Annotated in this window: 58 protein-coding genes and 1 pseudogene (1 of these 59 cut by a window edge); 34 read left to right on the forward strand and 25 right to left on the reverse strand. The window is 73.5% G+C overall.

Going from position 1 to position 54,610, the window contains the following annotated elements:
* Positions 1-54 precede the first annotated feature (54 nt).
* The 3 genes from ACPCK6_RS16755 to ACPCK6_RS16765 form a co-directional block, all read right to left on the reverse strand.
* Positions 55-2,133 carry an amylo-alpha-1,6-glucosidase gene (locus ACPCK6_RS16755; protein ID WP_423481572.1) on the reverse strand — a complete coding sequence of 693 codons (2,079 nt, stop codon included), beginning with the start codon at positions 2,131-2,133 and terminating at the stop codon, positions 55-57.
* Positions 2,130-2,507 (reverse strand): SCP2 sterol-binding domain-containing protein, encoded by a 378-nt coding sequence (locus ACPCK6_RS16760; RefSeq protein ID WP_396880656.1) that lies wholly within the window; start codon positions 2,505-2,507, stop codon positions 2,130-2,132. Before ACPCK6_RS16760 ends, ACPCK6_RS16755 begins: the two co-directional genes overlap by 4 nt.
* A 194-nt stretch (positions 2,508-2,701) precedes the next feature.
* Positions 2,702-3,208: a mycothiol transferase gene (locus ACPCK6_RS16765; RefSeq protein ID WP_423481573.1), complete on the reverse strand. Its 507-nt coding sequence runs from the start codon at positions 3,206-3,208 to the stop codon at positions 2,702-2,704.
* A 99-nt stretch (positions 3,209-3,307) separates the two neighbouring features.
* Here ACPCK6_RS16765 and ACPCK6_RS16770 point away from each other — a divergent pair, with 99 nt between their 5' ends.
* The gene (locus ACPCK6_RS16770) at positions 3,308-3,823 is read left to right on the forward strand and encodes a 2'-5' RNA ligase family protein (protein ID WP_396880658.1); all 516 of its coding nucleotides are present in this window, start codon (positions 3,308-3,310) and stop codon (positions 3,821-3,823) included.
* A gap of 456 nt (positions 3,824-4,279) precedes the next feature.
* Here ACPCK6_RS16770 and ACPCK6_RS16775 read toward each other — a convergent pair whose 3' ends face one another.
* The gene (locus tag ACPCK6_RS16775) at positions 4,280-4,804 is read right to left on the reverse strand and encodes a GNAT family N-acetyltransferase (protein ID WP_396880659.1); all 525 of its coding nucleotides are present in this window, start codon (positions 4,802-4,804) and stop codon (positions 4,280-4,282) included.
* A 124-nt stretch (positions 4,805-4,928) separates the two neighbouring features.
* Here ACPCK6_RS16775 and ACPCK6_RS16780 point away from each other — a divergent pair, with 124 nt between their 5' ends.
* From ACPCK6_RS16780 to ACPCK6_RS16825, 10 genes are all read left to right on the forward strand, one after another.
* The gene (locus ACPCK6_RS16780) at positions 4,929-6,038 is read left to right on the forward strand and encodes a hypothetical protein (protein WP_423481574.1); all 1,110 of its coding nucleotides are present in this window, start codon (positions 4,929-4,931) and stop codon (positions 6,036-6,038) included.
* 23 nt (positions 6,039-6,061) lie between these two features.
* On the forward strand, positions 6,062-6,889 hold the full coding sequence (locus ACPCK6_RS16785) for an MEDS and STAS domain-containing protein (protein ID WP_396880661.1): 828 nt from the start codon (positions 6,062-6,064) through the stop codon (positions 6,887-6,889).
* Complete coding sequence (locus ACPCK6_RS16790) at positions 6,886-7,848, forward strand: anti-sigma factor RsbA family regulatory protein (RefSeq protein WP_423481575.1); 963 nt, start codon at positions 6,886-6,888, stop codon at positions 7,846-7,848. Before ACPCK6_RS16785 ends, ACPCK6_RS16790 begins: the two co-directional genes overlap by 4 nt.
* Positions 7,849-7,984: 136 nt before the next feature.
* Positions 7,985-9,454 carry a hypothetical protein gene (locus ACPCK6_RS16795; protein WP_396880663.1) on the forward strand — a complete coding sequence of 490 codons (1,470 nt, stop codon included), beginning with the start codon at positions 7,985-7,987 and terminating at the stop codon, positions 9,452-9,454.
* Between the two features lie 124 nt (positions 9,455-9,578).
* The gene (locus ACPCK6_RS16800; protein WP_194800855.1) at positions 9,579-9,953 is read left to right on the forward strand and encodes a hypothetical protein; all 375 of its coding nucleotides are present in this window, start codon (positions 9,579-9,581) and stop codon (positions 9,951-9,953) included.
* Positions 9,954-9,995: 42 nt separating this feature from the next.
* A complete protein-coding gene (gene pip / locus ACPCK6_RS16805; RefSeq protein WP_396880664.1) occupies positions 9,996-10,946 on the forward strand; it encodes a prolyl aminopeptidase in 951 nt (316 codons plus the stop codon).
* Positions 10,947-11,003: 57 nt separating this feature from the next.
* The gene (locus ACPCK6_RS16810) at positions 11,004-11,825 is read left to right on the forward strand and encodes a metallophosphoesterase family protein (protein WP_396880665.1); all 822 of its coding nucleotides are present in this window, start codon (positions 11,004-11,006) and stop codon (positions 11,823-11,825) included.
* Entirely contained in the window at positions 11,825-12,487 is a 663-nt protein-coding gene (locus tag ACPCK6_RS16815; RefSeq protein ID WP_396880666.1) for a 4'-phosphopantetheinyl transferase family protein, read from the forward strand. Before ACPCK6_RS16810 ends, ACPCK6_RS16815 begins: the two co-directional genes overlap by 1 nt.
* A 92-nt stretch (positions 12,488-12,579) precedes the next feature.
* Positions 12,580-14,841, forward strand: a complete 2,262-nt coding sequence (locus tag ACPCK6_RS16820; RefSeq protein ID WP_423481576.1) for a catalase — start codon at positions 12,580-12,582, stop codon at positions 14,839-14,841.
* A 166-nt stretch (positions 14,842-15,007) separates the two neighbouring features.
* Positions 15,008-16,381, forward strand: coding sequence for a glycosyl hydrolase family 18 protein (locus ACPCK6_RS16825; RefSeq protein WP_423481577.1), 1,374 nt, complete (start codon positions 15,008-15,010; stop codon positions 16,379-16,381).
* 43 nt (positions 16,382-16,424) lie between these two features.
* On the opposite strand, the gene ACPCK6_RS16830 is transcribed toward ACPCK6_RS16825, so the two are convergent.
* Both ACPCK6_RS16830 and ACPCK6_RS16835 read right to left on the reverse strand, forming a co-directional pair.
* Complete coding sequence (locus ACPCK6_RS16830) at positions 16,425-17,402, reverse strand: DUF2804 domain-containing protein (protein WP_396880669.1); 978 nt, start codon at positions 17,400-17,402, stop codon at positions 16,425-16,427.
* A gap of 70 nt (positions 17,403-17,472) precedes the next feature.
* Positions 17,473-18,231: a peptidylprolyl isomerase gene (locus ACPCK6_RS16835; RefSeq protein WP_423481578.1), complete on the reverse strand. Its 759-nt coding sequence runs from the start codon at positions 18,229-18,231 to the stop codon at positions 17,473-17,475.
* 222 nt (positions 18,232-18,453) lie between these two features.
* Here ACPCK6_RS16835 and ACPCK6_RS16840 point away from each other — a divergent pair, with 222 nt between their 5' ends.
* The 3 genes from ACPCK6_RS16840 to ACPCK6_RS16850 all read left to right on the forward strand — a co-directional run bounded on the left by ACPCK6_RS16840 (position 18,454) and on the right by ACPCK6_RS16850 (position 21,300).
* Positions 18,454-19,608 carry an RNA ligase RtcB family protein gene (locus tag ACPCK6_RS16840; RefSeq protein WP_423481579.1) on the forward strand — a complete coding sequence of 385 codons (1,155 nt, stop codon included), beginning with the start codon at positions 18,454-18,456 and terminating at the stop codon, positions 19,606-19,608.
* On the forward strand, positions 19,605-20,210 hold the full coding sequence (gene prfH, locus ACPCK6_RS16845; protein WP_423481580.1) for a peptide chain release factor H: 606 nt from the start codon (positions 19,605-19,607) through the stop codon (positions 20,208-20,210). Before ACPCK6_RS16840 ends, prfH begins: the two co-directional genes overlap by 4 nt.
* A 238-nt stretch (positions 20,211-20,448) precedes the next feature.
* Entirely contained in the window at positions 20,449-21,300 is an 852-nt protein-coding gene (locus ACPCK6_RS16850; protein ID WP_514132356.1) for a DUF72 domain-containing protein, read from the forward strand.
* Between the two features lie 62 nt (positions 21,301-21,362).
* Here the strand turns inward: ACPCK6_RS16850 and ACPCK6_RS16855 are convergent, their stop codons facing one another.
* On the reverse strand, positions 21,363-22,157 hold the full coding sequence (locus ACPCK6_RS16855) for a DUF3152 domain-containing protein (RefSeq protein WP_423481581.1): 795 nt from the start codon (positions 22,155-22,157) through the stop codon (positions 21,363-21,365).
* A gap of 121 nt (positions 22,158-22,278) precedes the next feature.
* On the opposite strand from ACPCK6_RS16855, the gene ACPCK6_RS16860 reads away from it, so the two are divergent.
* From ACPCK6_RS16860 to ACPCK6_RS16870, 3 genes are all read left to right on the forward strand, one after another.
* Positions 22,279-22,797: a SigE family RNA polymerase sigma factor gene (locus ACPCK6_RS16860; protein ID WP_423481582.1), complete on the forward strand. Its 519-nt coding sequence runs from the start codon at positions 22,279-22,281 to the stop codon at positions 22,795-22,797.
* Between the two features lie 5 nt (positions 22,798-22,802).
* On the forward strand, positions 22,803-23,522 hold the full coding sequence (locus ACPCK6_RS16865; RefSeq protein ID WP_423481607.1) for a hypothetical protein: 720 nt from the start codon (positions 22,803-22,805) through the stop codon (positions 23,520-23,522).
* Between the two features lie 447 nt (positions 23,523-23,969).
* The gene (locus tag ACPCK6_RS16870) at positions 23,970-25,016 is read left to right on the forward strand and encodes a zinc-dependent alcohol dehydrogenase family protein (protein WP_423481583.1); all 1,047 of its coding nucleotides are present in this window, start codon (positions 23,970-23,972) and stop codon (positions 25,014-25,016) included.
* A 62-nt stretch (positions 25,017-25,078) separates the two neighbouring features.
* Here the strand turns inward: ACPCK6_RS16870 and ACPCK6_RS16875 are convergent, their stop codons facing one another.
* Positions 25,079-28,309 (reverse strand): Ig-like domain-containing protein, encoded by a 3,231-nt coding sequence (locus tag ACPCK6_RS16875; RefSeq protein WP_423481584.1) that lies wholly within the window; start codon positions 28,307-28,309, stop codon positions 25,079-25,081.
* Positions 28,310-28,563: 254 nt separating this feature from the next.
* On the reverse strand, positions 28,564-29,133 hold the full coding sequence (locus tag ACPCK6_RS16880; RefSeq protein WP_396880678.1) for a winged helix-turn-helix domain-containing protein: 570 nt from the start codon (positions 29,131-29,133) through the stop codon (positions 28,564-28,566).
* 259 nt (positions 29,134-29,392) lie between these two features.
* On the opposite strand from ACPCK6_RS16880, the gene ACPCK6_RS16885 reads away from it, so the two are divergent.
* Positions 29,393-33,790, forward strand: a complete 4,398-nt coding sequence (locus ACPCK6_RS16885) for a S8 family serine peptidase (RefSeq protein WP_423481585.1) — start codon at positions 29,393-29,395, stop codon at positions 33,788-33,790.
* Between the two features lie 334 nt (positions 33,791-34,124).
* On the opposite strand, the gene ACPCK6_RS16890 is transcribed toward ACPCK6_RS16885, so the two are convergent.
* Positions 34,125-34,616: a winged helix-turn-helix domain-containing protein gene (locus ACPCK6_RS16890; protein ID WP_423481586.1), complete on the reverse strand. Its 492-nt coding sequence runs from the start codon at positions 34,614-34,616 to the stop codon at positions 34,125-34,127.
* 279 nt (positions 34,617-34,895) lie between these two features.
* Here ACPCK6_RS16890 and ACPCK6_RS16895 point away from each other — a divergent pair.
* A pseudogene (locus ACPCK6_RS16895) lies at positions 34,896-35,117 on the forward strand (hypothetical protein); the annotation flags it as partial.
* A 15-nt stretch (positions 35,118-35,132) separates the two neighbouring features.
* On the opposite strand, the gene ACPCK6_RS16900 reads toward ACPCK6_RS16895, so the two are convergent.
* Positions 35,133-36,167, reverse strand: coding sequence for a sigma-70 family RNA polymerase sigma factor (locus ACPCK6_RS16900; protein ID WP_396880681.1), 1,035 nt, complete (start codon positions 36,165-36,167; stop codon positions 35,133-35,135).
* 96 nt (positions 36,168-36,263) lie between these two features.
* Here ACPCK6_RS16900 and ACPCK6_RS16905 point away from each other — a divergent pair, with 96 nt between their 5' ends.
* Together ACPCK6_RS16905 and ACPCK6_RS16910 are read left to right on the forward strand one after the other, a co-directional pair.
* Entirely contained in the window at positions 36,264-37,091 is an 828-nt protein-coding gene (locus ACPCK6_RS16905; protein WP_396880682.1) for an alpha/beta fold hydrolase, read from the forward strand.
* Positions 37,092-37,159: 68 nt separating this feature from the next.
* Entirely contained in the window at positions 37,160-37,387 is a 228-nt protein-coding gene (locus tag ACPCK6_RS16910) for a hypothetical protein (protein WP_013474689.1), read from the forward strand.
* Between the two features lie 48 nt (positions 37,388-37,435).
* Here ACPCK6_RS16910 and surE read toward each other — a convergent pair whose 3' ends face one another.
* From surE to ACPCK6_RS16925, 3 genes are read right to left on the reverse strand one after another with little or no spacing between them, the layout of a single operon-like run.
* Complete coding sequence (gene surE / locus ACPCK6_RS16915) at positions 37,436-38,266, reverse strand: 5'/3'-nucleotidase SurE (RefSeq protein WP_423481587.1); 831 nt, start codon at positions 38,264-38,266, stop codon at positions 37,436-37,438.
* Complete coding sequence (locus ACPCK6_RS16920; RefSeq protein ID WP_396880782.1) at positions 38,256-39,179, reverse strand: 1-phosphofructokinase family hexose kinase; 924 nt, start codon at positions 39,177-39,179, stop codon at positions 38,256-38,258. The genes surE and ACPCK6_RS16920 overlap by 11 nt, the downstream gene beginning before the upstream one ends.
* A 57-nt stretch (positions 39,180-39,236) precedes the next feature.
* The gene (locus tag ACPCK6_RS16925) at positions 39,237-39,449 is read right to left on the reverse strand and encodes a hypothetical protein (protein WP_194800835.1); all 213 of its coding nucleotides are present in this window, start codon (positions 39,447-39,449) and stop codon (positions 39,237-39,239) included.
* A 165-nt stretch (positions 39,450-39,614) separates the two neighbouring features.
* Between ACPCK6_RS16925 and ACPCK6_RS16930 the strand changes: the two genes are divergently transcribed.
* Positions 39,615-40,319 carry a hypothetical protein gene (locus ACPCK6_RS16930; protein ID WP_396880685.1) on the forward strand — a complete coding sequence of 235 codons (705 nt, stop codon included), beginning with the start codon at positions 39,615-39,617 and terminating at the stop codon, positions 40,317-40,319.
* 9 nt (positions 40,320-40,328) lie between these two features.
* Here ACPCK6_RS16930 and ACPCK6_RS16935 read toward each other — a convergent pair whose 3' ends face one another.
* From ACPCK6_RS16935 to ACPCK6_RS16950, 4 genes are all read right to left on the reverse strand, one after another.
* On the reverse strand, positions 40,329-40,811 hold the full coding sequence (locus tag ACPCK6_RS16935; RefSeq protein WP_423481588.1) for a hypothetical protein: 483 nt from the start codon (positions 40,809-40,811) through the stop codon (positions 40,329-40,331).
* 57 nt (positions 40,812-40,868) lie between these two features.
* Complete coding sequence (locus tag ACPCK6_RS16940) at positions 40,869-41,822, reverse strand: FAD-dependent oxidoreductase (RefSeq protein WP_423481589.1); 954 nt, start codon at positions 41,820-41,822, stop codon at positions 40,869-40,871.
* Between the two features lie 70 nt (positions 41,823-41,892).
* Positions 41,893-42,804: a CU044_5270 family protein gene (locus tag ACPCK6_RS16945; protein WP_423481590.1), complete on the reverse strand. Its 912-nt coding sequence runs from the start codon at positions 42,802-42,804 to the stop codon at positions 41,893-41,895.
* Positions 42,797-43,411: an RNA polymerase sigma factor gene (locus tag ACPCK6_RS16950; protein WP_423481591.1), complete on the reverse strand. Its 615-nt coding sequence runs from the start codon at positions 43,409-43,411 to the stop codon at positions 42,797-42,799. The genes ACPCK6_RS16945 and ACPCK6_RS16950 overlap by 8 nt, the downstream gene beginning before the upstream one ends.
* A gap of 178 nt (positions 43,412-43,589) precedes the next feature.
* Here ACPCK6_RS16950 and ACPCK6_RS16955 point away from each other — a divergent pair, with 178 nt between their 5' ends.
* The 6 genes from ACPCK6_RS16955 to ACPCK6_RS16980 are packed head-to-tail and all read left to right on the forward strand — an operon-like array spanning position 43,590 to position 46,422.
* Positions 43,590-44,003, forward strand: coding sequence for a YbaB/EbfC family nucleoid-associated protein (locus ACPCK6_RS16955; RefSeq protein WP_423481592.1), 414 nt, complete (start codon positions 43,590-43,592; stop codon positions 44,001-44,003).
* Complete coding sequence (locus tag ACPCK6_RS16960; RefSeq protein WP_318333252.1) at positions 44,000-44,329, forward strand: hypothetical protein; 330 nt, start codon at positions 44,000-44,002, stop codon at positions 44,327-44,329. Before ACPCK6_RS16955 ends, ACPCK6_RS16960 begins: the two co-directional genes overlap by 4 nt.
* A 3-nt stretch (positions 44,330-44,332) precedes the next feature.
* Positions 44,333-44,827: a WXG100-like domain-containing protein gene (locus ACPCK6_RS16965; RefSeq protein WP_262012143.1), complete on the forward strand. Its 495-nt coding sequence runs from the start codon at positions 44,333-44,335 to the stop codon at positions 44,825-44,827.
* A complete protein-coding gene (locus ACPCK6_RS16970) occupies positions 44,820-45,347 on the forward strand; it encodes an endonuclease (protein WP_396880689.1) in 528 nt (175 codons plus the stop codon). Before ACPCK6_RS16965 ends, ACPCK6_RS16970 begins: the two co-directional genes overlap by 8 nt.
* The gene (locus tag ACPCK6_RS16975; RefSeq protein WP_423481593.1) at positions 45,344-45,889 is read left to right on the forward strand and encodes an SUKH-4 family immunity protein; all 546 of its coding nucleotides are present in this window, start codon (positions 45,344-45,346) and stop codon (positions 45,887-45,889) included. Before ACPCK6_RS16970 ends, ACPCK6_RS16975 begins: the two co-directional genes overlap by 4 nt.
* Positions 45,886-46,422, forward strand: coding sequence for an SUKH-4 family immunity protein (locus ACPCK6_RS16980; RefSeq protein WP_269700841.1), 537 nt, complete (start codon positions 45,886-45,888; stop codon positions 46,420-46,422). The genes ACPCK6_RS16975 and ACPCK6_RS16980 overlap by 4 nt, the downstream gene beginning before the upstream one ends.
* Positions 46,423-46,424: 2 nt before the next feature.
* Here ACPCK6_RS16980 and ACPCK6_RS16985 read toward each other — a convergent pair whose 3' ends face one another.
* The 4 genes from ACPCK6_RS16985 to ACPCK6_RS17000 all read right to left on the reverse strand — a co-directional run bounded on the left by ACPCK6_RS16985 (position 46,425) and on the right by ACPCK6_RS17000 (position 49,329).
* Positions 46,425-47,225, reverse strand: a complete 801-nt coding sequence (locus ACPCK6_RS16985; protein ID WP_396880691.1) for a hypothetical protein — start codon at positions 47,223-47,225, stop codon at positions 46,425-46,427.
* 47 nt (positions 47,226-47,272) lie between these two features.
* On the reverse strand, positions 47,273-47,887 hold the full coding sequence (locus ACPCK6_RS16990) for a dihydrofolate reductase family protein (RefSeq protein ID WP_423481594.1): 615 nt from the start codon (positions 47,885-47,887) through the stop codon (positions 47,273-47,275).
* A gap of 83 nt (positions 47,888-47,970) precedes the next feature.
* Positions 47,971-48,507, reverse strand: coding sequence for a mycothiol transferase (locus ACPCK6_RS16995; protein WP_423481595.1), 537 nt, complete (start codon positions 48,505-48,507; stop codon positions 47,971-47,973).
* Between the two features lie 84 nt (positions 48,508-48,591).
* Entirely contained in the window at positions 48,592-49,329 is a 738-nt protein-coding gene (locus ACPCK6_RS17000; protein ID WP_423481596.1) for a VOC family protein, read from the reverse strand.
* 144 nt (positions 49,330-49,473) lie between these two features.
* Here ACPCK6_RS17000 and ACPCK6_RS17005 point away from each other — a divergent pair, with 144 nt between their 5' ends.
* The gene (locus tag ACPCK6_RS17005; protein WP_318333244.1) at positions 49,474-49,899 is read left to right on the forward strand and encodes an iron chaperone; all 426 of its coding nucleotides are present in this window, start codon (positions 49,474-49,476) and stop codon (positions 49,897-49,899) included.
* A gap of 33 nt (positions 49,900-49,932) precedes the next feature.
* Here the strand turns inward: ACPCK6_RS17005 and ACPCK6_RS17010 are convergent, their stop codons facing one another.
* Positions 49,933-50,649, reverse strand: coding sequence for a hypothetical protein (locus tag ACPCK6_RS17010; RefSeq protein WP_423481597.1), 717 nt, complete (start codon positions 50,647-50,649; stop codon positions 49,933-49,935).
* Between the two features lie 220 nt (positions 50,650-50,869).
* Between ACPCK6_RS17010 and ACPCK6_RS17015 the strand changes: the two genes are divergently transcribed.
* From ACPCK6_RS17015 to ACPCK6_RS17025, 3 genes are read left to right on the forward strand one after another with little or no spacing between them, the layout of a single operon-like run.
* Positions 50,870-51,202, forward strand: a complete 333-nt coding sequence (locus ACPCK6_RS17015) for an ArsR/SmtB family transcription factor (RefSeq protein WP_396880696.1) — start codon at positions 50,870-50,872, stop codon at positions 51,200-51,202.
* Complete coding sequence (locus ACPCK6_RS17020; protein WP_423481598.1) at positions 51,199-51,675, forward strand: SRPBCC family protein; 477 nt, start codon at positions 51,199-51,201, stop codon at positions 51,673-51,675. The genes ACPCK6_RS17015 and ACPCK6_RS17020 overlap by 4 nt, the downstream gene beginning before the upstream one ends.
* Entirely contained in the window at positions 51,653-52,015 is a 363-nt protein-coding gene (locus ACPCK6_RS17025) for a nuclear transport factor 2 family protein (RefSeq protein ID WP_423481599.1), read from the forward strand. The genes ACPCK6_RS17020 and ACPCK6_RS17025 overlap by 23 nt, the downstream gene beginning before the upstream one ends.
* Here the strand turns inward: ACPCK6_RS17025 and ftrA are convergent.
* Positions 51,988-52,980 (reverse strand): transcriptional regulator FtrA, encoded by a 993-nt coding sequence (gene ftrA, locus ACPCK6_RS17030; protein ID WP_423481600.1) that lies wholly within the window; start codon positions 52,978-52,980, stop codon positions 51,988-51,990. The genes ACPCK6_RS17025 and ftrA overlap by 28 nt on opposite strands.
* Before the next feature lie 62 nt (positions 52,981-53,042).
* On the opposite strand from ftrA, the gene ACPCK6_RS17035 reads away from it, so the two are divergent.
* Positions 53,043-53,507 (forward strand): rhodanese-like domain-containing protein, encoded by a 465-nt coding sequence (locus ACPCK6_RS17035; RefSeq protein WP_423481601.1) that lies wholly within the window; start codon positions 53,043-53,045, stop codon positions 53,505-53,507.
* A 54-nt stretch (positions 53,508-53,561) separates the two neighbouring features.
* A complete protein-coding gene (locus ACPCK6_RS17040; RefSeq protein ID WP_423481602.1) occupies positions 53,562-54,140 on the forward strand; it encodes a dihydrofolate reductase family protein in 579 nt (192 codons plus the stop codon).
* On the opposite strand, the gene ACPCK6_RS17045 is transcribed toward ACPCK6_RS17040, so the two are convergent.
* Positions 54,122-54,610, reverse strand: the 3' portion of a protein-coding gene (locus ACPCK6_RS17045) for a helix-turn-helix domain-containing protein (RefSeq protein WP_423481603.1). Its footprint extends 222 nt past the window's final position; only the last 489 of its 711 coding nucleotides appear in the window; its start codon lies off the right edge, out of view; the stop codon is at positions 54,122-54,124. The two genes, ACPCK6_RS17040 and ACPCK6_RS17045, sit on opposite strands and share 19 nt — an antisense overlap.

Genomic DNA, 54,610 nt, shown 5'->3' on the forward strand with positions numbered 1-54,610 from the left:
CGCGCTGCAACCCCCGGGGTACGACCACCGGCTCGGCGTAAGCGGCACGACGGCTCAGGCGGCGCGCCGGGCCGGCTCGCCCGCGCGTAGCCGGCGGCCCGCGCCGCGTTCCCGGCCGTACGAGTCGGCCCGTCCCCACCGGCCCGGCACGTCGAGCAGCTCGATCCGCCCGAAGCCGACCGGAACGGCCGGGTTCACCAGCAGGTTCTCCCCGCACGGACGCAGCCCCAGCATGGTCGACAACAGCATCAGCAACCCGCCCGACGCCCACGACTGCGGTCGTCCGGCCTCCGGCAACTGGACCGGGTACTTGGTCTGCGCGCGGGGGTAGCCGGCGATCGTCTCCGGGACCGATCCGCCGAGCGTCTCCGCCATCGCGAACACGCCGGCGGCGATGTCGGCCGCCGCCTCGTCGTAGCCGTACCGCCGCAGCCCCGCCGCGACGATCGCGTTGTCCCACGGCCACACCGCGCCGAGGTGCGCGCCGACCGGGTTGTACGGCCGCTGCCCCTGCGCGTAGGTGCGCACGCCCCAGCCGGAGAACAGGTCCGGGCCGCACAGGTGCCCGGCCAGCGCGTCGGCCCGTTCCGGCGCCACGATGCCGCTCCAGAGCAGGTGCCCCAGGTGCGAGGTGAGCGCGTCGACCGGCTCGCCGTCCGGGGTGAGTGCCAGCGCGTAGTAGCCGCGCTGCGGCAGCCAGAAGTCGCTATCGAACCGCTCCCGCAGCCGCGCCGCGTCGGCCTCCAGGCGTTCGGCGTAGGCCGGGTCGCCCCAGAACTCCCGGGCCAGGCGGGCGCCCCGGATCCGCGCGTCGTACGCGTACCCCTGAAGCTCGCACGTGGCGCGCGGGTACGGCGGCTCCACGCCGTGCCGGTCGACGATCGCCGCCGGCGAGTTGCGCCAGGTCTGGTTGGCGACCCCGCTGTCGGTGTTGCGCGGCTGGTAGCGCAGGTAGCCGTCGCCGCACTGGTCGCCGTAGCGGGTCAGCCAGTCCAGCGCCATCCGGGCCGGGTGCCGCAGTTCGTGGACCAGGTCGGTGTCGCCGGTCCAGCGCTCGTACTCGTCGAGCAGGATCACGAACAACGGGGTGGTGTCGGCGGCGCCGTAGTAGAGCGCGGTGGGCTGCTCGTCGAACGCGGCCGCCTCGCCGTACCGCAGCTCGGCGACGATCTTGCCGGGTTCCTCCTCGCGCCGGTCGTCGAGCCGGCCGCCCTGCGCCATCGCCAGCATGTGCAGCGTGCCCGGGGTCAGCTCGGGCGTGAACGGCAGCGTCTGGAGGCAGGTGATCAGTGCGTCCCGCCCGTACAGCGCCATCGCCCAGGGCATCCCGCCGACCGGCACCCGCTCGCTGTAGGCCAGCGGCATGTAGCGCAGCGCGGCCAGGTCGGTCAGGGCCTGCCGGTACAGGGCGGCCAGCCCGGGCCGGTCGGCGACCAGTTGCGGCGCCCGGTCGTGCCACCGTTCGAGGTCGTCGCGCATGTCCTGACGGACGTGCTGCCGGTGCGACTCGATGCCGGCCCGCAGATCCCGCCCGCCGGCGCCCTGGATGACCATGGCGACGTGCAGGTCGACCCGCCACTCGCCCTGCGGCTCGACGCGGATCCGGAAGGTCATCCCGCGCGTGTCCACCTCCCCCGGGACGGTGCTGGAGACGCACGTCTCGCGGGTGAACCGTTCACGTTCGTACCGGATCCGCAGCCGCCGCTGCTCCGGTTCGGGGATGACGGTCGGGCGGCGCGGGCCGGGGCGCAGGATCTCGGAGGTGTCGGCGAAGTCGCCGGCCATCTCCATCCGCACCGTGTACTCGGCGGGCTCGGCCGAGTGGTTCAGCACCGTGAGGCTCTCGTGGTACGCCTCGTCGATCGAGCGGTGCCGGATCACCGAGACGTCGGCGTCCACGTAGTGGCTGGCCGCGCCCGGCACCAGCACGAAACGGGTCTCGAAGTAGGTCAGGTCGTCGCGGGACAGCGCGTGCAGCCGCTCGCCGTCGATCGTGAGCACCCAGTGGGACAGGAACCGGGTGTCGAACGAGAACAGGCCGATCGGCGCGGACGGGTCGCGTTCCATGTCCCCCTGCGCGTCGCTCACGGCGAACGCGTTGCCGGCGAGGACATGGACCAGCTCCTGCCTCATCGGGCCGCCATCCGGGCACCGGCCACGTCCCGGGGATCCCGGGCGTCCGGCGGGCCGGGAAAGAGCCGGCGCAGCGTCATCAGCAGCTTGAGTTCGCCCTGCACGGCGAGGTCGTTGCGCAGCAGCGCGGCGGCCGGGTGCAGGCGTCCCGCCGCGATCCGCTCGAACACCTCCCGGTTCGCGCCGACCACCAGGTCGGCCTCCTCGGCCGAGCGGTCCACCCGGACGTCCTGCCGGTCGATGGTCAGGTACCAGTGCTCGGTGCAGCCGCCGTCGCGCAGGTCCAGGCGGATGGTGCCGGAGGTGGTCTCGGGCAGCTCCGGGTGCCGGCCGGCGGTTCCCCGGGTCAGGTGTTCCACGACCGAGACGCTCATCGGGCCCTCCTCGTCGGTGGTCGCGGCCGGCGCCGCTCGTCCCGCAGCGTCCCCGCATCGGGGGTGAGGCGAACTCACCCGGACCGGGTGAGGCGCGGCGGCGCGGCGGGTAGCCACCGCCGCTGTTCCACCTGCTCGACGGCCCGACATGTCGACGGACACGATCTCCGCGCTGCGCGGGGCCGCTGCGGCGCTCAGCGCAGGATGAGCCCGCGCACGTACGCGGCCTGCCCGACGTGCTGGAGGTCGTCGTCGAGCACGCTCACCAGCCGCACCCCGAGCGTCACCGGCGGATCCCAGTTCTCGTCGACGACGCGGTCCAGGTCGGCCGGGCTCAGCCTGCGCAGGTACGCGAGGCTCCGGTCCACCACCGCCCGGTGGTAGTCCAGCAGCACGCCGCCGTTCTCGGGGCGTACCGCGGCGATCTGCTCCGGGCCGTGCCCGAAGCCGGTGTCGGCGGGGTCCGGCGGGAGGCCGCAGCGCGGCGCCCAGTCGCCGGTGGCCCAGAGCTGCGGCTCCCCCATCACGTCGGCCACGTGGTCGTCCTGGATCCGGGTCAGGTGCCAGACCAGCCAGCCGACCGGGTTCGCCCCGTCGGCCGGCGCCCGCCGCAGCTGGGCCGCGTCGAGCCCGTCGAGCGCCCCGGCGACCAGATCGGGCAACCGGCCGTACGCCTCGGTCAGCACGTCCGTCACGTCCACGTGTCCCTCACTCCCCTGCCGTCGCTGCCGTCCCCCCGGGCAGTACCGCCCAGCGTGCCCGGCAAACCTCGGCGCGGGCCCCGCCTCTAGGGTGATCGCGTGGTCGCGGCGCTGGAGCTGTATCTGGACACCGACGCCACCCGGCGGATCCGGGTGCTGTGGGACCTGCTGGAGTCCGACGGGGTGCCGAGCATGCGGTCCCTGCTGGCGCAGCGGCACCGCCCGCACCTCTCGCTGGCGGTCGCGCCCCGCCTGGACCCGCACCGCGTCGCCGAGGCGCTCGCCGGAACCGTGGTGGCCGCGCCGCTGCGGCTGGAGTTCCAGCACGCCGGGCAGTTCGTCGGGCGGGTGCTCTGGCTCGGGCCGGCGCCGACGCCCGAGCTGCTGGCGCACCACGCCACGGTGCACGAGCGGCTGGCGCGGGCCGGCGTCGAGGTGGTGGAGCACTACCGCCCGGGCCGCTGGGTGCCGCACTGCACGCTGTCTATGCGGGTGCCGAACCCGCTGATGGGCGCGGCGGTGCGCCGCTGCCTGGAGGTGCTGCCGCTGACCGCGACGGTGGTCGGCGCGGCGGTGGCCGACCACGCCCGCGACATCTCCCACCCCCTGCCCTGATCCCTCCCCGCCAAGATCCACGCCCCCTCGGGGAGGTGGCTGCATCAGACCTCACCGACAGCCCCACGGCCCATCCGCAGCCGTGATCCCAGCCAGCTCCCCGACGTGGTGCCATCCCGCTCCATGATCGACACCAGCTCGGGGAAATGGCGGCATCGGACCACCATTGATGCAGCCACCTCCCCGAACCGGTGTCGATCTTGAAGGTCGATGGCGCGTAGCGAGCATCGTGGCGACGCGGACAACAGCCAGACCACACCGACCGACCCGGGGCGCAGCCCTCCCCCCCCACCCCCGACCCGGATCCACCGAACACGATCCACACCAGCTCGCCGAAGTGGTGCCATCCCGCTCCATGATCGACACCAGCTCGGGGAAATGGCGGCATCGGACCACCATTGATGCAGCCACCTCCCCGAGCTGGTGTCGATCATGAGCGGCGGCCAGCCGGTCACGTCAGGGGAAGGCGGGGTCGGTTCCGGTCAGGTCGAGGAGAAACGTCGGGTAGTCCGGCTGCGGGCACCTGTCGCCCCGGTGGCCGAGCCGCTCGTAGAACGGCGCGGCCCGCTCGTGGTGGGCCTGCCACTCCAGGTGCCGCGCCCGCCTGGCGGCCCACCGGCGGACCGCGTCGAACAACGACCTGCCCACCCCGTCGCGGCGGCGGTCCGCCCGGACGTACAGGTCGTGCAGGCGTACGGTCCGGTGCGCGTCACCGGAGCGCAGGTGCGGGCCGTGGTCCTGGGCGGCGGCGTACCCGACCAGCCCGCAAGCGTCGACGGCGCCGAGCAGCGCCCAGCGGGGGTCGGCCAGCAGCGCGGCGAACCGCAGCCGGTGGACCTCCGGCGGCTCGTCGCCCACGCCCATGTCCCGCAGCATCGGCCACAGCTGCGGCCAGTCCGGCACGCGCAGATCCCGCACGATGATCGGCATCGGACCAGCATGCGGGCGGGACAGCGCGGCGGCGACCGGGTTTCGCGCCATCTGCAGCCACCCTGACGATCGGGGCCAAGCCGACGCAAGCTAGTAAAAGCGCAGGTCAGAGCCATTCTGGCCACCCGAAGACGTGCGGCCGGAGCGGCAGCGAAGCACGTCGAAGGAGAGCCTCATGGCCGCACCCGTCGTCCGTTCCGTCACCGCCGACCAGACCGTCCTGCTACCCGGGCAGTCGACCACCGTCCGGGTCGACGCCTACCACCCCGACTCCCGGCTGCTGACGCTCGCCGGCCGGGTCAGCGACCCCACCGGCGTCACCTGGGACAGCCCGGTCCGGGTGGACCTGAGCGTCCCGCTGACCATCCAGCTCGCCGGTGCCTCGCCGGGGGTGACAGTCACACCGAGCGGCACCGAACCGGGCCGGTTCACAGTCACCGTGCTGGCCGGCCGGGGCACGGTGACGCTGACCGCGACGGCGCGTGACGGCGCCGGCCGCACCGGCACGGGCACCACCACGCTGACCGTGCCGTTGCTGGTCGGGATGAGCGCCGAGAAGGGCGCCCGGACGCAGCGGGCGGTGGCCGACTATCCGGGCATCCGCTACATGCGCGACTTCGGCACGGACGGCCCGGACGCGGACGCGCTGCCGGAACTGCCCGCGCTGAACGCCGGGAAGTTCGCCGACGCGCCCTCGGCCGTCATGCACGTCAGCTGGAAGGACGACGTCGAGCAGCTCGCGGGCTGGCTCGACGGCGTGAACCGCCCCATCTACCTGACCTGGTACCACGAGCCGATGGGCGACGTGACCCCCGCCACGTACCGGGCGACGGCGAGCCGGGTGACGCAGATCCTGGCGGCGCACCGCAACCGGCGGTGGGTGCTCGGGCACGGCCCGATCGTGACCCGCTACTGGCTCGACGAAGGGCGCGGCAACCCGGCCGACTGGGGCTACCCGGGCATGACCCACTACGGCGTGGACTGCTACTCCCGGGACACCGCCGCGTACTGGACCGCCTCCCGGATGTTCGGCGTGGCCTTCGGCAAGGTGCGCGCCGCGTACCCGGGCATCCGGCTGCTGGTGCCCGAGTACGGGCTGAGCCGCATCGCCACGGACACCACAGGCGCGGGCCGGGCGCGGACGATCCGCGAGCACGTCACCTGGCTGCGGCAGCAGAACGACGTGGACGCGATCGCGTACTGGAACAACTGGGCCGAGTTCGAGCTGGGTGACCCGCCGCTCGAGGCCACGGCCTGGCGCGATCTCCAGGTGGGCCCGGCATAGACTGGGCCCATGAGGCGTAGTCGGTGACCAGCGGGAGCGTGACGTACCCGGGCTACACCCACGGCTGCCTTGCCTACGACGACCCGGCCGTGCTGCGCACACTGGCGGTCGAGCAGGTCACCGCCGGTCTCGCCGCCGGTGAGCAGGTCTGGGTGATCTGTCCGGAGGATCGCGCCACTGTCACCGGCTGGCTGGCCTCGGTTCCCGGGGTCGACGCCGCGCGCCGGCGGGACGCGCTACGGCTGGTTCCCGTCGGCGAGGCGTACCGGCACGACGAGATCGTCGACCCCGACCGGCAGGTCCGGGCGTACGTGCGGGCCACCACCGAGGCGCTGACCGCGGGGCACACCGGCCTGCGGGTGCTGGCGGAGGCGACGAGCCTGGTCCGCAGCCCGGCCCAGCGGGACGCGTTCGCCCGCTACGAGCACCGGATCGACCACTGGATGCGGCACCGGCCGATGTCGGCGGTCTGCGCCTACGACCGCCGGCAGCTGGACGACGCGGCGATCGCCGAGCTGGCCTGCCTGCACTCGGTGACGAACGCGGACGTGCTGTTCCGGCTGCACGCCGGCGACGGCGACTCGGTGGTGGCGCTGGCCGGCGAGCTGGACCCGTCCAACCACCGGGACTTCGCCGCCGCGCTGGAGCGGGCCGACCCGCGGCCGGTGGCGGGCCGGGTCGTGTTCGACGCCGCCGAGCTGCGTTTCGTCGACCACCGCAGCCTGCTGCACCTGCGCGACCACGCCCGCCGGCACGACGCCGTCGCGGTGCTGCGCACGCCGAGCCGCGCCCCGGCCCGGCTGGTCGACCTGCTCGGTCTGTCCGAGGTACGGGTGGAGGTCGTCCGATGAGGAGCGGCGCGGCCTCCGGCCACGTGGGCTACTTCCACGAGGCGTTCGTCTACGACTCCGACGAGGAGCTGCTGGCGGTGACGCTGCCGTTCCTGCTGGACGGGATCGCGGCCGGCGAGCCGACGGCGGTGAACCTGGACGAGCGCAACGCCGAGCTGGTGCGCCGGGCGCTGCCCACCGGCGCCGAGGTCACGTTCCTGCCGGTCGGCGACGTCTACGCCCGGCCCAGCGTCGCGCTGCGTTCCTACCGGGAGCTGCTCGCGTCGTACGTGGCGGCGGGGGCGGCGCAGATCCGGATGGTCGGCGAGCTGCCGCCGGTGCTGCTCGGCGCGACCTGGGACTGGTGGGCGCGCTACGAGTCGGCGATCAATCACGCCTACGACGACTTCCCGCTCTGGGGCATCTGCGCCTACGACCGCCGGGGCACGCCCGCACACGTGCTCGCCGACGTGGCGCGTACCCATCCGCTGGTGGCGCGGCCGGACGGCGGGCACGAGGCGGCCGGTCTCTACACCGACCCGACGAGTTACCTGACCGAGTTCCGTCCGGCCCCGGCGGACCCGGTGCAGCGGACCGCGCCGCTGGTCGAGCTGGTCGACCCGACGCCGGCCCGCGCGCGGGCCGAGGTACGCGCCGCCGACGGTGGCCTGCTGCCGCCCGACGGCCTGGACGGCCTGGTCATCGCGGTCAGCGAGGTGGTGAGCAACGCGCTGCGCCACGGCGAGCCGCCGGTGTGCCTGCGGTTGTGGCGCGCGCCGGACCGGATCGTGGTGACCGTCCACGATCGGGGTACCGGCCCGAAGGACCCGTTCGCCGGGCTGCTGCCGGTGGGCGACGGTTCCGACGGCGGTCTGGGCCTGTGGATCAGCCACCAGAGTTGCGACCACGTGACGTACCACAGGGACGCGGCCGGCTTCACCATCCGCCTGACGGCGGGGAACCCGCACTTCCCGGTCTGACCGTGCCGCCGGTCGGCGGGCAGGAGGGCGGGGCGGGGCGAGCCTCGCGCGCGGACGCGGTACCGTAGCGCCTCATCGTGCCCTGCGGGGCGGTCATCCGCCGGCCTGGCGCTGGCGAACCGACGGAGGATGGCGAATGTCCAACGGTGCCGAGCCGTTCGCACCCCACGACGACCTGTCCGGGCGGCCCCGGTTCGATCCCGCGTTGCGCGGCTACGACAAACGTCAGGTGGACCGGTACGTCGAGCAGGTCGACGCCGAGGTGAGCGCGCTGACCGCCGCGCGGGACCGGGCGTACGCGCAGGTGCGCGACCTGACCGCGCAGGTGCAGCGGGCGCAGGCCGAGGCGGTGGAGCTGCGGGACCGTCCGTCGGCGGTGGACCGGGCGTCCTTCCGCGACCTCGGCCCGATGGTGGACCAGATCCTGGACCTGGCCGAGAAGCAGGCCGGCCAGATCACCGACGTGGCCACCCGGCGCGCGGAGGACGTCCAGGGGCAGGCGGAGAAGCTGCTCGCCGCCGCGCAGGAGCAGGCCGCGCGGGAGCGGCGTGAGCTGGACGAGGAGCTGTCCGCCCGCCGGGCCGAGCAGGAGCGGGTGGACGAGGAGCGGCGGGTCGCCGCGCAGGCGGAGCTGACCGCGGTGCGGGAGCTGGCGGAGAAGCTGCGCGTCGAGGGCCAGGCCGTGCACGACCGGGCCCAGCAGGAGGCGAAGCGGATCAGCGAGCAGAGCGCGCAGCAGGTCGAGCAGGCGCGCTCGGCGTCCGAGGCGCTGGTGAAGGCCGCGCGGACGCAGATCCAGCAGGAGGTCCAGGCCAACCGCAGCAAGGCCCAGCAGGAGCTGGCCCAGTGGCAGGCCACGATGGCCAAGGAGCTGGACGAGCGGCGGGCCGCCGCCGAGCAGGAGCTGGCCGACCGGGCCGCCGCGGCGGAGAAGGACATCGCCGCGCTGGTCGCCGAGGCGCAGCAGTACGCCACCGAGGTCCGGGATCGGGCCGACGAGGAGACGGCGGCGCACCAGGAGCAGCTCGCCGGCGTGCAGCGGGAGATCCAGCAGCGGCAGGAGACGCTGACCGGGCTCAAGGCGGAGCTGGAGAACGTCTCCCGGCAGCTGGAGGACACCCGCCGGGAGATCGCCACCATCGAGCGGACCGGCGCGGAGGTGGAGGAGCGGCTGGTCGGCGTACGCCGGGAGCTGGCCGCGGAGACCAAGCGGCTGGACGAGGCGCGGCGCGCGGCGGACCTGGCCGAGCAGCACGCCAAGGAGACCCGGGCCCGGGTGCAGCGGGAGGCCAAGCGGGTCGCCGACCTGGCTGCGGCGGCGGTCATGGCGGCTGCCGCGGGTGGCGGGGAGACCGCCGAGTACCCGCAGGTGTCGGCGCGCCCGCCGATCACCGTGCCGGCCGAGGTGACGCCCCGTGCCGTGGACGGGCGGACCGAGCCGGACGCGATCGAGCCGGACCGGTCGGAGCCGCCGGTCGTGGAGCCGTTCGTCGAGCGGCTGGACGGGCCGAGCTTCGACGCGTTCGCGGTCCGCACGCCGGCTCCGCGCGGTGTGCCCGAGGCGGAGACGACGGGTACGGACAACGGCGTACCGGCCACCGCCTGAGACGTCGGTGCCGCCGGTCCGGGCCGGTCCGGCGGCGCCGCATCTTGCTCATCGACCTTGCTATATGCAAATATTTGGATCGATCTGCTGGTGCATCTCGATCTTTATTCGGGGGTTGACGGGTATGCGGAAGATCTCCTCCATCGGTGCCGCCGTCGTCCTGACCGTCGCCTCGGCTGGCGCCGTGGTGGCCGGTACGGCCGCACCGGCGAGCGCCGGGTGCAGCCACTCGCACTCCAACGTGGACAGCAAGTTCGGCCAGCTGTTCAACGCCACGAACGTGAACATCCGCACCGGCCCGCACACCACGTGCGCCTCCCTCGGCTACGGGCAGCTCAGCCACACCGTCGACTTCCACTGCTTCGCCAGCGGGGACCGGGTCAGCGCGAACGGCCACACCACCTACACGTGGACCTACCTGCGGGACGTCACCACTGGTGTATCCGGCTGGGTCGCCGACGCGCTGCTGGACAACCTCGGCGGCAACGTCGCCTGCTGACCGGGCCACCCGGCGGGCCCGCGGCGGGCACAATGACCGGGCATGACCGGTCTGCACCCGCCCGTCGAGCCGTACGCCACCCACCTGCTCCCGGTCGGTGACGGCCACGTCCTGTACGTGGAGGAGGTCGGCCGGCCGGACGGCGTACCAGTGGTGTTCCTGCACGGCGGGCCCGGCGGCGGCCTGGTGCCGGCGGCCCGCCGGTTCTTCGACCCCGCGCGCCACCGGGCCGTGCTGTTCGACCAGCGCGGCGCCGGCCGCAGCACCCCGCACGGCGAGGTGCGCGCCAACACCACCTGGCATCTGGTGGCCGACCTGGAGACGATCCGGCAGCGGCTGGGCATCGGCTCGTGGCTGGTGTTCGGCGGCTCGTGGGGCACCACGCTCGGCCTGGCGTACGCGCAGGCGCACCCGCAGCGGGTGACCGGCCTGGTCCTGCGCGGCGTGCTGCTGCTACGGCGCAGCGAGCGGGACTGGTTCTACCAGGGCGGGCTGCGTCACCTCCAGCCCGAGGAGTGGGAGCGGTTCGTCGCGCCGATCCCGCCGGACGAGCGTGACGACGTGCTGGCCGCGTACCACAGGCGGTTGCACGGCCCGGACCAGGCGCGGGCCCGGGAGTACGCGCGGGCCTGGGGGCGGTGGGAGGCGGTCAACTCGTCGCTGCGGCCCGACCCGGAGATGCTCGCCCACTTCACCGCCGACGACCACGCGCTGCCGGTGGCCCGGATCCTGTCGCACTACGCGGTGCACGGCGGTTTCCTGGCCGAGGGCCAGTTGCTCGACGGCGTGGACCGGATCCGGCACCTGCCCGCCGTGATCGTCAACGGCCGGTACGACATGTGCTGCCCGCCGGTGTCCGCGTACGACCTGGCCCGCCGGTGGCCGGAGGCGACGCTGCGGATCGTGCCGGAGGCGGGGCACTCCGCCGCCGAGCCGGCCGTCACCCGGGAGGTGCTGCGCGCGCTCGACGAGGTGACCGCGAGGGCCGGCTGACCGGACCCGCCGGTTCGCGCCTGGCCATCCGCGACCGCCGCTGGCAGGATCGGCCGGGTGACGGGTGCGCTGTACGCGGTCAGTGACCTCCACGTGTCGTACGCGGAGAACCGCGCGGTGGTGGACGGCCTGCGGCCGGAGACGGCGGACGACTGGCTGATCGTGGCCGGCGACGTCGGCGAGGTCTTCGCCGACATCGAGCGGACGCTGCGGCTGCTGCGCGACAGGTTCGCGCGGGTGGTGTGGGCGCCGGGCAACCACGAGCTGTGGACCAGCCCGAACGACCCGGTGACGCTGCGCGGGGTGGCCCGCTACGACGCCCTCGTGGCGATGTGCCGCGAGCTGGACGTGCTGACCCCGGAGGACGACTACCCGGTGTGGCGCGGCGCGGGCGGGCCGGTCACCGTGGCGCCGCTGTTCCTGCTCTACGACTACTCGTTCCGCGCGCCCGGCACCACCACCAAGGAGGAGTCGCTGCGCGCGGCGTACGACGCCGGCGTGGTGTGCACCGACGAGATGATGCTGCACCCCGATCCGTACCCGGACCGGGAGTCCTGGTGCGCGGCGCGGCTGGAGGTGACCCGGCGGCGGCTGGAGGCCACCGACCCGGCGCTGCCCACAGTGCTGGTCACCCACTGGCCGCTGGTGCGCCAGCCCACCGAGGTGCTCTGGTTCCCGGAGTTCGCCCAGTGGTGCGGCACCGACCGGACGGCCGACTGGCACGTGCGCCACCGCGCCGTCGTCGCGGTCTACGGCCACCTGCACATCCCGCGCACCACGCACTACGACGGGGTGCGGTTCGAGGAGGTGTCGCTGGGCTACCCGCGCGAGTGGCGGCGCCGCGGCGGCGAGCCGGCGCCGATGAAGCGGATCCTCTGATGATCGGGGCGCTGCTGCCGGCCGGGGCGCTGGCCGTCGAGGCGTTCGCCGACGTGCCGGACGAGGCGCCGTACCCGGGCGAGGAGGACCTGGTGGCCCGCGCGGTGGTCGCGCGCCGCCAGGAGTTCGTCACGGCCCGCCGCTGCGCGCGGGAGGCGCTGGCCCGCCTCGGGTACGCCCCGGCGCCGATCCGTCCCGGTCCCCGCCGGGAGCCGGTCTGGCCGGACGGCGTGGTGGGCAGCATCACCCACTGCGCCGGCTACCGGGCGGCGGCGGTGGCCCCGGCCGGGACACTGGCCGGCCTGGGCATCGACGCCGAGCCGCACGAGCCGCTGCCCGACGGGGTGGCCGGGGTGGTCACCGTGGCGGGTGAGCCGGAGCGGCTGGCCGCGCTGCGCGCCGCCGACCCGGGGACGCACTGGGACCGGCTGCTGTTCAGCGCCAAGGAGTCGGTCTACAAGGCGTGGTACCCGCTGACCGGGCGCTGGCTCGGGTTCGAGGAGGCGGAGCTGACAGTCGATCCGGACGGCCGGTTCACCGCCCGGATCCTGGTCGACGGCACCCGCGCCGACGGCGGCCCGCCGCTGGACGTCCTGGACGGCCGCTGGCTGGTCGCCGGCGGGCTGCTGCTCACCGCCGTGGCCGTGCCGCGCCGGTCCTGACCTGCGATACCGCGATTGTTCCGGTTTGCCCGCCCTGAGCCCGGGTAGGGCCCAAAGGGCCTGGACATTTAGCTGTAGGAGGACAGGTCCTGATGGAATCCAGCAAGCCCGCCCAGATCGTCAAGGGTGTCGTCGAAGCCGCCGTCGAGAAGGTCGGCGAGGCGCTGACTCCGGACGTGCCGGGCGCTCCCGGCAGCGCGCCGCCACCGCTGGAGGAGCCGACCACGCCGCACGGCCCGCTGCCGCCGAAGGCCGAGCAGGGCGCGCCGGACACCCGGACCCCGACCGGCGCCGAGACCGGTGTGCCGAAGATCGCCAAGGGGCAGCAGGGCGCGTACCTCACCACCGCGAACGGCGCCCGGCTGCGCGACACCGACCACTCGCTCAAGGCCGGTCCACGCGGCCCGGTCCTGCTCCAGGACCACCACCTGCGGGAGAAGATCACCCACTTCGACCACGAGCGGATCCCGGAGCGGGTGGTGCACGCCCGGGGCGCGGGTGCGCACGGCACGTTCGTCGCCAACGGCGCCGCCGAGAAGGTCACCCGCGCCGGTTTCCTGAAGAAGGGCCGCGAGACGCCGGTCTTCGTCCGCTTCTCCACTGTGCTGGGCTCGCGCGGCTCGGCCGACACGGTCCGCGACACCCGCGGCTTCGCCACCAAGTTCTACACCGACGAGGGCACGTTCGACCTGGTCGGCAACAACATGCCGGTCTTCTTCATCCAGGACGCGATCAAGTTCCCGGACGTCATCCACGCCGGCAAGCCGCACCCGGACCGGGAGATCCCGCAGGCGCAGAGCGCGCACGACACGTTCTGGGACTTCGTCTCGCTGCACACCGAGGCGCAGCACCACACCATCTGGAACATGTCCGACCGGGGCATCCCGCGGTCCTACCGGACCATGGAGGGCTTCGGCGTGCACACGTTCCGCCTGGTCGACGAGGCCGGCGCGACGGTGCTGGCCAAGTTCCACTGGAAGCCGAAGCTCGGCGTGCACTCGCTCACCTGGGAAGAGGCCCAGATGATCGGCGGCATGGACCCGGACTTCCACCGCCGTGACCTGTACGACGCCATCGAGGCCGGCGCGTTCCCCGAGTGGGAGCTGGGCATCCAGGTCTTTCCGGACACCCCGGAGGAGACGTTCGCCGGGATCGACCTGCTCGACCCGACGAAGATCGTGCCGGAGGAGCTGGCGCCGGTGCAGCCGATCGGCACCCTGACCCTCCACAAGACGCCGCGCAACTTCTTCGCCGAGACCGAGCAGGTGGCGTTCCACGTCGGGCACCTGCCGCCCGGCATCGACGTCACGAACGACCCGCTGATGCAGGGCCGCCTCTTCTCGTACGTGGACACGCAGCTCACCCGCCTGGGCGGCCCGAACTTCACCCAGATCCCGATCAACCGGCCGCACGCCGACGTCAACGACATGCTGCGGGACGGCTTCCACCAGCACGCGGTGCACGCCGGGGTGGCGCCGTACCGGCCGAACTCCCTCGACGGCGGCAACCCGTTCCCGGCCGGCGACCGCGAGCACGCGTTCGTGGACACGCCGGTGACGGTGGCCGAGGCGCCGAAGGTGCGGGCCGCACCGGCCTCCTTCGACGACCACTACAGCCAGGTACGCCTGTTCTGGCAGAGCATGTCGCCGGTGGAGAAGGAGCACATCATCCGGGCGTACACGTTCGAGCTGGGCAAGTGCTACCACCAGGCGATCAAGGAACGGCAGCTCCAGTGCCTGGCGAACGTCGACCCGGTGCTGTGCGAGCAGGTGGCGGCCGGCCTGGGCCTGCCCGTGCCGCAGCCCACCGTGCCGCTCGCGGAGGCGCAGCCCAGCCCGGCGCTGTCCCAGGTGGGCCGCCAGTGGCCGGCCGACGGCCGGTTGGTCGGCATCGTGGTCGACGCCCAGGCCGACCTGGGCGACGTGCACGAGGTACGCCGGGAGGTGTCCGCCGCCGGCATGGTGCCGCTGCTGATCGCCGCGCACGGCGGCACCGTCGACGGGCTGCCGGTGCAGCGCACGTTCGCCACCGGCCGCTCGGTCGAGTTCGACGCGGTGCTGCTGGCCGGTGCACCGGCCCCGGCGCCGGACGCGCTGCCGGCCCGCGACGCCAAGGCCGGCGCGCCGGGCTCGGCCACCGTCGACCCGCGGGTGCTGCTGCTGGTCGAGGAGGCGTGGCGGCACGCCAAGGTGATCGGCGCCTGGGGCGCGGGCGCCGAGGTGCTGAACCAGGCCGGTGTCACCGGCACGCCGGGCGTGGTCACCGGTGGTTCCGGCACCGAGGTGCTCGGCGAGGTGCAGCGGCTGATGGCGGCGCACCGGGTCTGGGAGAGGTTCCCGGCCTCGGTCGCCTGATCCCGACATCGCGCGTGGGGCGGTCCCGGACGGGGCCGCCCCACGCTGTGCGTACGCCACCGCTCACTCATCGACGATTGTCGTTGACGCCTTAGTTAATACTCTTTAATATTTGGGCCACCTCGAGGAAGACCCCCATCCGCCCCCGTCCCCGGGAAGGCCCTCGATGCCCAGACCTCACCTCCGGCGGCGCCTCGCCGCCGGTGCGCTCGCGCTGGCCACCACCGCCGCGACGCTCACCCTCGCCCCGACCGCCGCCGAGGCGGTGGTGCTGCCGGGCAACTTCAAGAGCGTCGGCTACATGCCGTCCTGGAGCGGCAACGTCAACACCGTCCAGTACGGCAAGCTCACCCACATCAACTACGCGTTCGTGCTCCCCAACGGCGACGGCAGCCTGCGCCCGGTGGAGAACCCGGGCAAGCTGTCCTCACTCGTCTCGCTCGGGCACGCCGGCAACGTCAAGGTCTCCATCGCCGTCGGCGGCTGGAACGACGGCGACGACTCCGCGTTCGAGGCGCTCGCCGCCAACTCCGGCACGCGCACCGCGTTCGTCAACAACCTGATCGCCTTCGTCAACCAGTACAACCTCGACGGCGTCGACATGGACTGGGAGTACCCCGACCCGGGCGCCTCGGCGAACAACTACACGCTGCTCATGCAGCAGCTCGGCAGCGCCCTGCACAGCCGGGGCAAGCTGCTCACCGCCGCCGTGGTCTCCGAGGGCTACTACGTCGACGGGGTGCCCACCGCCGTCTTCGGCTCGGTGGACTGGCTGAACATCATGGCGTACGACGGCGGCAGCCCGCACGCCGGCTACGACTGGTCGATCGCCAGCGTCAACAGGTGGAAATCGCGCGGCCTGCCCGCCGCCAAGGCGGTGCTCGGCGTGCCCTTCTACAGCCGGCCCGGCTACTACACCTACTCGGCGCTGGTCGGCATGGACCCGGCCAACGCCAACCGGGACTGCACCACAGTCGGCGGCGCGCAGCAGTGCTACAACGGCGTACCGACAGTCAAGCGCAAGACGCAGTGGGCCATGGCGAACGCCGGCGGGATGATGAACTGGGAGCTGTCGCAGGACACCATCGGTTCGACGTCGCTGGTCAGCGCGATCTACGACACCGTCACCGGCGGTGGCACCCCGCCGCCGTCCGGGCGTACCGGGCCGATCACCGGCATCGGCGGCGCCTGCGTGGACGTGGCCGCCGCGAGCACCGCCAACGGCACCGCGATCCAGCTCTACGGCTGCAACGGCACCGCCGCGCAGAGCTGGACCGTCGCCGGCGACGGCACGCTGCGGGCGCTGGGCAAGTGCCTGGACGTGACGAGCGCCGGCACCGCCAACGGCACCAGGATCCAGCTCTGGGACTGCAATGGCACCGGCGCCCAGACCTGGCAGGCCCAGAGCAGCGGCACGCTGCGCAACCCGGCGTCGGGCCGCTGCCTGGACGCCACCGGCAACAGCTCCGCAAACGGCACCCGGTTGCAGATCTGGGACTGCTTCGGCGGCGCCAACCAGGTCTGGCGGCTGCCTGCCTGATCGGGCTTCCCCGCCGGGCTGCCCGGCCCGGCGGGGACCGGCCTCACCAGCGGTTGCGGGCCTCCTCGGCCCAGCCGACCAGGCCGTCCAGATCCACGCGCCCGCCGTCGTCGGTCGCCGCCCAGCCGGTGAAGTGCCCGAAGCACTGATGCGTCTCCCCGGCCAGCACCACCAGATTGGTACGCGCCACCCGCTCGTGGAACGGGTGGAACGTGACGTCCACCCGGTCGCCGGTGATCCGCCACGGCCGCAGCCAGTCGGTACGGTCGTACTCCCAGGTCAGGTCCGCGCCGATCTTGTGCAGCCGCCCGTCGACGAACACCGCGTTCTCGGTCGAGCCGGTGCCGTCGGTCCATTTGCCGCCGAGCTGGATCGACCGGCCCGGCCCGCTGCCGGCCGCCCAGTTCCACCGCACCGCGTACCGCCACTTGCCCCGGCCGTGGTCGAGCGCCGCGTACGACCCCTCCCCCACCGGGTACGCGGTGCCGTCCACGGTGATCGTGCCGTGCACCGGCCGGCCGATGTCCTTGACCGTGTACTGGAACCGGCGGGTGCTCCACGGCACCACCACGCCCAGCGACTCGTGCCCCGGCGGCAGCGGCACGGTCAGGTCCACCTCGACGCCGGGCGCGCTCGCGCGCAGCGTACTGCCGTCCGGGCCCTGGTCCACCGCGACGGTCAGCTTCCCGCCGCGGGCGCGGACCGGTCCGGTGCCGCTGACCGGAGGCAGCACCGTGCCCCGGGCCAGCGGCACCACCGCCTCCGCCGTGGTCTCCCGGCCGGTACGCCGGTCGAGCAGGTAGAGGCTCTGCACCCCGGCGTAGTCCAGCGACGACGCGACAAGGCCGAGGATGTGCGTGGGCGTGACCACGCCCCAGTGCTCCCACCGCTTGGCCCGGCCCCAGCCGCGCAGGTTCGCCCGGTGCAGCGGCCGGCGGCTCCAGCCGACCGCGTCCGGGTTCAGCCGCCCGTCCGGGCGGCACAGGTCGACCGGCTCGGTGATCTCCCGCTCATGCGTCATCGCCGCAGGCTACCGATGACGGCGCGGGCCCGGCGGGCGGCCTCGTCAGCCGTCCCGCCGGGCCGTTACGTCAGCGGCCCTGCTTGGCGCGGCAGATCTCCACCGGCACCGCGGGGGCGCCGTCGACCGGCGCCGGGTCCTCGGGGGTGGGCGCGATGCCGCCGGCCGAGATCCGGTCCAGCGTGGCCAGCCCGGCCGCGTCGACCTGACCGAACACGGTGTAGTTCGGGCGCAGCGCCGAGTCGGCCTGGACCAGGAAGAACTGGCTGCCGTTGGTGTCCGGGCCGGCGTTGGCCATGGCCAGGGTGCCGCGCGCGTACAGCCGGCGTACGCCGGTCGGGTCGGTCGGCGCGGGCGGCAGGTCGGTGGGCAGCTCGTCGCGGTAGCGGTAGCCAGGGCCGCCCTCGCCCGTCCCGGACGGGTCGCCGCACTGGAGGACCGTGAGCGTCGGGTACGCGGTGAGCCGGTGGCAGGGCGTCCGGTCGTAGAAGCGCTTGCGGACCAGGTGCAGGAAGCTCTGCACGGTGCAGGGCGCCTGCTCGCGGTCCAGCGTCAGCCCGATCGGCCCCTGGTTGGTGCGCAGCGTGACCCGCACGGTGCCGCGTTCCGGCGTGCGGCGCGGGTCCGGCGGCAGCGGCACCGGACGGGCGGCCGGCTCGTCCGGCGTGGGCGTGTACGCGCACGGCCCCTTCGTGGGCGCCGGGTCGGCGGCGGGTGCCGCGGTCGCGGCGACACCCGCGGCGGCGACGATCGTCGCGGCGGCCAGGCTCACGCCGGCGAGGCGGGCCAGCAGGGGTAAGGCGGCGTGCGTTCGGGTTTCGCTCGACACGGTGGTCCTCCCTGGACTCGTGGTACCAGAACGACCGGAGTCTATGGATCGGGTGGGGTGATGTCGACGCGGGCGCTCGGCGGGTCGAAAGTCGGTTGCCGCCCCCGGGCCGCCTCGGCGAGGCTGAGCGGCATGACGTTCTGACGGATCGCACCCCAGCCCGCAGGCCCCTTCCGCGCCGCCTGCCGTTCCCGCTTCTCCTTTCCGCAGAAACGAGCGTCCGTGTCCGCGTACCCCTCCGGGCGGGCCGTCGTGCCCGCCACCGTCTCCGTCTTCTCCTCCCCCGGCAGCTGGATCGAGTCCGCCGCGCTCGACCAGTGCCGTCAGGTCGCCGCCCTGGACGGCATGGCGCACGTCGCCGCCATGCCCGACCTGCACCCCGGCAAGGGCGCCCCGATCGGCGCCGCCATGTCCTCGACAGTGCTCTACCCGTTCCTCGTCGGCTCCGACATCGGATGCGGCATCGCGGTCTTCCCGATCGCGCTGCGCCGGGTCGTACCCGAGCGGCTCGCGGCCCGGTTCCCCGACCTGGACCGGGCGCTCGACCCGGACCGGGACGCCGACGACCCGGCCTGGTCGGTGCTCGACGGCGACGTGCCGGCCGGTCACCTCGACGGCCTCGGCACCGTCGGGCGCGGCAACCACTTCGTCGAGCTGGCCCGCGTCGGGCCGATCCTCGCGGCGGAGCACGCCACGCGGCTCGGACTGGACGCCGGTGACCTGGTGCTCGTGGTGCACTCCGGGTCGCGCGGGCTGGGCGAACGGATCCTGCGCGAGCACACCGAGACGCACGGCGCCGGTCCCGCGCCCGACCCGGACACCTACCTGGCCCGGCACGACGCGGCCGTGCGGTGGGGCTCGCTCAACCGGCGGCTGCTGGCCGCGCGGGTCGCGTACGCGCTCGGCGCCGAACCCACCGAGCCGGTCGTCGACCAGTGCCACAACCTGGTCGAGATCCGCGACGGGCGCTACCTGCACCGCAAGGGCGCGGCGCCGGGCGACGGCCGGGACGTGCTGATCGCCGGCACCCGTGGCACGCCCTCCTACCTGGTGGCCGCGCACGCCGGGCCGGACGCCGGCTACTCGGTGGCGCACGGCGCCGGACGCAAGATGTCCCGCGCCGACGCGCTGCGCCGGGGCCGGGCCAAGCACACCGTCGAGGAACTGCGGCGTACACCGGTCGGCTCGATCGTGGTGTGCGGCGACCGGCAACTGCTGTTCGAGGAGGCGCCCACCGCGTACAAGCGCATCGAGCAGGTCATCGGCGACCTGGTGGCGCACGACCTCGCCACTCCGGTCACCACCACGGTTCCGCTGGTCACCTACAAGACGCCGGACGTGGGCCGCCGCGACGAGCGCCGCAAGGGCCGCCGGTGACCGAGCTGCTGCTGTCCGCCGGGCGCGGACCCGCCGAGTGCGCGTGGGCGCTGGCCCGGCTGCTGTCCCGCCTGGAGGGCGAGGCGGCCCGGCGGGGCCTGCGTACCGCAAGGGTCGAGACGGTGCCCGGCGACCGGGCCGGCACCTACCGGTCGGTGCTGGTCCGGATCACCGGCGCCGGGGCGGAGGCGTTCGCGGCCGGATGGACCGGCACGCTCTGCTGGCAGGCGCCCAGCCCCTACCGGACGGGCCACGGCCGGAAGAACTGGTACGTCACCGCGCGGACGTGCCGGACCGACGTGGCGGTCACGCCGTTCCACGAGGCGGACGTCGAGTTCGTGCCGTGCCGCACCGGCGGGCCGGGCGGCCAGCACCGCAACAAGGCCAGCACCGCCGTCCGGGCCACCCACCGCCCGTCCGGCCGGACCGTGGTGGTGGACACCGAACGGCACCTGCACCTCAACCGCCGGATCGCGGTCGAGCTGCTGCGGCAGCGGATCGCCGCCGACGACGAGGCGGCCCGGCGCGCGGGCGTCGACGCCCGCTGGCGGGTCCACGACGAGCTCGTCCGCGGCGACCCGGTACGTGTGGAACGGCCCTGACCCGGCCCGGTCCGCCACAGGTGCCGCCCCCGGCTACCGTGGTCGCGGCGACCGGGCGGCCACGGCCCGCCGCCACGCGAGCGCGAGGAGGACGGATGCGACGGAGAGGGACCGGTCCGGTAGCGACAGCCCCGGTGTCCGCCGGGCTCGGCTGCCTCGCGCGGTATGTCACCCGGACGTGGAACCGGGAGGCGGCGCTGTGCGGCGCCTCGACGAGCCGGCCCTGCCGGTGACCGGGATGCGCCTGCACGTGGGGTGTGCCATGTGGACGCACAAGTCCTGGTCCGGCCGCTTCCTGCCGCACCCGCTGCCCGCACACGAACGGCTGCGCGCGTACGCCGGATGGTGCGACGCCGTGGAAGGAAACACCACGTTCTACGCCACCCCGGCCCGCCAGACGGTGGCGTCCTGGGCCGACCAGACCGAGCCCGGCTTCCGTTTCCTGCCGAAACTGCCGAAGGCGGTGACGCACGAGCACCGGCTCACCGGCGGCGAGGCCGAACTGCGGGCGTTCCTGCACGCGATGGAGCCGCTCGGCCCCCGCGCGGACGCGCTCTGGATCCAGTTGCCCGGCTCGTTCGGCCCCGGTGACGTGCCCGACCTCGACCGGTTCCTGCGCACGCTGCCCACCACCCACAGGTACGCCGTCGAAGTCCGTCACCCGGCCTTCTTCACCGAGCCCGGTGCGGTACGCGCGCTGGAGACCACGCTGCACCGGGCCGGCGCCGAGTGGATCCCGTTCGACACCACGGCGTTCTTCCGCACGCCACCGACGAGCGACGCCGAGCGGGAGGCGTGGACGCGCAAGCCGCGCCTGCCGCTGCGTACCCGGGCGCTGACCGACCGCCCGATCGTGCGCTACCTGGGCCGTGACGACCCGGCCCGCACGGTCGAGGGCTGGCAGCCGTGGCTGGACGTGGTCACCGGCTGGCTGCGGGAGGGCCGCTCGCCGACCGTGTTCGTGCACACGCCCGACAACGCGGACGCGCCCGAGCTGGCCCGCCGCTTCCACGACCAGGTCCGCGAGCGGGTGCCCGGGCTCGCGCCACTGCCCGAGCCGGAGCCGGTCGGCCCGGCCACGCTGTTCTGAGCGCCGGCGTGGGACCGCCTGGGCGGCCCGGCTTCGCGTGCCCGGCCGCGCAGACCCGGACCTCAGCCCGGCCGGCCGCCCTCCGGTGGGGGCAGGCGGTCGTCGTACGCGCCGGACCGTCCCGCGTACCGCTCGCCGCGCAGGAACGGCAGCGGGTTCGGGGTGCAGCCGTGCAGGCCGAGCGTCTGCTGCTGCATCACCGGAGCCGGACGTCCCCGCCCCGGGCAGCGCTCGTGCCCGTCACCAAGGCGATGGCCGACCTCGTGGTTGACCACGTATCGGCGATACGCGGCGAGGTCGCTACCGTAGGCGGGCGCGCCGCGCACCCAGCGGGCCACGTTCACCACCACCCGGTCCCCGTTACGGCAGGACGTGTACCGGTCCGGACCGTCCCCGCACAGGTCGTCGCGCGTACCGGGGGTGGCGAGGTAGACGGTGAAGTCGGCCGGCCCACGGGCACCGACGCGGCGCAGGGCGATCCGACCGTCGGTCGTCCAGCCACCCGGTCCGGCGAGGATGCCGGTGACCTGCGCCCCGAAGTCGGCCGCTGGCAGACCGGTGATGTCGCGTTCCACAGCCACCCGGTAGCGCAGCAGCCGGCCCGTACCCCCTGTGGTGGCCGGCTCGGCGGCGGCGAACCGCCACCGGTTGCCGCCCTCGGCGGGATAGCCGATCGGCGCGGGCCGGGGCCGGACGGGCGCCGCCGCCGACGCGGCCGGCCCGGCGGCCGACGGGCCGGACGGCCCGGGCGGCGCGCCTGTGGGCTGGTCGGCTACGGCGGGTGTGCAGCCGGCCAGCGCCACCGCCAGCGCGATCACCGCCGCGCCGCCGCGTGTCCGGTCCACGGTCCTGGTCATCTCGTCTCCCCTCGGCGCCCGGTCGGGGGCACGGGGATGAGGACGGGTGACCCGTCGCGGAAGTTGGTCCGGCGGGGACTCAACCTTTTCCGCCTCCCGCACGTCCCTACCGGGGTGAGAGGTGCAGAGGACCGGCATGGCCCGGGGTGACGCGGAGTTCGTCGAGTTCGCGCGGGCGTCCTCGGCGCGGCTGACGCACGCCGCGTACCTCATGACCGGCAACCACCACCACGCCGAGGACGCCGCCCAGACCGCGCTGGTGCGCACGTACGCGTCCTGGTCCCGGATCCGCAACGGCGACCCGTACGGCTACGCCCGCTCGGTGCTGGTGAACCACCTCGTCGACACCTGGCGGCGGCCGATCCGCGAGTACCCGAGCGACGACCTGCCGGAACGCCACGGCGGCGACATGGCCGAGGAGGTGGCGACCCGGCGGTGGCTGGTCACCGCGCTCGGCACGCTCACCGCGCGCGAACGCGCCGTCGTCGTCCTGCGTCACTACTTCGACCTGCCGGAGGCCCAGGTGGCCCGCGAACTCGACGTGTCGGTCGGCACCGTCAAGAGCACCTCGTCGCGGGCGCTGGAGAAGCTGCGTACCGCAGGTCTGTCCGCGCCCCGACCGCAGGAGACGTGCCGGTGACCGAGATGGACGAGCTGCGCCGCGCGATGCGGGCGACCGAACGGGCCGACGGCCTGGACATCGCGGACATCATGCGCCGGGGACGCCGGCTGCGCCGGCGCCGGCGGATCGGCACCGGGGTCGCGGCGGCGGTGACGACGATCGCGGTGGCGGTCGGTGTCAACGCCGTGGCGACGCGGCCCGGCCCGCCGGACCTCCCGCCCGGGGAGCCGGTCGCCACCGCGTCCGCCGCCACTCCCCCGCCCACGCCGACCGCCGCGCCGGCCCCGACCGAGTCGCCGCTGCGGCCGCTCGGGACCGTCGTGGACAGCGGCATCCGGTACGGCGCCGACGCGCGCGTGTTCTTCATGGTCCCGGTCGACGTGCCGGAGCTGCCGCGCGTGACGATCGGCCTGGTCGCCGGACGGCGCGCGCCGGACGGCCGCCTGACCTCCGACTTCCTGGTCAACGACGTGTCCGGCAGCGACCGCCGGCCGGGCTTCCACGAGATCGGGTACGACCAGCAGCGGGTGCCCACGGACGCGTCGATCCCCACGTTCGGCTACTTCGTCGGCCCGGCGGCCCGCATCGTCGGGACTGTCGACGGCCGGCAGGTCGAGGCGAAGCTGGTCCGCTGGAGCGAGGACCCCCAGGTGGTGATCTTCTGGTTCGACCCGAAGACCCTCACCCCGGGCACCCCCCTGGACGGCATCACCGCCCGCACCGCCCAGGGCCGCCGCCTGTAGCCACTCCCGTCCCCCTCCCCCCTGTGCCCGGTGATCAAGGAGTTTGCGGGCGGACATCGCCCTGCTGAGGACACAAACTCCTTGATCACCGGCGTGAGGGGGGCCAGTCGCAGGGCCGACCACGCCCCGGACTCCTCGATTCGCCGAGCCGAGCCGCCCGGCACGCCTGACCGGCCCGCAGATCTTGGTACGAAACGGCCTCTATGAGGGCACTTTCGTACCAAGATCCACGGATGCTCTCAGAATGCAGACCGAAACTTCCACCAGATGAGATAGACGGCTGGCCCGGCCCCTCGTCGGCGATCTTGCACTTTCGGCCCGGGCAGATGGGACATCTGCGACATCGACAAGGCCGCAAGTGCAAGATCGCGGGGATCGGGTGTGGGTGGGAGGGCGAGCGAGGGTGGGGCGGGAGGTGGGGCGGGTGGAGGTGTGAGGATCGGGGGTATGCGTGCGGTGGTGTTCGAGCGGTTCGGGGTGCGGCCGGAGGTCCGGGAGGTGGACGACCCGGCGCCGGCGCCGGACGGTGTGGTCGTCCGGGTCGGCGCTACCGGACTGTGCCGCAGCGACTGGCACGGCTGGCAGGGCCACGACCCGGACATCCGCGTGCCGCACGTACCGGGGCACGAGTTCGCCGGTGTCGTCGTGGCCGCAGGGGCGGACGTCCGTGGGTGGCGGCCCGGCGACCGGGTGACCGCGCCGTTCGTCTGCGCGTGCGGGCGGTGCCCGTCCTGCCTGGCCGGCGACCAGCAGGTGTGCGAGCGGCAGACCCAGCCGGGCTTCACCGGCTGGGGCTCGTTCGCCGAGCTGGTCGCGGTACGGCACGCCGACGTCAACCTGGTCCGGCTGCCGGACGAGCTGGACGAGGCGGCGGCCGCCGCGCTCGGCTGCCGCTTCGCCACCGCGTTCCGGGCCGTCGTCGCGCAGGGCCGGGTGGCGGCGGGCGAGTGGGTGGCGGTGCACGGCTGCGGCGGCGTCGGCCTGTCCGCGGTGATGGTCGCGGCGGCGAGCGGGGCGCGGGTGGTGGCGGTGGACGTGTCGTCCGGCGCGCTGGAGCTGGCCCGCCGCAGCGGCGCCGCGGTCTGCGTGGACGCGAGCGCCCTCGGCGGTCCCGGCGAGGTGGCCGCCGCGATCCGGGAGGCCACCGGCGGGGGTGCCCACCTGTCGCTGGACGCGCTCGGCAGTCACGCCACCTGCGTGGCGTCGATCGAGGGCCTGCGCCGGCGCGGCCGGCACGTGCAGGTCGGGCTGCTGCCCGCCGCGCAGGGCCGGCCCGCGCTGCCGATGGACCTGGTGATCGCGTACGAGCTGGAGCTGCGCGGCAGCCACGGCATGCCGGCGCACGCGTACCCGGAGATGTTGCGGCTGGTCACCGCCGGGGTGCTGCGCCCGGCCGAGCTGGTCACCCGCACCATCGACCTGGACGCCGCGCCTGACGCGCTGGCCACGATGGACCGGCCGGCCACCGCCGGGATGTGCCTGATCCGGCCCTGAGACGGGCACGGGCCGGCCCGCGCCGGGAGACCCGGCGCGGACCGGCCCGCGAGGCCGTCCGGTCAGTCGGTGACGGTCACCGTGACGGTGCGGGGCGGCTGCTGGTACTGCCCCCTGTTGTCCATGCCGCGGATCGTCACCGTGTACGTGCCGGCCGGGATCACCGGCGACGTGTACGCGAAGTTCGACCCCGGCGAGCCCGGGCTGGTGAGGAACGTGGCGATCCACGGCCAGCTGGTCGGCGCGCCCGCCCGGCCGAACGTGCCGGCCGAGTTCATGCCCTGCCCGGCGCTGTTGCCGATCTGCACCTCGACCTTCTGCATCCCGCCGTCGTCCACGGCGCGGCCGGTGACCACGATCCGGCCACCGGTGTACGCCTGACCCTCGACCGGCGTGATGCTCGGCTCCAGCATCGGGTCGGTGTCACCCGGGTAGACCAGGTAACGGGCGGTCGCGCCGCTCGTCGAGTTGTCCTGCTGACCGGCGGTGTCCACGGCCCACGCCTCGACGCTGTACGTGCCGCGCGTGGGCAGGTCGATCGAGAGCGTGAACGCGGTGCTGGTCGCGCCGGGCGCGGCGAGCGTCGCGTCGACCGTGGCGAACGCGGCAGCCATCGTGCCGTTCGGCTGCACGTAACGGCCGGTGTCCAGGTCACGCAGCGCGATCCGGACCGCCCGCACACCCTTGTCGTCGGTCGCCGTGCCGGACAGGTCCAGGTGCAGCTGGTCGATGTCCTGGTTGGTGCCGGTGAAGCCGAGCAGCCCGTTCGGGAAGGCGTCGCCCGGCACCTGGGCGGTGACGGTGAGCCGGCCCATGTTGGTGCTGGACGTGGTCAGGCCGAGCCTGTCGGTCGCCCGTACCCGGAAGTCGTAGACGCCCGGGGTGAGCGGCACCGTGGTGAACGACCAGTCGAACGTCGCGGCGTCGAGGTTGGTCGGGGAGATCCGGTGGTAACCGGCGACCGAGTCGGCGCCCCACGTACCGTCGCTGGCGAGCGCCTCGCGGGTGGTGTTGTTGCGCAGGTAGATCTCGACCGACTTGAGCGCGTCGTCGTCGCTCGCCGTACCGGCGAACGTGACGGTGCCGCCGGGCGCGACGGTGAACGGCACGGCGTTGCCCGGCGGCGTCATCGCCACCGGCGAGGTGATCGCCACCGTCGGCGGTACGCCGTTCGCCGAGACGGTCCAGTCGCGGGTGTCGCCGCGCAGGTCGCTCTGCCCGGTCGTGTCGACGGCGGTGGCGGTCATCTTCCACTGTCCCTCGGTGGGCAGCGTGACCTCGTACTGCCAGGTGGTGGACGTCGCGCCGATCACGTCCGGCTCGCCGCGGAAGGTGTTGTAGACGGCGGCGACGGTCCCGTCGTCCTGCAGGTACCGGTTGTCCGGGGTGCGGAACGAGTAGATCAGCGAGTTGACGCCCTTGTCGTCGGTGGCGGTGCCGGAGGCCACGAACGTCTGCGTGGCGACCAGGCCGGCCGACGGCGAGCTGATCCGGGTCGTCGGCGGCAGGTCGTCGAAGCGGAACGCCTCGATCTTCTTGACCGCCTTGGTGGTGTCGCCGGCCCCGTTGCGGTCGAACGTCTTGGCCTGCAACTGGTAGACCCCCGCGGGCAGCGTCACCGGCAGGCTCCACGTGGTGGAGGTGGCGTTCGGCGCGGCGACGGTGGTGTTGATCGCCTTGAACGCGCCCCAGGTGGTCAGGTCGGCCTGGAGGTACTTGCCGCTGTTGCGGTCCTGGATCTCCAGCTGGACCCGGGCGACGCCGGCCGGGGCGAGCGCCTGGCCGCTGATCGTGAACGACTCGCCCGCAGGCTTCACCGCGCCCTCGATCGGCGTGGTGATGGTGGTGTCCAGCGCCGCCGGCTTGGGCTCCTTGGAGAGGTCGAAGAAGGCCACCCGACCGGTGGTCTTGCCGCCCTTGACGTTGCCGTCGCCGCCGACGAGCAGGCCGCGCGAGGTGGCGAGCATCGCCTTCTCGCCCTCGTACGAGTTGGAACCGGGGTTCCACTCCAGCGCGGTGCCGGTGAGCGGGTCGAGCGCGCCGAGGTGGTCGCGGCGGACCACCTGGTCACCGAGGCCGTAGCCGCTGAGCCCCTGGCCGGTGCCGTAGCCGACGTTGTCCAGGCCCGGCCACGGCACGTTCGACGTGGGCGACTCCTGCCAGCTGAAGTGGCCGCCGACGTAGACGGCGGTGTCGGTGATCGCGACCGAGTAGATGCTGTCGAAGTGCCGGGAGATCCAGAGCGGCTCGACGTTGTCGTTTCCGGTCAGCGGGTACGCGATGGCGGTGTCGTTGATCGGCGGGCGGTCGCCGCCGGAGCCGCTGGTGACCACGAAGTACGAGTCGTCCGGCGCGATGTCACCGGCGAAGACGCGCTGGATGCCGCCGACGAAGGAGAGGTTGTCCTCCCACAGCCGGGTACGCCACGGCAGCAGCGCCTTGCTCGCCGTACCGATGAGCGCCACGCCGTAGCGGTCCTGGCCGGCGATCTGGCGGCCGGTGTGCACGACCAGCAGCTTGCTGCGGTCGTGGGTGAGCTTGAGCTGCTGCACGGTGAGCATGCCGCCGACGCCGATGCCGCCGGTGAGCGGCAGGTTGAAGCCGGTGTCGACGGCGCCCGTGGTGGGGTTGAGCGCGGCCAGGCCGCTGCGGCTGACCCCGTTGACGGTGGCGAACTGACCGCCGACGTAGACCGCGTTGCCGCTGACCGCGAGCGCTGTGGCCCGCGCGTTGGCGGTGGCGGTGAACGCGGCGATCGGCGCGCCGGTGGTCGGGTTCAGCCGGGCGATCTTGCGCTTGGTGACGCCGTTGATGGTGTTGAACGCGCCGGCGATGTAGAGCGACGAGCCGTCCGGCGACGCCTCCACCGCGGCGACCGCGCCGTCGATGACCGGCTTGAACCCGGTGTCCACCTTGCCGGTGTCCAGGTTGTACGACGCCAGAGACCGCTGCGTGATCGCGGACCCGCCGACGTTCGCGATCGAGGTGAACGTGCCGGCGATGAAGACGCGGTTGCCGATCACCTCGATGTCGGTGATCTCGCCGTTGGTGATCCGCGGCGTGTCGGTGCGGGGCGTGGCCGGCATCAGCCGGGTGTCCCCGGGGGTGACCAGCGCACGGGTCGCGGTGGTACGCGCGGCGCCGAGCGCGGCGCTGCTCCCCGTCGCCTGTGCGCCGGTGTGGCCGGCCACGCCGGCGTCCCGCACGGTGACGGTGGCGGCGAGCGCCGGCACTCCCGCCACCACGACCGCGCCGGCGGCGAGCACCGCCACCGCGCGAAGCCAAACTCGCATCGAGACAACTCTCCCTGTCCGCCGGGACGGCCCCCTCGGGTGATTCCCGAGTCCCCTCCGTCCGCGTGCCGGACGCCACCGTAGGAGGCAAATACTTCTCGCGATATGTGCCGCACCGGTAATCGACCGGTCGCCATCAATTCCGGCCACACCGGCAGGGCGCCTCCACCGATCGGGTCACCGGCTGTCACCGTCCGGCCGCGCGTGCCGTCCGGTCCGTGAAGTGCGCTTTCCCGCAGCGGACCCAGGGTGGGTCAGTCGCCCCGTACCCGGGGGTGGCGGTGGTCGGTCAGCCGCAGGCCGACGCCGCGTACCGCCGCGATGGTGACGCCGGTGCCCAGCTCGTCGAGCTTGCGGCGCAACCGCTTCACCAGGGACTGCACGTCGGCCCGGCCGTGCGTCGGCGCGTCGTGCCAGACCGCGTGGTGCAGTTCCGCGTAGCTCCACACCCGTACCGGCTCGACGGTCAGGCAGGTCAGCAGGTCACGCTCCAGCCGGGTCAGGGCGGTCTCCCGGTCGCCCCACCGGGCGGTCGACCGGGCCGCGTCGATGACCAGCGCGCCGTCCGGCGCGGGCTTGTCCCGGGGTACGGGCGCAGCCGGCGCGACGGCCGGTGCGGGCGCGCGCGCCGAGGCCGGCGCATCCGTGATCAACTCGCGCAGCTCGTCCAGATCGGCGACCATCAGAAGGGGCGCGACGCCGTCCAGCAACTCGGTCAGCCGCAGCCGTTCGGCCGGGGACGACGTCACCCCGATGACGAGCGAGAAGGGGCGCTCCGACGGGTCGGTGCCGGAGTTCGCCGCGTTCGTGCCGTCAGTCGTCACCGCGCCCCACCGTGACAAAAACTGTCAACAGGCCGCTCGATCCGGGGGCCTGTTGGTGACATGTTGCTCACGTACGGTCATTGATCGTTCCTTACTGTCGATCATAGTGTCCACTCAGGCGTCCGGCGCAGACCCGCACGGCGCCTAGGGGGCCTGGGGGGTTCTTTTCACACCGGTGTCGTAGTCGGGAGAGCACGTCTCCTGGCCCTTCTGCCATGGCTCGATCATCAGCGGGTCATCGGAACAGGAGGCAGCACCGATGCTGAGACGTCCACACAGATGGGGCCCGGCCCGGCGGCTGGTGAGCGCGGGCGCCGCCCTGGTGCTCGCCGCCACCGCGCTGGCCGCGACCGGTACGGCGGCGCAGGCCGAGACGGGCGCGGGCGCGTCGGCCGGCGACAAGATCCGTCCCGAACTCACCCGTCAGCTCCTGGGCAAGAGCGAGGGCGACTTCTGGATCCACTTCGGGGCCAAGGCGGACCTGAGCAAGGCCGCCGCGATCAAGGACTGGAACGAGCGCGGCGCCGCCGTCGCGGCGGCGCTGAAGAAGACCGCCGCCGACAGCCAGTCGAAGATCCGGGCCGAGCTGGACCGCTCCGGCACGAAGTACCAGACCTTCTGGGCGACGAACGCCATCAAGGTCACCGACGGCTCGCTGACCATGGCGCAGAACTTCGCCGCCCACTCCGAGGTGGACGGCCTGTACGCGCCGGTGGAGTACAAGCTGCCGGAGACCACCAAGGGCACCGACGAGAAGTCGGCGAACGCCCTGGAGTGGGGCATCGCCAACATCAACGCCGACGACGTCTGGTCCCAGTACGGCGTCAAGGGCGCCGGGATCACCGTGGCGAGCATCGACAGCGGCGTCCAGTTCGACCACCCGGCGCTGGTGAACGCCTACCGCGGCAACAACGGTGACGGCACCTTCGACCACGACTACAACTGGTTCGACGCCGCGGGCGAGTGCGCCACCGCGCCGTGCGACACCGACGGCCACGGCACACACACCATGGGCACCATGGCCGGCGCCGACGGGGCCAACCAGATCGGTGTCGCCCCCGAGGTCAAGTGGATCGCCGCGAACGGGTGCTGCCCGTCCGACGCCGCGCTGATCTCCTCCGGGCAGTGGATGCTGGAGCCCACCGACCTCGACGGGCAGAACCCGGACGCCAGCAAGCGGCCGAACATCATCAACAACTCGTGGGGCACCACGGCGCCGTCGAACGAGCCGTTCATGGAGGACGTCACCGACGCGTGGACCGCCTCCGGCATCTTCGGCGTCTGGTCCAACGGCAACAACGGCCCGTCCTGCCAGACCAGCGGCTCACCGGGCAGCCTGGCCAGCAACTACTCGGCCGGCGCGTACGACATCAACAACAACATCGCCAGCTTCTCGTCCCGGGGCACCGGGCAGAACGGCGAGATCAAGCCGAACATCTCGGCGCCGGGTGTGAACGTGCGCTCCAGCGTGCCGACCAACTCGTACGCCAGCATCAGCGGCACCTCGATGGCGGCGCCGCACCTGGCCGGTGCGATCGCGCTGCTCTGGTCGGCGGCGCCCACCCTGGTCGGCGACGTCACGGCGACCCGCGCGCTGCTGAACGACACCGCGATCGACAAGGGCGACGCCCAGTGCGGCGGCACCACCGACGACAACAACGTCTACGGTGAGGGCCGCCTGGACGCGCTCGCGCTGCTCGCCGCCGCCCCGATCGGCGACAACGGCACGCTGGCCGGGAAGGTCACCGACGCCGCCACCGGCGCCGGGATCGCCGGCGCGACCGTCACCCTGACCGGCCCGGCGGACCGCACGCTGACCACCGGCGCGGACGGGACGTACTCCTCGCTCCTGCCGGCCGGCGACTACCAGGTGGTCGTCTCCGCGTTCGGGTACGCGACCCGCACCCTGTCGGCGACGATCACCGCGAACACGACGACCACGCTCGACGTGGCGCTCACCGCGGTACCCAGCGTCACGGTCAGCGGGCAGGTCACCGACGGGTCCGGGCACGGCTGGCCGCTGTACGCGAAGGTGAGCGTCGAGGGCACGCCGATCTCCGACTACACCACGCCGACGACCGGCCGCTACAGCCTGTCGCTGCCGTCCGGTGCCACGTACCGGCTCACCGTCGAGCCGCAGTACGCCGGCTACCTGACCACCACCAAGGAGGTCACCGTCGGCACGGGCAACGTGGCCGCCAACATCGCGGTGCAGGCGAACCCGGAGGCGTGCACGACCGCCCCCGGCTACACCGTCAGCTCCGACGGCGAGTACGAGACGTTCGACGGCACCGGTGTCCCGGACGGCTGGAGCGTGGTGGACAACGCCGGCACCGGCCAGGTCTGGGAGTTCACCGACGCCGGTGAGCGCGGCAACCTGACCGGCGGCAGCGGCAACTTCGCCATCATCGACAGCGACAACTACGGCAGCGGCGGACGGCAGGACACGTCACTGGTCAGCCCGGTGGTCGACCTGACCGGCGTGACCACGCCGGTGATCCGCTTCAACCAGGACTACAACTGGCTCAACAGCGACCGCGCGGACGTCGACCTGAGCCTGGACGGCGGCACCACGTGGAGCAACGTGCTCCGGCAGGCCGCCGACGTGCGCGGCCCGCGGGTGACCGAGGTGCCGATCCCGCAGGCGGCCGACCAGTCGCAGGTGCGGGTGCGCTTCCACTACTACGAGGCGAGCTGGGAATGGTGGTGGCAGGTCGACAACGTCCTCATCGGCAGCAAGCTCGTCTGCAAGCCGGTCACGGGCGGCCTGGTGCTCGGCCACGTCCGCGACAAGAACGACAACAGCTACGTCAACGGCGCCACGGTGACCAGCAAGGACCGCCCGGCGGAGAAGGCCACCACGGTCGCCACGCCCGATGACACCGAGCTGCCCGACGGCTTCTACTGGATGTTCTCGTCGCTGACCGGGACGCACCCGTTCACCGCCGGCGCCGGCAACTACGTGAGCCAGACCAAGCAGGTGGCGGTCGAGGAGGACTGGGCCACCGCGGCCAACTTCCAGCTCGCCGCCGGCCGGCTGTCGGTGAAGCCGACCTCGATCACCGGCACGGTCCGGATGCCCAGTGGGAAGGTCAGCAAGACCTTCACCGTCACGAACACCGGCGGGGCCCCGGTCACCGCCGAGTTCAGTGAGCGCGACGGCGGGTTCGTACTGCAACGGGCCGACGGCTCCCGGCTGTCCGAGCAGGCCCTGCTCGGCTCCACCGGCGCGCCGGCGCAGCGGCTGACCGCCGCCACGTCGTTCGCGGCCCGCTCGTCGGGCAAGTCGTCGACCGCGATCGCCGCCGCCGCACCGCAGGCGGACCCCTGGACCACCATCCCGGGCTACCCGGCGAACGTGATGGACAACCGGGTCGTCAACGTCGACGGCACCGTCTACTCCATCGCCGGTGGCGACGGCACCGCGTCGAGCGCCAAGAACTACCGGTACGACCCGATCACCCAGACGTGGACCGGCATCGCCGACCTGCCCGGCGCGCGTAACGCCATGACGGTCGGCGTGCTCGACGGCAAGATCATCGCCACCGGCGGCTGGGGTGCCGCCGGACCGGACGCCGCAACCTTCTCGTACGACCCGGCGGCGAACACCTGGACCCGCAAGGCCGACAACCCGGCGCCGCGGGCGGCGGCCGGCCAGGCGGTAGCGGGCGGCAAGCTGTACGCGATCGGCGGCTGCACCACCGCGAGCTGCACGCCGATGGCCAACTCGGTGGTCCGGTACGACCCGGGCGCCGACGCCTGGGAGACGCTGCCGGCGTACCCGAAGTCGGTGGCGTTCCTGTCCTGCGGCGGGATCGGCGGCACCGTCTACTGCACCGGCGGCAACGACGGCACCACGTCGCAGAAGGCCGGTTACGCCTTCGACCCGGGCGCAGGCGCGTGGACCGCCATCCCGGACGCGCCGGCCGACAGCTGGGCCGCCTCGTACGCGGTCGCAGGGGGCAAGCTGCTGGTGGTCGGCGGATCGCAGGGCGGCGCCATCACCAACGCCGGCTTCGCGTTCGACCCGGCGACCAACTCGTGGGCCAACCTGCCCAACGCCAACGCCCCCCGCTACCGGGGTGGCGCGGCCTGCGGGTTCTACAAGATCGGTGGTTCGTCGGGCGGCTTCACGGCCACCAAGGACAGCGAGGTCCTGCCCGGCTTCGGCGAGTGCGCCGAAGGTGCCGCCGACGTGAGCTGGCTGACCGTCGACACGTCGAAGGTCACGCTGGCGCCGGGTGAGAAGGTCACCGTGACGGTCGGCATGACCGCGAACGTCGACCAGCCCGGCACGTACTCCGCATCAGTGGTGATCAAGGAGAACACGCCGTACACGGTGGAGCCGGTGGCGGTGACGATGATCGCGCAGCCGCCGACCACCTGGGGCAAGCTGTCCGGCACGGTCTCCGGCAAGAGCTGCCAGGGCGCCACCGCGCCGCTGGCGGGCGTGACCGTGCAGGTGGACTCCTGGGCGAACTCGTACACCTTCACCACCGACGCCCAGGGCCGGTACGCCTACTGGATGGACCGGCGCAACAACCCGCTGACGCTGATCGTCGCGAAGGACGGCTGGAAGCCCCAGACGCGCCAGACGAAGATCAACAGCAGCACACCCACGGTGGAGGACTTCACCCTCTCCCCCACCCGCTGCTGACCTCAGCACCGACGAGGACGGCCCGCCCGGCACACACCGGGCGGGCCGTCCCACTCCTGTCCCGGCCCCGGCGAGATCTTGGTACCGAACGGCCCTCACATGGGCCCTTTCGTACCAAGATCTCCACCACTCCCACCATGCAGAACGCCAATCTCGCGTAACGGGAGTCGCTCGACGCAGCCAACGGCCGAACGAGGATCCCCGCCCGCCGCCACCCCACAAGCCCCGGCGATCTTGCATTTGCGGCCCTGGCGAAGTGCGCCAAAGGGACACCCCCGGGGACCAAAAGTGCAAGATCGCCGGGCGGGCCGGGGTGGGGGGTGGGTGGGGAGTGTCAGGGGGTGAGGCGGAACCCTACGCCTCTCACCGCGTGGATCGTGGCGGGGGCGTCGAGGCGGCCCAGCTTGCGGCGGAGGCGGCGGACCACCGAGTGCATGTCGGAGCGCCGTCCGAGATGGTCGTTGCCCCAGACGGCGCGGTGCAGCCGGGCGTACGTCCACACCTGGCCGGGCGTACCGGTCAGGCAGACGATCAGGTCGTGCTCCAGGGGCGTCAGCCCGATCTCCCGCTCCCGCCAGCGCAGCACCCGCCGGTCGGAGTCGACTGCCAGTTCCCGCCGGGGTGGCTCGGCCGGCGTCTCGTCAGCCGCGGGCGGTTGCGGCGCCGGGGCCAGCGCGGGCCGGCGGACCAGGTCGAGGAAACGGCGGGCCTGATGGGCGCTGGACACGATCAGGAACGACTCGGTGCCGCCGAGCAGTTGGGCGAGCTGCCGGCGCTCGGCCGACGAGGACGCGATGCCGATGACCAAGGACGGGAGCCCTGTCATCCGTTCCCACCTTTCCGGCAGGCCGAACCACGACGCCGGGCGGCCGCCAGGCACGACGTTGCGGAGGCACCTGGCTTGCGGAGTTCGACCCGAGGGGTGCGGGAGCTGCGGTTTCGTGAGGCTTCGGGGTGAACTACCGGGATCATATAGCCGGGCACCGATGATTGGTATAGCAGTTAACGTCGATGTAACTGCGTGCAACAAGGTGTTCGAGGCAATGTGCGCCGGGCCGTGTCCGGCACGCGCGTACCGATGAGAGACGGGGCGTACGGCGGTCCAATGCGTGTGATCACCCACCTGCTCTGCCTGCCCGACGGGACGCCGACCCGCGCGGACATCGCGGCCCGCTGCGCCGACCTGGCCGAGGCGCTGCGCGGCCGCGACCGGGGCGTGGTGGTGTGCGACGTGTCCGCGGTGAGCGCGCCCGACCTGGTCACGGTCGAGGTGCTGGCGCGGATCCGGCTGACCGCGCGGCGGTTCGGCTGGCGGCTGGAGGTACGCGGGGCCGGCGACGACCTACGCGAGCTCGCCGGCCTGCTCGGGCTGGCCGGCACCCTCCTCGAGCCGGTCCGGCAGCCCGAACAGCGGGAACAGGCGGTCGACGTCGAGGAAGTTGTTGAGCGACGTGATCCGGCCGCCGGAGACGCCGATCACGATCAGCGCCCAGGGCACGTGGCCTGAGCCGTCGGGGTCGCGCCGGTAGTGCCCGAACGCCGGCATCCCGTTGGCGGCGGTCGGCACCAGGCGGGAGCCGCGGCAGCCGCTGCCGGTGCCGGCCATCCACGCCGCGATGTGCTCGGGGCCGCGCAGCCACAGCGGCAGCGGCGGCATCGACAGCGTCGCGTCCTCGTGCAGCAGCGCGGTGAGCGCCGTCAGGTCGTACGCCTCGAAGGCCCGCACGTAGCGGGCGAGCAGCGCCTGCTGCTCGCTGTCGAGCGGCCGGCGCGCGTCGGCCTCGGTGTCGGCCGAGGCGAGCGTGGCGCGCGCCCGTTGCAGGGCGCTGTTGACGCTCGCCACCGACGTGTCGAGCAGGTCGGCGACCTCCTGGGCCGACCACGCCAGCACCTCGCGCAGGATCAGCACGGCCCGCTGCTTCGGCGGCAGATGCTGCAACGCCGCGACGAACGCCAGCCGGACCGACTCCCGGCCGGCCACCACCTCGGCCGGGTCGGCGACCTCCGGCAGCACCCGGTCGTCGGGCGCCGGGCCGAGCCAGATCTGCTCCGGGCGGGGCTCGCCGGGGTGGGTGGCGGTGCCGACGCCGGCCGGACCGAGGTCCATCGGCCGGACCCGGCGCTGCGCGCTGGTGGACATGGACAGGCAGACGTTCGTCGCGATCCGGTAGAGCCAGGTCCGCAGCGCGGACCGCCCCTCGAACTTGTCGAAATTCCGCCAGGCACGGACGAATGTGTCCTGTACCGCGTCCTCGGCCTCGAAGGCCGAACCCAGCATCCGGTAGCAGTAGCCGGTCAGCTCCGACCGGTACTCCTCGAGTTGCGCCTCGACGGGGACGCTCGCCACCTCGCTCACCCCGCCGAAACTAGCCCACATGCTGCGTCAATGCGAGCACGTTCGGGCCCGCACCGATGAGTCGGTGCCGCCCGACCGGTCCACCAGCCGTCAGGTCACCACGTCCGAGGAGCACCGATGACCACAGCGCAGCGCGACGAGACACAGGCCCCGGGGCGGTACGCCGACGTCAACGGCGTCCACCTCTACTTCGAGACGCACGGCGAGGGCCGGCCGATGATCCTGCTGCACGGCGGCCTCACCTCGGGTGAGATGTTCGCGCCGATCCTGCCCACGCTGGCCGCCACGCACCAGGTGATCGTGGTGGACCTCCAGGGACACGGCCGCACCGCCGACGTGGACCGGCCGCTCGACATGGCGCTGATGGCCGACGACGTGGCCGCGCTGATCGACCACCTCGGGCTGGACCGTCCGGACGTGGTCGGCTTCTCCCTCGGCGGCGGCGTCGCCCTGCACACCGGCTTCCGGCACCCCGACAGGATCGGCCGGCTGGTCGCCGCGTCCGCGCACATCCGCCGCGACGCGGTCTACCCGGAACTGCTGGCGCAGCAGGGCCAGGTCGGCGCCGCGGCGGCCGAGTACATGAAGGACACCCCGATGTACGAGCTGTACCAGCGGGTCGCGCCACGTCCGGAGGACTTCCCCCGGCTGCTCGACAAGATCGGCGAGGCGATGCGGACGGACTTCGACTTCACCGAGCAGGTCCGTGCCCTGCGGGTGCCGACGCTCGTGGTGGCCGCCGACGCCGACATGGCCCCGCCGAGCCACTTCGTCGAGGTGTTCGGGCTGCTCGACGGCGGCCGGCGCGATGGCGGCTGGACGGGCGAGGGCCGCCCGGCGGGCGGGCACGCGCTGGCGATCCTGCCCGGCCTCACCCACTACGACATCGACCAGTCGCCGCTGTTCGCCGCAGTCACCCTGGACTTCCTCGACCGGGGCCGCTGACCCGCGTGCGTGTGCCGCGTCCCGTACCGGGGTACCGCTTGCGCAGGAGCACCGGTGAGGAGGACGAGATGACCGACCCCAGGTACGCACCGATCGGGCTGGCCGCCGCCGGGCGGCTGGTCCCCGACGACGGACAGACCGACGGCGGTGAGGTCGTCGGCGCCGACGACGCGGCTGCCGACGCCGCCCGGGCCGGCGCCGACGTGGACCTGTCCCGGGCCGACCGGGACAGCGACGGCACCCCGGTGGGCGCCGCCGACGCCGAAGCCGACCGCCGGCGCGCGGCCGGCGAGTGACGCTCCCCGCCCCGCCACCCGTACGACGGTGGCGGGGCGGAACCGTCCTCAGCCGTCGACCGGGAGCTCCACGTCGGGCAGATGCCCCAGCGCCCGGATCGCGGTGACCGCGGCGTACCCGTCGGCCAGCCAGGCGATGTCGGTGCCGGGGACCGCGCGGACCGCGTTCGCCTCCACCGCCGTCCGCACGAACCCCTCACCGCGCTCGGCGACGGACACCTGCACCTGACCGAACGGGGCCAGGGTCGCCTGGCGCAGCCCGGCCACCCGGTCGGCCGGGAGGTCGGGCACGTTGAGGTTGAGCACCGTACCCGGATCCGCGCCGGCCAGCCACGGCAGCAGCGTCGCGGCCAGCTCGGCGGCGGTCGGCCAGTGGCGGGACTCGTCGTCCACGCTGTCCAGCACCGCGATCGCCGCGCCGCCACTGCCGGCGCTCGCCGCCGCCGGGGTGAGCACGTCCAGCGACACGGCGAGCGCGCGGATGCCGTTGTTGCCGGCGGTCAGCGCCGCGCCGACGGTGCCGGAGTGCAGGACCGCGTGGCCCGCGTTGGCGCCCCGGTTGATGCCGGACAGCAGCAGGTCCGGCACCGGCCCGAACACACCCAGGCCGGCCAGCACCGCGATGTACGCCGGGGAGGCCGCCACCGCGTACGCGGGCACACCCGGCAGGCCGTCCAGCTCGGTCTCGCGAAACACCAGCCGCCCGTCGTCGGTCACCGCGGAGAGCGCCGCGCTCATCCCGCTCGCCTCGTGCTGCGGCGCGGCGACCACCACGTCCATGCCGCGCTCGTAGGCGGCCCGGGCCAGCGCGCGGATGCCGGGGGCGTGCACGCCGTCGTCGTTCGTCACCAGCACCCGGAGCGGCCGGTCAGTCGTCATCGTCGCCGTCCAGCGGGGTCAGCCGCACCCGGCCGGCCAGTTCGCGTACCGCCTCGGCCCGGCCGGTGCCCAGCCCGTGCCGGGTCACGTTGAGCGCTCCGGCGGCGGCGCCGACGTGCAGCGCCTCCCGCATGTCGCCGCCCCGGGCCAGCACCGCCGCCACCCCGGCGGTCATCGAGTCACCGGCGCCCCGGTGGTCGGCCAGTTCCAGCGGCGGGGCGTGCACCAGCAGCGGCTCGCCGTCCTCCGGCAGCGCCAGCGCGGGCTCCCCCGCGCGGCTGATCAGCACGGTCCGCGCGCCCCGCTCCTGGCACCGGCGGCCGGCGTCGCGCAGCGCCTCGACGCTGTCGTCCTTGGCCAGGCCGTCGTCGAGCAGTTCCTCGTGGCTGACCTTCAGCACGCTCACGCCGCCGTCGAGCACCGCCTCCAGGTACGGCCCGGACAGGTCGGCCACCACAGTCCCGCCGTTGGCGCTCAGGTCGGCGGCGAGCCGGCGGTAGATGTCCGGGTCCACCACCTGCGGGTCGGCGGGGCCGCTGAGCACGCTCACCGGCGCGCGCAGCCCCTCGGTGAGCGTCACCGTGTACAACTCGTCGATGTCGTGCCGCACCATCGGCGCGCCCGGGTGCTCGGCGATCTCGGTCCGCTCGCCGTCGCGCCGGTCGTGCACGTACCAGCCGGTGCCGGACTCCCGCCGCACCATCCGTACCGTGACGTCCTCGTCGTCGAGCAGCTTGCGGACCGCGTCGCCCACCTCGCCGCCGAGACCCACACACATGGTCACCGGTACGCCGAGCGCCGCGATCATCCGGGTCTGCCACACCCCCTGCCCGCCGGGGTGCAGGTGCAGCTCGGGTACGTCGCCCTGCTGCTCGATCGTCACCGTCAACAGCGGGGCCGGGGCGAACACCATCACCTTCTGCTCCATCCGCCGGTGTTGCCCGCTGACCGGCCCCGGTAATCCCCCAGGTCAGCGCGGGCGCGCGGCGGCACGGCGACGCCGCAGGTACGGCAGCGCGAACAGGTAGAGACCGCTGATCAAAAGCAGGGCGAGCGGCAGCAGCGGCACGTAGGAGACCCACACGATCGGATCCTTCTGCGCCAGCGCCACGAACGTGATCACGACGGTCACGGTGAAGGCGACGGAGAACCAGCGGTGGAGCTGACGGATGCGCGTATCCATTGATGCCTACCTCCCGGCGGTGGCCTCCCCCGCGGGGCGGCCCGTGCCGGAAACGCTAGGTCCGGGTGCCCGCCCGGGGCTTCTCGATTCCTGACCGGTCCGCGGGACACGTTGCCCGCCCGCCCTACCCTGCCGACAAGAGCAGCCGATGCCACGGGGGCAGGCATGCAGATCATCGAACACAGCGTCATCGGCACCCGCTCCGCCGTGCTCCGGCTACGCCGTCCCGGCAGCCGGCTGGAGTTCCTGGTGTTCCCGATGCTCCATGTGGCGAGCCCGGCGTTCTACGCGGCGGTCACGAAGCGGCTCCGGGAATGCGACCTGCTCGTCGTCGAGGGCGTCAGCGGCCGGTCGGCGGTCGGCTCGGCGTTGACACTCACCTACCGGGCCATGCCGGCCAACCGGCGCTCCGGCCTGGTGACGGACCCCATCCCGTACGCGTCTCTCGGCGTCGAGGTGCTCAACCCGGACGTGTCGGCGGAGGAGTTCACCGAGGGCTGGCGGGCGATGCCGCTGCGGTACCGCCTCCAGATGTGGCTGGTGATCCCGTTCGTGACGGTGATGCAGTTCTTCGGCGGCACCCGGCGTCTGCTCTCACCGGAGATCGAGATGAACGACCTGCCGTCGGCCACCGACGAGCGGTACGCCGACCACGAGTTCACCGAGCACACCGAGCGCGCGCTCGGCGGCGAACGCGACGAGCGGCTGCTCGCCGCGTTGTCCGAGCTGATCCGTACCCGGTCGGCGGAACGCATCGACGTGGCGGTCGTGTACGGCGCCGGGCACGTGCCGGCGATCGTGCGCGGGCTCTTCGAGCTGCACGGATACCGGCCTCGCGCCGCCGAATGGCTCACCGTGCTGGAGCGGTGAACAGAGCGCTCAGGCGGCGTCGGAGCGCCGGACGAACCCGGCGACGGCGAGCGCGCTCATCGTGGTCGCCACCGTCGCGGCGAGCACCAGAAGGTTGGTCTCCACCTGCACCGTACGCATGTATTCGCCGCCCTCGGCGGTGGCCGACGCGTAGCGCACGGCCGCCAGCGGGTTGAGCAGCACCGCGGCGATGCCGGCGGTCCACGCCGTCGCCGGTAGCCGCTCGTCGTCGGGGCGGACGGTCCGCCGGGCGGCCCACCGGCCGAGGGCCGCGAACGTGACGAGCAGCGTGACCGGCAGCAGCCAGAGCGCAGCGGGCAGCAGGTCACGCAGGGGCACCACGGCGTCGAGCAGCTCCACCAGGAAACCGGAGCCGTCGTGGGTCACCAGGCCGATCCGGTGGCTGTAGGCCGCGAGCGCGACGAGCGTGCATCCGATGTGGACGGCGATCAGGGCGACCAGAGCTGACAGTGCGGCACGGCGGGCGGACACCGGGCCGAGGTTACCGGCCGCCGAGCCCTGACGGTGGACCGTCGCGCGCCGGGACGGTCAGACGCTCAAGGCGAGATCGGCCACCTCGGCGGCGCAGCCCCAGGACAGCGTCACCCCGGCGCCGCCGTGCCCGTACGCGTGCACCAGCCGCCCGTCCGCCGGGTCCACCTCGACCCGGGGGCCGCCGTGGCGGGCCGGTCGCAGCCCGATCCGCTCCCCCAGCACCGGCGCGTCCGCGAGCTGCGGCACCAGCGCCACGCACCGGCGCCGGATCGCCGCCGCCTCCTCCGGGTCGGGGCGGGTGTGTCCCACCCCCGCCCCGTAGGTGCCGCCGAGCACCACGTCGTGCCGGCGCGGGTGCACGTACGTGACGCCCGCCGGGTCGTCCTCGTCGCGTACCGAGACGGTCAGGCCGGGGTTCGCCACCAGCAGGACGTGCCCGCGAGCCGGGTACACGGAAGGATCGGCGGCGAGCCGCCCGGCGGCCAGGCCGGTCGCGTTCACCACGACCGGCGCGACCTCGTACGCCTCGGCGAGCGTGCCCAGCGCGCGGCGGACGACCCGGCCGCCGCCCGCCTCCAGGCGCTCCCGCAGCCAGGTGAGGTAGATGGTCATCTCCACCGACGGGGCGGTGAACCGCAGCAGCGCGGTGTACGGCGGCTCCGCCGGCTCGGCCACCAGGTCGCCGCAGGCGTCGGCCCACCAGGGCGGCCCGGTGTAGGGGTGGCGCAGCCACATCCGGGTGGGCCGGTCGACCACTCCCGGCACGCCGTCGGCCGCCTGGCGGCGCAGCTCGGCGTGGGTGTCCCGGGCCCAGCGCAGCACCCGGGGATCCTCCTCGGTGTGGCTGGGGTACCAGACCGCGGCGGCCACCGTCGACACGGTGTCGGCCGGGTCGTGGGCGGTCAGCACGGTGACGCGTGCGCCCCGCCGCTGGAGCGTGAGCGCCGTCGTCATACCGATGACGCCGCCGCCGACCACCACCACGTCCGCCTTCGTCATGACGCCCATGATGGCCCAGGCCCCGGACGCACGACCGGAGCGGGCGGGCCGCCCAGGGAGGCGACCCGCCCGGCGGACGTCAGCCCTTCTGGCCGACCCGGTCCACAACGGCGACGGACAACACCGCCGACGTACCCGCCTCCCCGCCCACGCCGAGGAACGCGTACGTCCGCGGGTCGAACACCAGCACCATCAGGGCCGGGCTCCCCGGGGAGGACCAGCTGACGCCCACACCGGAGCGGCCCGCACCGTCGGTGGCCTTCTCCACCACCTTCAGGCCCGGCGTCGCGGCGGCGGCCTCGAACAGTGCGGCCCGCGACCGTGGCCGCAGGTAGGAGTCGTTGAGCAGGTCTAGCACGTCCTTCGCGGCGGCGTTGACGTCACCGGGCTCGCCGCTGCGGTGCTTGTCCAGGTAGGCGCGCATCGCGGCGGCGTCGGTGGGCACGGCGGGATCGTAGGCGGGCTCCGGCACGCACGGCTCGGTGCCCGGCAGGAGCTGCCCGCCCTTGTACATCTTCGCCCGGCCGTCCCGGCAGCCGGGGAGCACGAACTCCTGGCGGCCGCCCGGCGGGTACTCGACGACCAGGCCGTCCCTGGTCCCGTCCACCGACGCCCAGCTCTCCCGCAGCTCCCGGCCGCCCTGCGAACGCGTGTAGACGAACTGGTCGGGCCGGGGCTCGACGTCCGGCAGCCGCAACGCCGCCACCGCCGCGTCGCGCAGCACCTGCCGGGCGTCGGCCCGGGCGGCCGGCGCACTGCCACCGATCCGGTCCGGCGCCAGCACCAGCACCGCGGCGAGCGACGCCGCCACCGACGCCGTCGCCACCCCGGCCAGGACCAGCCGCCAGGCGGGCCGTCGCGACCGCCGGACGGGCGCGGCCTCCGTCGCGGTCATCGCGCCCACCAGCCGGGTACGCGCGGCGGCGAGCCGTTCCCCCGCAGGCAGCTCGGTCTCGTCGCCGAGCCGCTGGAGCAGTCGCATCTCATCCATTGCTCAGTACCTCCTCGATGGTGTCGGCCGGTTCGCCGCCGAGCCGTTCCCGCAGCAGCCGGCGCGCCCGGTTCAGCCGGGACCGCACGGTGCCGACCGGGATGGCCAGCGCGGCGGCGACCTCCTCGTACGTCAGGTCCTCCCAGGCGACGAGCAGCAGCACGTCGCGGTCGCCGTCGGCGAGCCCGGCCAGCGCGTCCAGCAGGTGCCGGCGCAGCGACCGCGCGGTCACCTCGGCGGCGACCCGGTCGGCGGGGGACGCCTCGGACGTCGCCGGGCCGTACGCCTGCCGCAGCCGGTACTCCCGTTCCTCGGTGCGCCGCTGCTGGGCGACGAGGTTGGTGGCGATCCCGTACAGCCACGGGCGGGCGTTCGGGCGGCCGGTGTCGAACCGGTCCCGGCGCCGGAACGCGGCGAGGAACGTCTCCGCCACCAGGTCGTCGGCCGCCGCGGAACCGAGGCGCCGCGCCAGGTAGCGGTGGATGTGCGGCGCGTGCCGGTCGAAGATCGCGGCGAAGGTCTCCGGTTCCCGTACGGACCGGGCGACGACCTCGGCGTCGGTGAGCGCGCCGACGTCGACATCCTTCGCCCGTCTCAGTCTTCTCATGCGCGGCCTCTCGGCGAGTGGGGACGTGTCACCTGTTGTCCGCTGCTCGCGTCCGGACGGTTCACGCCCGCGACGGTAGGCCGGTCGGACGGTCCGCCGTGGACCGCGCGGTCGCACGGGGCGGAATCGCTTTGTCCGTCTCGGTTACGCTCGTGGCGTTTGGCCTTGGGGAGGTCTCATGAGTGCGGATCCTTCGATGAGCGGCGACTTCACCCGCATGCTCGACGCGACGATGGCGGCACTTCGGACGGTGGGTCCGCCGCCGACCGACGAGGCGGAGACGCCGGCGGTGGGCGAGGCCGCCGACGGGCAGGTCCGCGCCGAGATGGGACGCGACGGCAGGCTCCAGTCGCTGCACGTCGAGCCGCGGCTGATGCGGCTCGGCTCCGAGGAGCTGACCGCGCACGTCGTCACCGCCGTCAACGCGGCGATCGACGGGCTGCGCGCCGGCCCGGCTCCGCAGGTCGCGGACATGTCGCAGTTGCGGGAGCAGTTGCAGGAGGTACGGGACACGGCCGTGCCCCGGCTCGGGTCGTTCCTCGACGCGCTGACCGAGGCGCAGGAGCGGCTGGCGCGCGGCGGGCAGCGATGAGCGGCGACGGCTTCGAGGTGCACCCGCCGCTGATCCGGGCTGCCGGGCGCGGCGTCACCGACGTGGCCAAGCGGTTCACCGGCGAGCTGGAGGCGTTCGAGGCGCGGATGCAGGGCTACGGCGAGCCGTGGGGCGCCGACGACATCGGGTCGCTCATCGGCATCGCGTACACCGAGGTGGCGAACTACATCTTCGACTGCCTCGGCATGGCCGCCGACGAGTTCACCTCGGCGGGCGCCGACATCGCGGGGATGGCCGACTCGTACGAGCGGGTCGACGAGGACGGCGCGGGCACCATGCGTTCGCTGGCCGGCGGGCTGGGGTGAGCCGTGGGACTGCAACTGCCGGGTGAGCTGGTCACCGCGCTCGGCTGGATCGGCTACACCTGGCCGGCCGCCGACGAGGAGAAGCTCTTCGAGATGGGCCAGGCGTGGCTGGAGTTCGGCGGCCGGATCGGGGCGGCGGCCGGCGAGGCGGACGCGGCTGCCGCGCAGGTGTGGACGCAGAACGTCGGTCCGGCGATCGCGGCGTTCCAGAAGTGGTGGGGCGGCGAGCAGAACGGGCCGCTCGTGCTGCACGACAGCATGCCCGCGGCGATGCTGCTCGGCGCCGGGCTGATCATCTGCGCGGCGATCGTGCTGGCGCTGAAGATCGCGGTGATCGTGCAGCTCGCCATCCTCGCGTTCGAGGTCGCCCAGGCGATCGCCACCGCCGTGGTCACGTTCGGCGCCTCGCTGGCCGAGATCCCGATCTTCCAGATCATCACCCGGGAGATCGTCGGCGCGCTCATCGACCAGGTCATCGGGAGACTGCTCGATGCCTAGCCCGAGGCGCGGCCGGGGCGCCGCCGCGAAACCGGCAGCCGGCAAGATCGTCCGCAAGGCGGTCGAGAAGCTGGAGAAGCCGATCGTCCGGGTCACCGGGCCCAACCACAGCCTGCCCACCAAGGTCGTGCGGGTGGAGCGCCGCGACTTCCACGCCACCGCGCAGTTCCGGCGCAAGATGGCCGCGCTGAAGAAGCTCAGCGACTCCGGCAGGCTCTACAAGGCCACCAACCCGGTGCAGCGCGACAAGAGCATCACCGACGGCTACAAGGACCGGATCCGGCAGAAGATCTGGGACAAGTACTGGCCGCACGACAAGGATCTCGCCAACCGGCTCAGTCAACGGCTCAGCGACTACCATCCCGACCACGTGTGGGAACTGCAGCTCGGCGGGCCGGACACCGTCGACAACCTCAAGCTGCTGCATGGTAGAACCAACACGGACATCGGCTCCCAGATCTGGGGGCAGATCCAGAATCTGCCGGACGGAACCCCGATCCGAATAGAGGTAGTGGATTGACTTCCGATCTCGCGCAGCTTCTCGACGAACTCCGCGCCGACCTGGCCGCGGACGAGCCGGCGAGTCTCGCGTACGCGCAGATCGGCGCGCCCGCCGACGACGGTGACGTGCCGGCGGAGCTGCCGGCCGGCGTGCGTGATCTGCTGCTCGTCGCCGACGGCCTGCGCGCCGGGGCGTTCGAGCTGGCCTCGACCGACCGGCTCACCGGTGTGCAGTACTTCCTCGACTACGCGCCCGCCTTCTCCCCCGTCCCGCAGGACACGACCGGCTGGCTGGTCATCGGCACGCGCAGTGACGAGCCGATCTTCCTGGAGCGGGCGACCGGCGCGGTGTGGTATTTCCCGCCGACCGGCACCGAGTGGTTCATGGGCGACGCGTTCGAGGAGCTGGCACCCGACCTCGACTCGTTCGTGCACTACTACGTGCTCGGCCCCGGCTACGCCGAGCTGGTCACCGACGACGACGCGTGGTACGCGTTCCTCGACCGGCAGGGCCTGCTCGACGACGCGGACGAGGTCGACGAGGACGAGGCGCAGCCGTGACGGTGACCCGGGAGCAGCTCACCGCGCTGTGGGGTGAGCGGGGCGTCATCTACTTTCCCGACCAACGTTTCGACGCGATCCTCGGGCCGCTCGGGCCGGAGGTGTTCCCGCCCGACGGCGCGCTGCCGGTCGAGGTACCGATCCTGTTCACCGTCGACGTCTCGGTCCCCGACGTCGAGCTGTTCTCCACGCTGTCGATCGAGCTGGGCGACCAGGGCCCCCGCCCGTACGTCGTGCTCGGTGCCTCGCCGGAGGACCCGGCGCTGCTGTTCTGCCTGGACGCGGGCACCGGCGCGGTGATCCTGCTGGACCTGGAGACACCGAACCTGGAGACGGTGAACAGCACCTTCGCCGCGTTCGTGGAGTTCCTCTACCGGCTCGGGCAGCTCATCGCCACCGACCCGGGCGGGCGGGAGCGGGCCGCACGGGCGGCGGCGATCCGCGACGACCTGCGCCCGGTCGACCCGGCCGCGTTCGCGGAGCCCGAGTCGTGGTGGAACATGGCCTTCGACGAGCTGGAGTCGACCGCCTGACGTCAACCGGCCGCCGGCGCGGGCACCGCCGGTGCGGCCCGGTCCGCGCCGGTCAGCCCGGCGACGAGCAGCAGGTACGCGGTCAGCTCCACCGCCACCGTCAACGCCGCCACCGGTTGCGGAATGGCCGCCGTGGGCGGGATGGCGTACCAGGCGAACAGGGCGGTGCCGTCGGCCTCGAGCGGATGCGGCACCGCGGCCAGCGCCGCGTCGAGCAGCGGCAACGCGAGCACCGCCAGCAGTGCCGCCCCGGTCGCGGCGAGCCGCCGAGCCCGCCCGGCCAGCAGCACGGCGAGCGCCAGCGCGGCGAGTGCGAGCGCCAGCGGCGGCAGCACCGCGAGGACGAGCGCGGGCACGACGTCGGCGACCCGGACTGCCGCGTACCCGAGGACGGGCGCGGCGGCGACCACCGCGGCGATCAGGTGCCGCCGCCGTCCACGCCCCCGGTACGCGACAAGCAGCACCGCCACCGCGACAAGCGCCGCCCAGCTTGCGGCGAGCGCCGCGTCGAAGCCGGCCGTGACGTCGAAGCCGCTGTCGCCGCTGCCGTACACCGTCCAGCCGACGTCCCCGGCGCCCGGCTCGGCCGGCATGGTGCGGACCGCGTCCACGATCAGCGGTACGAGCGCCGCCGGCACCGCCCAGCGCGGCGCCGGCAGTCCGGCGGCGACGGCGTAACCGAGCAGCAGCGCCAGGCTCAGCACCTCCGCGCCGCGCCAGAGCGGTGCGGCCACCAGGACGCCGGCGACGTGGGCGACGGCGGACCCGGCCGCGAGGATCAGCAGCAGCGGAGCGCGACGCACCGGCGGATCCTTTCACGGCACACCGGGCCGCCGCCGCCCCGTGATCGTCAGCTGCCGGCCGGCACCTGGTCCTTGACGTCGTCGTAGCCGACCGCGCCCGGCGCCGGGGCCGGGGTGTAGATCACCCGGATCACGCCGGTCGGGTACACCTCGGTCGCGGCCACCCGCAGGTGGTACGGCGCGTCGCCCTCGTCGAACAGCCGGCGGCCCTTGCGGGCGGCGACCGGGTGCACCAGCAGCCGCAGCTCGTCCACCAGGCCCGCGGCGAGCAGTTGCTGCACCACCGAGATCGAGCCGGGGATGAGGACGCCCTTGATGCCGGCGTCGGCCTTGAGCGCGCGTACGGCGTCCACCAGGTCGCCCTGGATCAGCTCCGAGTTGCGCCAGGAGAACTCCAGCGGCTGGCGGGACACGACGACCTTGCGCATGTCGCCGAGTTGCTTGGCGAACGGCGCGTCCTCACCGCCGGCTGCCTCGCGGTCCGGCCAGGCGCCGGCGAAGCTGTCGTACGTCTCCCGGCCGATCAGCAGCACGTCGGAGGTGTCGTAGTCCTCGGTGACGGCGCGGCCCATGTTGTCGTCGAAGTACGGGAAGTGCCAGTCGGGGTCGATCTCGGCGACACCGTCGGCCGAGATGAACAGCGTGGAGATGACAGTGGCCATCGCGGTGCTCCTTCGCAGTGGGTTCGACGGGTTGACCGCCGCACCGTGTCAAACTCATCGGCCCGCGACGACGTCACCCGGGATCAGTACGAGAATTCCGGCGGCGCGCCCTCGCCCACCCGCCCGTCGACCGCCTCCCGGAGCAGGTCCGCGTGGCCGGTGTGCCGGGCGTACTCCTCGATCACGTCGAGGAGCATCTTGCGGACGGTGGGGGTGCGCCCGTCGGGCCAGGTGAAGGATGACGGCCCGGCCAGTCCACGTTCGGCGACGACGGCATCCATCAGCCCGCGCGACCGCCGCACCGCGGCTCGCCACAGCGCGTACACGTCGTCCGGCGCGGCCTGCGCGCCGAAACGCCACTCCCAGTCGGGCTCAGCGTCGAAGTCGATGCCCTCCCACGGCGGTCCGTACCCCTGACCGGCCACCTTCACGGCCAGCCAGTCCGTCTCGACCAGGGCCATGTGCGCGATCAGGCCGCCGAGCGTCATGGTGCTGGCGGCGGTGACCGCGCGCAGGCCCGTCTCGTCGAGCCCGTCGGTCTTCCAGGCGAAGGTCCGCCGGTTGCGCTCCAGGACGGCCAGCAGCGCCTCGGCCTCGGTCTCGGTGGTCGCGTCGTCCATCGCCGAAGCATAGGCAGCAGGCGAATTCCGTGGGGGGCGGGCGCCGGGCGGGTGGTCGCACCCGCCGGCGCCGCGTTCGGCGGGTCAGCGCGGGGTGAGGACGCAGAACTCGTTGCCCTCCGGGTCGACGAGCACTCGCCACGGGATGTCGGCCCCGCCCAGGTCCGCGTCGGTCGCGCCGAGGGACCGCAGGCGCGCGGTCTCGGCGTCCAGGTCGTCCGACGGGTACGGACACACGTCGAGGTGGACACGGTTCCACCCGGTCTTCGCGTCGGCGGTGCGGGCGAACCGCAGGTACGGCCCGACGCCCTGGGCGGAGCGCAGCACCGCCTGCCGGTCGGTCACCTCGTGCACGGTCCAGTCGGTGGCCCGGCCCCAGAAGTCGGCCATGCCCCGCGGGTCGGCGCAGTCGACCACCACCTCGGCGATCGGCCCGGTGTCCGCGTGCCGCGGGTTCGGCTCCCGTACGCAGAACTCGTTGCCTTCCGGGTCCGCCAGGACCGTCCACGGCACGTCGCCCTGGCCGATGTCGGCGGGGGTGGCGCCGAGCGCGGTCAGGCGCGCGACCAGCTCCGCGTGGTGCACGGCCGAGGTGGTCGCGAGGTCGACGTGGACGCGGTTCTTCGCCGTCTTGGGCTCGGTGGAGACGACGAGGTCGATGTAGAGGGCGCGGGGGTCCGGGTAGGTGAGATCCTCGGGTTCGAGGTTCGTCACGCCGGGGGCCTCGCTGGAGATCCCCCAGCCGAGCACCTTCGCCCAGAAGCCGCCGAGCGCCACCTCGTCGTGGGCCTTCATGTTGATCTGTACGAGCCGGGTTGCCATGGCGGCGATGGTAGGTGCCGCGCCCGGTCGCCGTCGTCCCGGCAGGTGATCAGGAATCGAGAAGCGGGCCGTCGCCGCCGCGCCATAGCGTTGTCATCGGGCGGTCGGCACCACGCGGACCGCGAGTCACGAGGGGGGATCGAGATGTCCGACGGGTTCAGCGCCGCCGAGCGCGCCGCGATGAAGGAGCGTGCGGCCGAGCTGCGCGCCGAGGGCAAGAAGGGCGCGAAGAAGGCCGACGAGCTCCAGGCGGTGCTCGACCGGATCGCGCAGATGGCGCCGGAGGACCGCGAGCTGGCCGAGCGCGTGCACATGACGATCACGTCCGCCGCGCCGGAGCTGGCGCCGAAGACCTGGTACGGCATGCCCGCGTACGCCAACGCCGCCGGCAAGATCGTCGTGTTCTTCCAGGACGCGGGGAAGTTCAAGTACCGCTACTCGACGGTGGGCTTCCAGGAGGCGGCGAACCTGGACGACGGCGACATGTGGCCGGCGTCGTTCGCGCTGGTGCGGTGGAGCCCGGAGGTGGAGAAGAAGCTCGCCGAGCTGGTGCGTACCGCCGTGTCCTGACCGTGCCGCCAATCGGCGGCGCGGCCACTGCTGCTAGCGCTGCCAGGAGTCGAGGCCGCGGACCGCGGCCCGGGCGATGTCGTCGGCCAGGCCGGCGTCGATGCTGGTGCCCTCCCAGCCCTGGTCGTGCACGACCGTCACCGCGTCAACGACCCGGATCACGAGGATCTGGCTGGTGCTCCGCCCCTGGGCCGGGCTGCCGTCCAGGCCGGTCGCGGGACGGCTCACCGTGACCAGCAGGGCCTCGTCCCCGGTTCCGGCCATCGGCCGGGACGCGACGGTGACGGTGCCGCCCGAGGCCTGGAACGACCGGCAGTCCGCCACCGCCCCGCGCACCCGCCGCAGGTAGTCGGCGGCGCCGGTGCCCTCGAACGCGAAGACGGTCTGGTGCAACGTGCCGTAGGGGACGTTCTCCGGCGGGTCCTTCGGCTGTTTGTAGGTGCTCATCATCGCGGCGCTCGCGGTGACCGACCGCCCGCCGCTGCGGAACTCCTTGTCGCACAGCTCGGGCAGCGCGTCGGCGGCGTCGGTCGGCTGGGCGGCGGCCTTGCGCAGTTCCGGCGGCAGGTCGACGAAGGCGGACGTCGGGATCGTCACGGGCCCGCCGCGCGACGATGACGCCGACGGTGTGGCGGCCGTCGGGCCCGCGGCCGGCGTCGAGGTCGTGCTCGCGCCGCCGCCGTCGTTCCCGCCGCCGTCGCCGCAGGCGCCGGCCAGCAGCGTGGCGACGAGCAGGGGTACGCCAAGCATCCGCCTCCGGCGACTCGGTGTCCTCACGTCGACCTCCGTCCGTGCCCCGTCCCGACGACGTTCCCGATGCGGCGTCACCCGAAACAGCACCGCCACTCCCCCAACGCCCGGCCCCGCTGCCGGGTTCCGGCAGGTGCGGCGGGTGTTCAGCGGGGGCCGCGCGGCGACAACTCTGCAAATGAGTGTTTGTGCAAAGGGATGCTTGCGGTAGCGTGCGGGCATGCGCTCCGATCCGGACCTCGACCTCGCCTTCGCCGCCCTCGGTGACCCGGTCCGCCGCGCCCTGGTGACCCGCCTCGCCCGGGGCGAGGCCACAGTCGGCGAGCTGGGCGAGCCGTTCGACCTGACGCCGCAGGCGATCTCCCACCACGTCGGCGTGCTGCGCCGGTGCGGCCTGGTCGAGCAGCGCCGGGAGGGCACGCGGCGGCCGTGCCGGCTGCGCGTCGACCGGCTCGCCCGGCTGAGTACCTGGATCGACGAGCAGCGCCGCGCCTGGGACGACCGTCTCGACGCGCTGGAGGAGCACCTCTCCGGTCCGGAGGCGACCCGGTGAGGGCCCGTACCGAACGGCACGGCGACGAGCTGATCGCGCGGCGCCACCTGCCCGCCGCGCCGGACCGGGTGTGGGAGGCCTTCACCTCACCGTCCGGCATCGCCGCGTTCTGGGGCGGCTCGCACGCCTCGGTGCCGCCAGGCTCGGTGACTGTCGACCTGCGACCGGGCGGCGAGTTCGCGCTCGACACGCGCGCCCCGGACGGCCGGACCGGGCGGTTGCGGTTCGTCTACGTGAGCGTCGAAAGGCCGCGTGAGCTGGTGTTCGACGAGCCGGTCACCGGCCTGCGCACCACTGTCACGCTGCGGCCCGCCGAGTACGGCACCGACCTCACCGTGCACCAGCGCAAGCTCCCGCTCGAGTTGCGCACCGACCAGGCGGCCGACGGGCTCGCCTCGATCCTCGACGCCCTCGCCGCCCACCTCCGACACCACGACGATGGAGACGACAGTGACCCGAGTAACCCAGCGTGACCTGGTCGCCGAATACTTCGACGGCTTCCGGGCGAGCGACCACGAGCGCATCCTCGCCACGCTCACCGACGACGTCGAGTGGGTCATCCACGGCCACCGCACCACGCGGGGCCGGGCGGAGTTCGACGGCGAGATTGAGAACCCGGCGTTCACCGGCAGCCCGCGGCTCGACGTCGAGCGCGTGCACGAGGACGGGCCGGTCGTCGTGGTGACCGGCGAGGGCCGGGGCGTCAGCGTCGAGCACGGGCCGTTCCGGTTCGCCTTCAACGACCTGTTCACGTTCCGGGACGGGCTGATCGCCCGCGTCGACTCCTACGTCGTCCCGCTGCCCGGCGCGTGAGCACCGCCTGACGCCCCGGTGAAGGCCCGTCGGTACGCCGACGGCGAGGTCCGCATCGCGGCGGCGAAGTGGTGCCGGAACGTCACCGCCGTCTCGAACCCCACCGCCGCGGCGACCTCCTCGATCGGCGCGGTGGTCGTCTCCAGCAGCGGCAGGCTGGCCTGGACGCGCCGGTCGATCAGCCAGCGGATCGGGGTGGTGCCGGTGGCCCGCGCGAAGTGCCGCAGGTAGGTACGCGCCGACATGTGCGCCCGCCTCGCCAGCCGGTCGACGGTGATCGGGGTGTTCAGGTTCGCCAGTGCCCAGGACATGCTCGCGGCGAGCCGGTCGTCCTCCGGGTCGCCGGGCACCGGCGCCTCGATGAACTGCGCCTGGCCGCCCTCGCGGTGCGGCGGTACGACCAGCCGGCGGGCGACCGCGTTGGCGATCGTCGGGCCGTGGTCGCGGCGTACCAGGTGGACGCAGAGGTCCAGGCCGGCGGCGCTGCCGGCGCCGGTGAGGATGTCCCCGTCGTCGACGTAGAGCACGTCCGGGTCGACGCGTACCGCCGGGTGGCGCCGGGCGAGCAGGTCGGCGTACCGCCAGTGGGTGGTGGCGCGGCGCCCGTCGAGCAGTCCCGCGCCGGCCAGGGCGAACGCGCCCGAGCAGATCGACACGATCCGGGCGCCGCGCCGGTGGGCCGCGCGGAGCGCGCCGGTGAGCGCCGGTGACGGGTCGGCGTGCACGTCGGCGACGCCGGGCACGATCAGCGTGCCGGCGGCGGCGAACGTGTCGAGGCCGTGGCCGGTGTGCAGGGTGGCGCCGCCGACCAGCCGCACCGCGCCGGGGGTCTCCGCGCAGACGGTCAGCTCGTACCAGGGGACGTCGAACTCGGGGCGGGGCAGGCCGAAGACCTCGGTGACGATGCCGGTCTCGAACACCGACATGCCCTCGTACGCCAGCACGGAGACGGTGGCGCTGTTCATGGCGGGATCTTAGCGACCGGCGGCGCTCGCGCCACTGGAGCGGCCAGGCGGCGGCCACCACGATGGGTGCCATGTCGAACGTCCTGCGCACCCCCGCCGCCCGCCCCGCCGACGCCCTCGCCCACTTCTCGGCCCGGCTCGCCTTCGAGGCCGACGTCAGCGACGTGCACGCCGACCTGGAGGCGGGCGTGACCGGCCTGGTCGTGGTCGACTCGCGATCCCTCCCGGCGTGGCGGCAGGGACACATCCCCGGCGCCGTGCACCTGCCCACCGCGGAGATCGCCGGCCGGGCGGGCGAGCTGATCCCGGCGGACGCCACAGTGGTCACGTACTGCTGGGGGCCGGGCTGCAACGGCGCGACCCGCGCGGCGCGGGAGTTCGCCCGGCTCGGCCGCCCGGTCAAGGAGATGATCGGCGGGTACGAGTACTGGGTGCGGGAGGGCTTCCCGGTACGCACCGAGGCCGGGCTGGTCCGGCGGCCCGCCGACGACCTCACCGCCCCGGCCGGCGTCTCGTGCGGCTGCTGAGGCGTGTCGGTTCCGTACAAGACGGCAGGTGGCGGCCGTTCCTAGCATTGCCGCATGCGTGATCTCGTCTACACCGGATTCATGTCGCTCGACGGCGTCGTGGACTCCCCCGGCGGCGGCCCGGGCGAGGACCACCGCAGCGGCGGCTGGGTCGTCAAGGACATCGAGTTCCTGCCCGAGGCGTTCTCGCTCAAGGGCGAGGAGCTGGCACAGACCACGGCGCTGATGTTCGGCCGGCGCAGCTACGAGGCGTTCGCGCCGACCTGGCGCGACTCCGAGGACCACGCCGCCTACCGGGATCTGCCGAAGTACGTGGTGTCGTCAAGCCTGCCCGAGGACGCGCTGATCGACGGCTGGGGGCCGCTGACGATCCTGCGCTCCACCGCCGACGTGGCCGCGCTCAAGCAGGGCGACGGCGGCGACGTCTTCATCCACGGCAGCGCCGAACTCGCCCGCCGTCTCGCCGAGGCGGACCTGATCGACAGGTACCACCTGCTCGTCTTCCCGGTGCTGCTCGGCGCCGGCAAGGGCCTGTTCACCCAGGCCGACCGGGACCGGCAGACGCTGCGTCTGCGCGACTCGGCCGCCTACCCCAACGGCGTCGTCAAGCTGATCTACGACGTGACCCGCTGAGCCGGGTCCAGCGCGATCGCCCCACCGGCGCCCGCGCGCAGCTCACCGGCCGTCCGTCCGACGTACCGGCGCAGCGCGCGGGCCAGGTGCGGTTCGTCCACGTACCCGAAGGTGGTGACCGCGTCGGCGGGCGGGCCGCCGGCGGCCAGCAGCACGGCGGCGCGGCGCGCGCGGTCGATCTGCCGCACCGCGCCCCGGGTCAGCCCGGTCGCCGCCCGGAACCGGCGTTCGAGGGTACGCGGTGACGCCGGTGGACGGCCGCCGCGCAACGTCTCGGTGACGAGCGGGTCGCGGACCACCACGCCGGCGCGGACCAGCCGCTCCACCAGGGCCTCGGCGTCGTCCGGGCCGGGCGTGGCCCACCGGCCGCCGTCGAGCCGGAACGTCCGGCGGCCCACGTCGGGCAGCTCGGCACCGCCGTCCACCAGGTCGGGCGTGGGTACGAGCCGCAGCGAGGTGCCCACCGCGAA

The organism is Micromonospora sp. AB353 (assembly GCF_049538395.1).
In the GTDB taxonomy this organism is placed as follows: Bacteria; Actinomycetota; Actinomycetes; order Mycobacteriales; family Micromonosporaceae; genus Micromonospora; species Micromonospora aurantiaca.

Coding starts and splice junctions, on each gene's coding strand:
- ACPCK6_RS16755 (WP_423481572.1), bottom strand. CDS start 2,133: ATGAGGCAGGAGCTGGTCCATGTCCTCGCCGGCAACGCGTTCGCCGTG.
- ACPCK6_RS16760 (WP_396880656.1), bottom strand. CDS start 2,507: ATGAGCGTCTCGGTCGTGGAACACCTGACCCGGGGAACCGCCGGCCGG.
- ACPCK6_RS16775 (WP_396880659.1), bottom strand. CDS start 4,804: ATGGCGCGAAACCCGGTCGCCGCCGCGCTGTCCCGCCCGCATGCTGGT.
- ACPCK6_RS16780 (WP_423481574.1), top strand. CDS start 4,929: ATGGCCGCACCCGTCGTCCGTTCCGTCACCGCCGACCAGACCGTCCTG.
- ACPCK6_RS16790 (WP_423481575.1), top strand. CDS start 6,886: ATGAGGAGCGGCGCGGCCTCCGGCCACGTGGGCTACTTCCACGAGGCG.
- ACPCK6_RS16795 (WP_396880663.1), top strand. CDS start 7,985: ATGTCCAACGGTGCCGAGCCGTTCGCACCCCACGACGACCTGTCCGGG.
- ACPCK6_RS16800 (WP_194800855.1), top strand. CDS start 9,579: ATGCGGAAGATCTCCTCCATCGGTGCCGCCGTCGTCCTGACCGTCGCC.
- pip (WP_396880664.1), top strand. CDS start 9,996: ATGACCGGTCTGCACCCGCCCGTCGAGCCGTACGCCACCCACCTGCTC.
- ACPCK6_RS16815 (WP_396880666.1), top strand. CDS start 11,825: ATGATCGGGGCGCTGCTGCCGGCCGGGGCGCTGGCCGTCGAGGCGTTC.
- ACPCK6_RS16820 (WP_423481576.1), top strand. CDS start 12,580: ATGGAATCCAGCAAGCCCGCCCAGATCGTCAAGGGTGTCGTCGAAGCC.
- ACPCK6_RS16825 (WP_423481577.1), top strand. CDS start 15,008: ATGCCCAGACCTCACCTCCGGCGGCGCCTCGCCGCCGGTGCGCTCGCG.
- ACPCK6_RS16830 (WP_396880669.1), bottom strand. CDS start 17,402: ATGACGCATGAGCGGGAGATCACCGAGCCGGTCGACCTGTGCCGCCCG.
- ACPCK6_RS16850 (WP_514132356.1), top strand. CDS start 20,449: ATGCGCCTGCACGTGGGGTGTGCCATGTGGACGCACAAGTCCTGGTCC.
- ACPCK6_RS16855 (WP_423481581.1), bottom strand. CDS start 22,157: ATGACCAGGACCGTGGACCGGACACGCGGCGGCGCGGCGGTGATCGCG.
- ACPCK6_RS16865 (WP_423481607.1), top strand. CDS start 22,803: ATGGACGAGCTGCGCCGCGCGATGCGGGCGACCGAACGGGCCGACGGC.
- ACPCK6_RS16870 (WP_423481583.1), top strand. CDS start 23,970: ATGCGTGCGGTGGTGTTCGAGCGGTTCGGGGTGCGGCCGGAGGTCCGG.
- ACPCK6_RS16875 (WP_423481584.1), bottom strand. CDS start 28,309: ATGCGAGTTTGGCTTCGCGCGGTGGCGGTGCTCGCCGCCGGCGCGGTC.
- ACPCK6_RS16885 (WP_423481585.1), top strand. CDS start 29,393: ATGCTGAGACGTCCACACAGATGGGGCCCGGCCCGGCGGCTGGTGAGC.
- ACPCK6_RS16890 (WP_423481586.1), bottom strand. CDS start 34,616: ATGACAGGGCTCCCGTCCTTGGTCATCGGCATCGCGTCCTCGTCGGCC.
- ACPCK6_RS16900 (WP_396880681.1), bottom strand. CDS start 36,167: ATGTGGGCTAGTTTCGGCGGGGTGAGCGAGGTGGCGAGCGTCCCCGTC.
- ACPCK6_RS16905 (WP_396880682.1), top strand. CDS start 36,264: ATGACCACAGCGCAGCGCGACGAGACACAGGCCCCGGGGCGGTACGCC.
- ACPCK6_RS16910 (WP_013474689.1), top strand. CDS start 37,160: ATGACCGACCCCAGGTACGCACCGATCGGGCTGGCCGCCGCCGGGCGG.
- surE (WP_423481587.1), bottom strand. CDS start 38,266: ATGACGACTGACCGGCCGCTCCGGGTGCTGGTGACGAACGACGACGGC.
- ACPCK6_RS16920 (WP_396880782.1), bottom strand. CDS start 39,179: ATGGTGTTCGCCCCGGCCCCGCTGTTGACGGTGACGATCGAGCAGCAG.
- ACPCK6_RS16925 (WP_194800835.1), bottom strand. CDS start 39,449: ATGGATACGCGCATCCGTCAGCTCCACCGCTGGTTCTCCGTCGCCTTC.
- ACPCK6_RS16930 (WP_396880685.1), top strand. CDS start 39,615: ATGCAGATCATCGAACACAGCGTCATCGGCACCCGCTCCGCCGTGCTC.
- ACPCK6_RS16940 (WP_423481589.1), bottom strand. CDS start 41,822: ATGGGCGTCATGACGAAGGCGGACGTGGTGGTGGTCGGCGGCGGCGTC.
- ACPCK6_RS16945 (WP_423481590.1), bottom strand. CDS start 42,804: ATGGATGAGATGCGACTGCTCCAGCGGCTCGGCGACGAGACCGAGCTG.
- ACPCK6_RS16950 (WP_423481591.1), bottom strand. CDS start 43,411: ATGAGAAGACTGAGACGGGCGAAGGATGTCGACGTCGGCGCGCTCACC.
- ACPCK6_RS16955 (WP_423481592.1), top strand. CDS start 43,590: ATGAGTGCGGATCCTTCGATGAGCGGCGACTTCACCCGCATGCTCGAC.
- ACPCK6_RS16960 (WP_318333252.1), top strand. CDS start 44,000: ATGAGCGGCGACGGCTTCGAGGTGCACCCGCCGCTGATCCGGGCTGCC.
- ACPCK6_RS16970 (WP_396880689.1), top strand. CDS start 44,820: ATGCCTAGCCCGAGGCGCGGCCGGGGCGCCGCCGCGAAACCGGCAGCC.
- ACPCK6_RS16990 (WP_423481594.1), bottom strand. CDS start 47,887: ATGGCCACTGTCATCTCCACGCTGTTCATCTCGGCCGACGGTGTCGCC.
- ACPCK6_RS16995 (WP_423481595.1), bottom strand. CDS start 48,507: ATGGACGACGCGACCACCGAGACCGAGGCCGAGGCGCTGCTGGCCGTC.
- ACPCK6_RS17000 (WP_423481596.1), bottom strand. CDS start 49,329: ATGGCAACCCGGCTCGTACAGATCAACATGAAGGCCCACGACGAGGTG.
- ACPCK6_RS17005 (WP_318333244.1), top strand. CDS start 49,474: ATGTCCGACGGGTTCAGCGCCGCCGAGCGCGCCGCGATGAAGGAGCGT.
- ACPCK6_RS17010 (WP_423481597.1), bottom strand. CDS start 50,649: ATGCTTGGCGTACCCCTGCTCGTCGCCACGCTGCTGGCCGGCGCCTGC.
- ACPCK6_RS17015 (WP_396880696.1), top strand. CDS start 50,870: ATGCGCTCCGATCCGGACCTCGACCTCGCCTTCGCCGCCCTCGGTGAC.
- ftrA (WP_423481600.1), bottom strand. CDS start 52,980: ATGAACAGCGCCACCGTCTCCGTGCTGGCGTACGAGGGCATGTCGGTG.
- ACPCK6_RS17035 (WP_423481601.1), top strand. CDS start 53,043: ATGGGTGCCATGTCGAACGTCCTGCGCACCCCCGCCGCCCGCCCCGCC.
- ACPCK6_RS17040 (WP_423481602.1), top strand. CDS start 53,562: ATGCGTGATCTCGTCTACACCGGATTCATGTCGCTCGACGGCGTCGTG.